The organism is Kitasatospora sp. NPDC054768, from assembly GCF_053612025.1.
The window spans coordinates 1-55,647 of record NZ_JBSHBN010000047.1; the positions used below are offsets into that span (position 1 = coordinate 1).

General features: G+C 74.4%; 53 protein-coding genes. 18 read left to right on the top strand and 35 right to left on the bottom strand.

Going from position 1 to position 55,647, the window contains the following annotated elements; all coding sequences use genetic code 11:
- Nucleotides 1-39: 39 nt before the first annotated feature.
- The 7 genes from ACWGKU_RS16805 to ACWGKU_RS16835 form a co-directional block, all read right to left on the bottom strand.
- Nucleotides 40-1,707 carry a DoxX family membrane protein gene (locus ACWGKU_RS16805; RefSeq protein WP_452180903.1) on the bottom strand — a complete coding sequence of 556 codons (1,668 nt, stop codon included), beginning with the start codon at nt 1,705-1,707 and terminating at the stop codon, nt 40-42.
- A gap of 245 nt (nt 1,708-1,952) precedes the next feature.
- A complete protein-coding gene (rlmB, locus tag ACWGKU_RS16810; RefSeq protein WP_380551249.1) occupies nt 1,953-2,945 on the bottom strand; it encodes a 23S rRNA (guanosine(2251)-2'-O)-methyltransferase RlmB in 993 nt (330 codons plus the stop codon).
- Nucleotides 2,946-3,081: 136 nt separating this feature from the next.
- Nucleotides 3,082-4,476 carry a cysteine--tRNA ligase gene (gene cysS, locus ACWGKU_RS16815; RefSeq protein ID WP_401053711.1) on the bottom strand — a complete coding sequence of 465 codons (1,395 nt, stop codon included), beginning with the start codon at nt 4,474-4,476 and terminating at the stop codon, nt 3,082-3,084.
- Between the two features lie 94 nt (nt 4,477-4,570).
- Complete coding sequence (locus ACWGKU_RS16820) at nt 4,571-4,966, bottom strand: PPOX class F420-dependent oxidoreductase (RefSeq protein WP_359913744.1); 396 nt, start codon at nt 4,964-4,966, stop codon at nt 4,571-4,573.
- Nucleotides 4,967-5,107: 141 nt separating this feature from the next.
- Complete coding sequence (gene ispF / locus ACWGKU_RS16825) at nt 5,108-5,611, bottom strand: 2-C-methyl-D-erythritol 2,4-cyclodiphosphate synthase (protein ID WP_380551255.1); 504 nt, start codon at nt 5,609-5,611, stop codon at nt 5,108-5,110.
- Nucleotides 5,601-6,356 (bottom strand): 2-C-methyl-D-erythritol 4-phosphate cytidylyltransferase, encoded by a 756-nt coding sequence (gene ispD, locus ACWGKU_RS16830; protein ID WP_360343805.1) that lies wholly within the window; start codon nt 6,354-6,356, stop codon nt 5,601-5,603. Before ispD ends, ispF begins: the two co-directional genes overlap by 11 nt.
- Before the next feature lie 297 nt (nt 6,357-6,653).
- On the bottom strand, nt 6,654-7,136 hold the full coding sequence (locus tag ACWGKU_RS16835; protein WP_014136563.1) for a CarD family transcriptional regulator: 483 nt from the start codon (nt 7,134-7,136) through the stop codon (nt 6,654-6,656).
- Nucleotides 7,137-7,564: 428 nt separating this feature from the next.
- Here ACWGKU_RS16835 and ACWGKU_RS16840 point away from each other — a divergent pair, with 428 nt between their 5' ends.
- Entirely contained in the window at nt 7,565-8,203 is a 639-nt protein-coding gene (locus ACWGKU_RS16840) for a DUF461 domain-containing protein (protein ID WP_452180902.1), read from the top strand.
- Between the two features lie 102 nt (nt 8,204-8,305).
- On the opposite strand, the gene ACWGKU_RS16845 is transcribed toward ACWGKU_RS16840, so the two are convergent.
- Nucleotides 8,306-9,001 (bottom strand): response regulator transcription factor, encoded by a 696-nt coding sequence (locus ACWGKU_RS16845; protein ID WP_031069385.1) that lies wholly within the window; start codon nt 8,999-9,001, stop codon nt 8,306-8,308.
- 2 nt (nt 9,002-9,003) lie between these two features.
- Complete coding sequence (locus ACWGKU_RS16850; protein ID WP_401047325.1) at nt 9,004-10,431, bottom strand: sensor histidine kinase; 1,428 nt, start codon at nt 10,429-10,431, stop codon at nt 9,004-9,006.
- Between the two features lie 306 nt (nt 10,432-10,737).
- Here ACWGKU_RS16850 and phoU point away from each other — a divergent pair, with 306 nt between their 5' ends.
- Together phoU and ACWGKU_RS16860 are read left to right on the top strand one after the other, a co-directional pair.
- Entirely contained in the window at nt 10,738-11,427 is a 690-nt protein-coding gene (gene phoU / locus ACWGKU_RS16855) for a phosphate signaling complex protein PhoU (RefSeq protein WP_359830323.1), read from the top strand.
- A 170-nt stretch (nt 11,428-11,597) separates the two neighbouring features.
- Nucleotides 11,598-11,777, top strand: a complete 180-nt coding sequence (locus ACWGKU_RS16860) for a hypothetical protein (protein WP_452180762.1) — start codon at nt 11,598-11,600, stop codon at nt 11,775-11,777.
- A gap of 161 nt (nt 11,778-11,938) precedes the next feature.
- Here the strand turns inward: ACWGKU_RS16860 and ACWGKU_RS16865 are convergent, their stop codons facing one another.
- Complete coding sequence (locus ACWGKU_RS16865) at nt 11,939-12,535, bottom strand: lytic polysaccharide monooxygenase auxiliary activity family 9 protein (protein ID WP_359913730.1); 597 nt, start codon at nt 12,533-12,535, stop codon at nt 11,939-11,941.
- Nucleotides 12,536-12,826: 291 nt separating this feature from the next.
- A complete protein-coding gene (locus ACWGKU_RS16870; protein WP_452180761.1) occupies nt 12,827-13,585 on the bottom strand; it encodes a phosphoglyceromutase in 759 nt (252 codons plus the stop codon).
- A gap of 149 nt (nt 13,586-13,734) precedes the next feature.
- Here ACWGKU_RS16870 and ACWGKU_RS16875 point away from each other — a divergent pair, with 149 nt between their 5' ends.
- Entirely contained in the window at nt 13,735-15,024 is a 1,290-nt protein-coding gene (locus ACWGKU_RS16875; RefSeq protein ID WP_401047319.1) for an MDR family MFS transporter, read from the top strand.
- 23 nt (nt 15,025-15,047) lie between these two features.
- Here the strand turns inward: ACWGKU_RS16875 and ACWGKU_RS16880 are convergent, their stop codons facing one another.
- A complete protein-coding gene (locus ACWGKU_RS16880) occupies nt 15,048-15,584 on the bottom strand; it encodes a type III secretion system chaperone family protein (protein WP_401047316.1) in 537 nt (178 codons plus the stop codon).
- A 131-nt stretch (nt 15,585-15,715) separates the two neighbouring features.
- Nucleotides 15,716-17,086, bottom strand: coding sequence for a D-inositol-3-phosphate glycosyltransferase (gene mshA / locus ACWGKU_RS16885; RefSeq protein ID WP_401047331.1), 1,371 nt, complete (start codon nt 17,084-17,086; stop codon nt 15,716-15,718).
- A gap of 217 nt (nt 17,087-17,303) precedes the next feature.
- Here mshA and ACWGKU_RS16890 point away from each other — a divergent pair, with 217 nt between their 5' ends.
- On the top strand, nt 17,304-18,137 hold the full coding sequence (locus tag ACWGKU_RS16890; RefSeq protein WP_380553414.1) for a methyltransferase domain-containing protein: 834 nt from the start codon (nt 17,304-17,306) through the stop codon (nt 18,135-18,137).
- 215 nt (nt 18,138-18,352) lie between these two features.
- On the opposite strand, the gene ACWGKU_RS16895 is transcribed toward ACWGKU_RS16890, so the two are convergent.
- Nucleotides 18,353-18,916 carry an O-acetyl-ADP-ribose deacetylase gene (locus ACWGKU_RS16895; RefSeq protein ID WP_452180760.1) on the bottom strand — a complete coding sequence of 188 codons (564 nt, stop codon included), beginning with the start codon at nt 18,914-18,916 and terminating at the stop codon, nt 18,353-18,355.
- A 234-nt stretch (nt 18,917-19,150) separates the two neighbouring features.
- Here ACWGKU_RS16895 and ACWGKU_RS16900 point away from each other — a divergent pair, with 234 nt between their 5' ends.
- Nucleotides 19,151-20,647 carry a PP2C family protein-serine/threonine phosphatase gene (locus ACWGKU_RS16900; RefSeq protein ID WP_401051675.1) on the top strand — a complete coding sequence of 499 codons (1,497 nt, stop codon included), beginning with the start codon at nt 19,151-19,153 and terminating at the stop codon, nt 20,645-20,647.
- Nucleotides 20,648-20,728: 81 nt separating this feature from the next.
- Here ACWGKU_RS16900 and ACWGKU_RS16905 read toward each other — a convergent pair whose 3' ends face one another.
- The 8 genes from ACWGKU_RS16905 to ACWGKU_RS16940 form a co-directional block, all read right to left on the bottom strand.
- A complete protein-coding gene (locus ACWGKU_RS16905) occupies nt 20,729-21,082 on the bottom strand; it encodes a DUF2516 family protein (RefSeq protein ID WP_380553786.1) in 354 nt (117 codons plus the stop codon).
- Between the two features lie 117 nt (nt 21,083-21,199).
- Nucleotides 21,200-21,742, bottom strand: coding sequence for a hypothetical protein (locus ACWGKU_RS16910; protein ID WP_452180865.1), 543 nt, complete (start codon nt 21,740-21,742; stop codon nt 21,200-21,202).
- Between the two features lie 2 nt (nt 21,743-21,744).
- Nucleotides 21,745-22,152: a helix-turn-helix domain-containing protein gene (locus ACWGKU_RS16915; RefSeq protein ID WP_380553792.1), complete on the bottom strand. Its 408-nt coding sequence runs from the start codon at nt 22,150-22,152 to the stop codon at nt 21,745-21,747.
- A gap of 104 nt (nt 22,153-22,256) precedes the next feature.
- Complete coding sequence (locus tag ACWGKU_RS16920; RefSeq protein WP_452180864.1) at nt 22,257-23,135, bottom strand: alpha/beta fold hydrolase; 879 nt, start codon at nt 23,133-23,135, stop codon at nt 22,257-22,259.
- 37 nt (nt 23,136-23,172) lie between these two features.
- Complete coding sequence (locus ACWGKU_RS16925) at nt 23,173-24,270, bottom strand: DNA polymerase III subunit beta family protein (RefSeq protein ID WP_359910429.1); 1,098 nt, start codon at nt 24,268-24,270, stop codon at nt 23,173-23,175.
- A 34-nt stretch (nt 24,271-24,304) separates the two neighbouring features.
- Nucleotides 24,305-25,324, bottom strand: coding sequence for an RNA polymerase sigma-70 factor (locus ACWGKU_RS16930; protein ID WP_452180863.1), 1,020 nt, complete (start codon nt 25,322-25,324; stop codon nt 24,305-24,307).
- Between the two features lie 33 nt (nt 25,325-25,357).
- Nucleotides 25,358-25,561: a hypothetical protein gene (locus tag ACWGKU_RS16935; RefSeq protein ID WP_452180862.1), complete on the bottom strand. Its 204-nt coding sequence runs from the start codon at nt 25,559-25,561 to the stop codon at nt 25,358-25,360.
- A complete protein-coding gene (locus tag ACWGKU_RS16940; RefSeq protein ID WP_452180861.1) occupies nt 25,558-28,782 on the bottom strand; it encodes an SNF2-related protein in 3,225 nt (1,074 codons plus the stop codon). The genes ACWGKU_RS16935 and ACWGKU_RS16940 overlap by 4 nt, the downstream gene beginning before the upstream one ends.
- Nucleotides 28,783-28,965: 183 nt before the next feature.
- Here ACWGKU_RS16940 and ACWGKU_RS16945 point away from each other — a divergent pair, with 183 nt between their 5' ends.
- Entirely contained in the window at nt 28,966-29,580 is a 615-nt protein-coding gene (locus tag ACWGKU_RS16945) for a YceI family protein (protein WP_401055009.1), read from the top strand.
- 133 nt (nt 29,581-29,713) lie between these two features.
- Here ACWGKU_RS16945 and ACWGKU_RS16950 read toward each other — a convergent pair whose 3' ends face one another.
- Nucleotides 29,714-30,694 (bottom strand): LysR family transcriptional regulator, encoded by a 981-nt coding sequence (locus tag ACWGKU_RS16950; protein WP_452191469.1) that lies wholly within the window; start codon nt 30,692-30,694, stop codon nt 29,714-29,716.
- A 116-nt stretch (nt 30,695-30,810) separates the two neighbouring features.
- Between ACWGKU_RS16950 and ACWGKU_RS16955 the strand changes: the two genes are divergently transcribed.
- Nucleotides 30,811-32,145 (top strand): MFS transporter, encoded by a 1,335-nt coding sequence (locus ACWGKU_RS16955; protein ID WP_452180094.1) that lies wholly within the window; start codon nt 30,811-30,813, stop codon nt 32,143-32,145.
- 9 nt (nt 32,146-32,154) lie between these two features.
- Nucleotides 32,155-32,634, top strand: a complete 480-nt coding sequence (locus tag ACWGKU_RS16960; protein ID WP_452180093.1) for a macro domain-containing protein — start codon at nt 32,155-32,157, stop codon at nt 32,632-32,634.
- A gap of 65 nt (nt 32,635-32,699) precedes the next feature.
- Here the strand turns inward: ACWGKU_RS16960 and ACWGKU_RS16965 are convergent, their stop codons facing one another.
- Complete coding sequence (locus ACWGKU_RS16965; RefSeq protein ID WP_401053251.1) at nt 32,700-33,281, bottom strand: GNAT family N-acetyltransferase; 582 nt, start codon at nt 33,279-33,281, stop codon at nt 32,700-32,702.
- A 180-nt stretch (nt 33,282-33,461) separates the two neighbouring features.
- Between ACWGKU_RS16965 and ACWGKU_RS16970 the strand changes: the two genes are divergently transcribed.
- Nucleotides 33,462-34,280 carry a TetR/AcrR family transcriptional regulator gene (locus ACWGKU_RS16970; RefSeq protein ID WP_401053249.1) on the top strand — a complete coding sequence of 273 codons (819 nt, stop codon included), beginning with the start codon at nt 33,462-33,464 and terminating at the stop codon, nt 34,278-34,280.
- 61 nt (nt 34,281-34,341) lie between these two features.
- On the opposite strand, the gene ACWGKU_RS16975 is transcribed toward ACWGKU_RS16970, so the two are convergent.
- Both ACWGKU_RS16975 and ACWGKU_RS16980 read right to left on the bottom strand, forming a co-directional pair.
- Nucleotides 34,342-35,622 (bottom strand): GNAT family N-acetyltransferase, encoded by a 1,281-nt coding sequence (locus ACWGKU_RS16975; RefSeq protein ID WP_401053247.1) that lies wholly within the window; start codon nt 35,620-35,622, stop codon nt 34,342-34,344.
- Nucleotides 35,623-35,662: 40 nt separating this feature from the next.
- Nucleotides 35,663-36,184 (bottom strand): GNAT family N-acetyltransferase, encoded by a 522-nt coding sequence (locus ACWGKU_RS16980; RefSeq protein WP_401053245.1) that lies wholly within the window; start codon nt 36,182-36,184, stop codon nt 35,663-35,665.
- Between the two features lie 124 nt (nt 36,185-36,308).
- On the opposite strand from ACWGKU_RS16980, the gene ACWGKU_RS16985 reads away from it, so the two are divergent.
- A complete protein-coding gene (locus tag ACWGKU_RS16985) occupies nt 36,309-36,632 on the top strand; it encodes a hypothetical protein (RefSeq protein ID WP_359910399.1) in 324 nt (107 codons plus the stop codon).
- Between the two features lie 190 nt (nt 36,633-36,822).
- On the opposite strand, the gene ACWGKU_RS16990 is transcribed toward ACWGKU_RS16985, so the two are convergent.
- From ACWGKU_RS16990 to ACWGKU_RS17015, 6 genes are all read right to left on the bottom strand, one after another.
- Nucleotides 36,823-38,094: a C40 family peptidase gene (locus ACWGKU_RS16990; protein WP_401054996.1), complete on the bottom strand. Its 1,272-nt coding sequence runs from the start codon at nt 38,092-38,094 to the stop codon at nt 36,823-36,825.
- Nucleotides 38,095-38,391: 297 nt separating this feature from the next.
- A complete protein-coding gene (locus tag ACWGKU_RS16995) occupies nt 38,392-39,465 on the bottom strand; it encodes a hypothetical protein (protein WP_401054997.1) in 1,074 nt (357 codons plus the stop codon).
- 121 nt (nt 39,466-39,586) lie between these two features.
- Nucleotides 39,587-41,329, bottom strand: coding sequence for a threonine/serine ThrE exporter family protein (locus ACWGKU_RS17000; RefSeq protein ID WP_452180092.1), 1,743 nt, complete (start codon nt 41,327-41,329; stop codon nt 39,587-39,589).
- 206 nt (nt 41,330-41,535) lie between these two features.
- Complete coding sequence (locus tag ACWGKU_RS17005) at nt 41,536-42,189, bottom strand: DedA family protein (RefSeq protein WP_359910387.1); 654 nt, start codon at nt 42,187-42,189, stop codon at nt 41,536-41,538.
- 189 nt (nt 42,190-42,378) lie between these two features.
- Nucleotides 42,379-44,748: a hypothetical protein gene (locus tag ACWGKU_RS17010; RefSeq protein ID WP_401051303.1), complete on the bottom strand. Its 2,370-nt coding sequence runs from the start codon at nt 44,746-44,748 to the stop codon at nt 42,379-42,381.
- A gap of 61 nt (nt 44,749-44,809) precedes the next feature.
- A complete protein-coding gene (locus tag ACWGKU_RS17015; RefSeq protein ID WP_452180091.1) occupies nt 44,810-46,714 on the bottom strand; it encodes an ATP-binding protein in 1,905 nt (634 codons plus the stop codon).
- Nucleotides 46,715-46,988: 274 nt separating this feature from the next.
- Between ACWGKU_RS17015 and ACWGKU_RS17020 the strand changes: the two genes are divergently transcribed.
- Nucleotides 46,989-47,333, top strand: a complete 345-nt coding sequence (locus ACWGKU_RS17020; RefSeq protein ID WP_452180090.1) for a hypothetical protein — start codon at nt 46,989-46,991, stop codon at nt 47,331-47,333.
- Here the strand turns inward: ACWGKU_RS17020 and ACWGKU_RS17025 are convergent.
- Complete coding sequence (locus ACWGKU_RS17025; RefSeq protein WP_452180089.1) at nt 47,330-48,526, bottom strand: TetR/AcrR family transcriptional regulator; 1,197 nt, start codon at nt 48,524-48,526, stop codon at nt 47,330-47,332. The two genes, ACWGKU_RS17020 and ACWGKU_RS17025, sit on opposite strands and share 4 nt — an antisense overlap.
- Nucleotides 48,527-48,803: 277 nt before the next feature.
- Here ACWGKU_RS17025 and ACWGKU_RS17030 point away from each other — a divergent pair, with 277 nt between their 5' ends.
- On the top strand, nt 48,804-49,961 hold the full coding sequence (locus ACWGKU_RS17030; RefSeq protein ID WP_401051384.1) for an acyl-CoA dehydrogenase family protein: 1,158 nt from the start codon (nt 48,804-48,806) through the stop codon (nt 49,959-49,961).
- Nucleotides 49,962-50,040: 79 nt separating this feature from the next.
- On the opposite strand, the gene ACWGKU_RS17035 is transcribed toward ACWGKU_RS17030, so the two are convergent.
- A complete protein-coding gene (locus ACWGKU_RS17035) occupies nt 50,041-50,307 on the bottom strand; it encodes a hypothetical protein (protein WP_401051382.1) in 267 nt (88 codons plus the stop codon).
- 131 nt (nt 50,308-50,438) lie between these two features.
- On the opposite strand from ACWGKU_RS17035, the gene ACWGKU_RS17040 reads away from it, so the two are divergent.
- A complete protein-coding gene (locus ACWGKU_RS17040; RefSeq protein ID WP_401051380.1) occupies nt 50,439-50,756 on the top strand; it encodes a cupin domain-containing protein in 318 nt (105 codons plus the stop codon).
- Between the two features lie 58 nt (nt 50,757-50,814).
- Here ACWGKU_RS17040 and ACWGKU_RS17045 read toward each other — a convergent pair whose 3' ends face one another.
- Complete coding sequence (locus tag ACWGKU_RS17045) at nt 50,815-51,405, bottom strand: TetR/AcrR family transcriptional regulator (RefSeq protein WP_401051378.1); 591 nt, start codon at nt 51,403-51,405, stop codon at nt 50,815-50,817.
- A gap of 143 nt (nt 51,406-51,548) precedes the next feature.
- Here ACWGKU_RS17045 and ACWGKU_RS17050 point away from each other — a divergent pair, with 143 nt between their 5' ends.
- The 4 genes from ACWGKU_RS17050 to ACWGKU_RS17065 all read left to right on the top strand — a co-directional run bounded on the left by ACWGKU_RS17050 (nt 51,549) and on the right by ACWGKU_RS17065 (nt 55,609).
- A complete protein-coding gene (locus ACWGKU_RS17050; RefSeq protein WP_401051375.1) occupies nt 51,549-53,111 on the top strand; it encodes an MFS transporter in 1,563 nt (520 codons plus the stop codon).
- Between the two features lie 252 nt (nt 53,112-53,363).
- Nucleotides 53,364-53,933, top strand: coding sequence for a methyltransferase family protein (locus tag ACWGKU_RS17055; protein ID WP_452180088.1), 570 nt, complete (start codon nt 53,364-53,366; stop codon nt 53,931-53,933).
- A gap of 211 nt (nt 53,934-54,144) precedes the next feature.
- Nucleotides 54,145-54,453, top strand: a complete 309-nt coding sequence (tatA, locus tag ACWGKU_RS17060) for a Sec-independent protein translocase subunit TatA (protein WP_359910355.1) — start codon at nt 54,145-54,147, stop codon at nt 54,451-54,453.
- Between the two features lie 634 nt (nt 54,454-55,087).
- Nucleotides 55,088-55,609: an ion channel gene (locus ACWGKU_RS17065; RefSeq protein ID WP_401047904.1), complete on the top strand. Its 522-nt coding sequence runs from the start codon at nt 55,088-55,090 to the stop codon at nt 55,607-55,609.
- Nucleotides 55,610-55,647 lie beyond the last annotated feature (38 nt).

Here is a 55,647-nt window from a genome sequence, read left to right on the forward strand (position 1 = left end):
CCCCCACGGAGCACCCGGCCGATCGCCGTTACCGGGGCCTCAGGTCGCGGTCGGCGCCCCCGGGTGGGAGGCCCGGCCGCCGGACAGGTCGGCCAGCGGCGCGCTGCCCAGCACTCCGCCGAGCAGCCCGCCGGAGCTCGGGCTGGACTTGGACCCCGGCCCCGCGCCGCCGGCACCCGGGGTGCTGCGCGACGCGGGTGCCGTGCCGCCCGGGCCGGTGGGCGGCGCGGGCGCGGCCGGGGAGGCGCCCGACCCGGCCTCCGCCCTGCCCGAGTGCCCCTTGCCGCTCGGCGTCGGGGTGGCGGGCTTGGCGGGCGGCGTGGTGGCCGGGGTGGTCGCGCTCGGGGTCGGGGTGGCCGGGCGCGGGGCGGCGGGCGGGGGTGTGGTGGACGTGCCCTTGCCGCCGCCGGCGGCGCCGGACGGACTGCCGGACGGCCAGACCGGGGTGCCGTAGTCGGTGGCCGGACGGTCCGGCGCCTGGTGCGCCCGGGCGCCGGTGCGGACGGCGGCGCCGAGCATCGAGCCGAGCAGCAGGGTCAGGCCGACCACGACCGTGGTGACCACGGCGCCGCGGCGCAGCACCCGGCGGCGCAGTGCCCCGGAGGTGTCCGCGCCGAACCGGCGCCAGGCCTCCAGGCCGAGCCGCCCGTCCAGCGAGGCGAACGGCGCCCCGGCGATCAGCAGCGGGCTCCACGCCGCGAGGAAGATCAGGTCCGGGGTGTCGTAGACCGGGACGGCCCGCCAGCTGACGGTGAACAGCAGCGCGGCGGAGAGCGCCATCGCGGCGCCGGCGGCGAGCCGCTGCCAGAGGCCGAGGACGGTCAGCACGCCGACCACGATCTGGGTGAACGACACCGCCAGGCCGGCGCCCACCGGGTGCGCCATGGCGAAGGCCAGCAGCGGCTCGGCGACCTTCCAGGGGTGCAGCGAGGAGAGCCAGCGCATCATCGAACCGCGCTCGCCGCCGTCGAAGTACACCGGGTCGCAGAGCTTGCTGAACCCGGCGTAGACCGAGAGCGAGCCGAGGACGGCGCGCAGCGGCAGCAGCACCAGGCCGAGGTCGACCCGGCGGCCGGGGTACCAGGGCTGCTTGCCCGCGGCGTCGGCGGCGGAGACCTCGGGCAGCTCGCCGCTCGGGGTCCAGCCGTGCGGCTCGCCGACCGGGCCGACGCCCGCGTCGGTGGCGGTGCCGGCGCCCTCGCGGGGCTGGCGCGGGACGGCCCGGGCGCCCGCGAGGGAGGGGAGCGCCCGGGTGTCCGGCTCGACCAGGCGGACGCCGCCGGCCGGGGTGCCGCCGAGGCGTACCGCTTCCAGCAGCTGGGTGGCCGCGAGGTCCCCGGGGGGTGCCTGGCCGGTCCAGGTGACGGCGGTGACCCGGCCCTTGCGGCGCGGCGCGCCGCCGGCCCCGGCCCCGGCCAGCGCCGGGACGGCGGAGGCGGGCACGACGACCTGCGGGGTGACCAGCGGACGGCGGATCAGGCCCTGGTTGGCGTACGGGTCGCCGAACGCGGCGCCGGTGGACAGCAGTCCGGCCGGGGCCTCGATCAGCGGCGCCGTCGGGGCGCCGAGCCGCAGCCGGAAGCTCGCCTGGGTGCTGCTGAGCCGCGAAGGGTCCGACTCCACCTTGACGGTGTTGAGGGCGGGGCCCGCGTCTATCCCGGAACTGCCGTTGCCGAACAGGGGGCGCCGAGGTGTTCTGGTGTCCACGCCCGTCTAACCGGGTGACGGCCGCTTAGGACACTCTGCCGGGTGGATGTCCGGCGCACACTTGAAGTGATCATGAAAAAAGCGATCGGGCCCGATCGGGCCCGATCGCCTTCCACTCGGATTGCGGGGAATTCGGAAGATCGCCTGCGCTCCGCGCCCCGGCCGTGCTCAGCACCAAGCGCTCGGCACCGAGCTCCAAGCACCAAGCGCTCAGCGCTCAGCGCTCAGCGCTCAGCACTCAGCTCTCAGCGCTTGGCGCGCAGCCGCGCGGCCTCGTACAGCACGATGCCCGCCGCGACACCGGCGTTCAGCGACTCGGTCAGGCCGGACATCGGGATCCGGACCCGCATGTCGCAGGTCTCCGAGACCAGCCGGGACAGGCCCTTGCCCTCGCTGCCCGCGACGATCACCACCGGACCGGTCAGCAGCTCCAGGTCGCCGATCTCGGCCTCGCCGTCGGCGGCCAGGCCGACCACCATCAGGCCGGCCTTCTGGTAGGCCTCCAGGGCGCGGGTCATGTTGGTGGCCCGGGCGACGGGCAGCCGGGCCGCGGCGCCGGAGGAGGTCTTCCAGGCACCGGCGGTCATGCCGGCCGCGCGGCGCTCGGGGATGACCACGCCGTGCGCGCCGAAGGCGGCGGCGGAGCGGACCACGGCGCCCAGGTTGCGCGAGTCGGTCACGCCGTCCAGCGCGATGATCAGCGCGTCCTGGCCGGCGTCGGCGGCGTCCGCCAGGAGGTCCTCGGGGTGCGCGTACTCGTACGGCGGCACCTGGAGCACCAGGCCCTGGTGGTTCATCCCGCCGGTCATCTGGTCCAGCTGGGGCCGCGGGGCCTCCATCAGCGGGATGCCGCGGTCGTTGGCGGCCTGGAAGGCGTCACGGACCCGGTCGTCGGTGTCGATGAACTGCTGGACGTACAGCGCGTTGGCCGGCACGTCGCCCTGCAGGGCCTCGACCACCGAGTTGCGGCCGAAGACCAGTTCGGCGCTGCCCGCGCCGCCGCGGCCGCCGCGACCGCCGCCGCCGGCCCGGCGCATGCCGGCCCGGGCCTTGGCGTCCCGCTCGCGCTTGATCGCGGCGTTGGCGGCGCGCTGCTTGGGGTGACCCTTGCGCTCCGCACCGGGCGGGGTCGGACCCTTGCCCTGGAGCGCCTTCCGGCTGTGCCCGCCGGTACCGACAGACGCGCCCTTCTTCGATCCGGGGTTGCGGCGGTTCCTGCGCTGGCTGTTGCCGGCCATGGCTGTACTTCCTGTCTGTCCGGCATGCCCCGACCGCCCCGGTCTGCCCGGTGGCCGCCGACGACATGCGTACGTCATGCGGGAGGGCCGCACCGGTCCGGTACGGCCCACCCATCACCCCGATCGTCGGATGGGGTTACTGGCTGTTGATCGTCCAGCGCGGGCCGGACGGGGTGTCCTCGATCGCCAGCCCGGCCAGGCCGAGCTGGTCGCGGATGGCATCCGCGGTGGCGAAGTCCTTGCGCTCGCGCGCCGCCTGCCGCTGGTCCAGGACCAGGCGGACCAGCGAGTCGACCACACCGTGAAGGTCCTCGCCGCGCTCCGTCCCGGCCCAGTGCGGGTCGAGCGGGTCGAGGCCCAGTACACCGAGCATCGCACGGACCTCGGCCAGTCGCGCCACCACGCTCTCCTTGTCGTCCGCGTTCAGGGCGCTGTTGCCCTGGCGGACGGCGGTGTGCACGACGGCCAGCGCCTGCGGGACGCCGAAGTCGTCGTCCATCGCCTCGGCGAAGGCCGGCGGCACCTCGGGCGCCGCGTCGACCGTGCCGCAGCGCTCGACGGCGCGCTGGATGAAGCCCTCGATCCGGCCGAAACCGGCCTCGGCCTCGCGCAGCGACTCCTCGCTGTACTCGATCATCGAGCGGTAGTGCGGGGCGGCCAGGTAGTAGCGGAGCACGATCGGCCGCCACGCCCGGACCATCTCGGAGACCAGCACCGAGTTGCCCAGCGACTTGCTCATCTTCTCGCCGGCCATGGTGACCCAGGCGTTGTGCACCCAGAAGTTGGCGAAGTCGTCGCCGTAGGCCTTGGACTGGGCGATCTCGTTCTCGTGGTGCGGGAAGATCAGGTCCAGCCCGCCGCCGTGGATGTCGAAGGCCGCGCCCAGGTACTTGTGGGCCATCGCCGAGCACTCCAGGTGCCAGCCCGGACGGCCGGGGCCCCACGGGGTCTCCCAGCTCGGCTCGCCCGGCTTGGCGGCCTTCCACATCGCGAAGTCGCGCTGGTCCCGCTTGCCGGTCTCGCCCTCGCCCTCGGGCTGGCGCAGGTCGTCCAGCTTCTGGTTGGAGAGCGCCAGGTAGCCGGGGTACGACCGCACGTCGAAGTAGACGTTCCCGTCGGCCGCGTAGGCGTGGCCCCTGGCGATGAGCCCCTGCATCATCGCGATCATCTCGGGGATGTGCCCGGTGGCCCGCGGCTCGACGGTCGGCCGCAGGCAGCCGAGCGCGTCGTAGCCGTCGTTGAAGGCGCGCTCGTTCTCGTAGCCGATCTGCCACCACGGCGTGCCGAGCTCGCGCTCCTTGGCGATGATCTTGTCGTCGATGTCGGTGACGTTCCGGGCGAAGGTCACCTGGTAGCCGCGGTAGGCGAACCACCGCTGCATGATGTCGAAGTTGAGGTACGACCGGATGTGCCCGATGTGTGGCGCCGACTGGACGGTAGCGCCGCACAGGTAGATCGAGACACAACCCGGTACAAGCGGGACGAAGTCGCGTACCTGGCGGGTGCTGGTGTCGTACAGACGAATGCTCACAGCGTCAAGCGTAGTGGGCAGCAGGGGGTGCCCCGCCACATTCCCCGGGACAACGGGGGCGTGATCCCGGGGAAACAGTGGCCCGCGGGCGGGGTCAGATGCTGCCGAGCACCTTGCGCGGGGTGAGCCGGACGACCACCCGGACGTCGTCCGGACCGTCCCAGGTGTACTTGTCCACGCCGCGGTACTTGGCGGCCAGCTCGTCGATCAGCTCCCGGCCGCCCTCGGTGGTCAGCGAGACCTCGCCGCGGGCCTCCAGGTACTCGTACGGGTCCTCCGACGGGTTGACGAGGATCGAGACCCGCGGGTCCCGCTCCAGGTTGAGGTGCTTGCGGCGGCCCTGGACGGTGGAGAACAGGATGTCGTCGCCGTCCCGCTTGACCCAGACCACCGAGGCCTGGGGGCTGCCGTCGGGCTGGATCGTGGAGACCACGGCGAAGCTCTTGTCGTCGAGCAGCGCCTTGGCACGGTCGGAGAGCTGGGCGGTCACGGATTACCTCTTCTCGTCGGCGGTTCGGCCCGAGCGGAAGCCCGTACGGGCCCGAGCCGAACAGTAGCGACTCGGGCCCCGAGGACACCGGGTGAACACCCGTCAGGGGCGGTTTCTTCCCGCCCGCTCACCGCGACCGGCTCAACGCCGTTCGTACACCAGGGCGGTGGCGATCGCGGCCAGCCCCTCGGCCCGGCCGGTCAGGCCCAGTCCGTCGGTGGTGGTGCCGGAGACGGACACCGGGGCGCCGACCGCCCCGGACAGCGCCGCCTGCGCCTCGTCCCGCCGCTTGCCGATCTTCGGCCGCACGCCGATCACCTGGACGGCGACGTTGCCGATCTCGAAGCCCGCCTCGCGGACCAGCCGGGCCGCCTCGCCGAGCAGCTTCACCCCGGAAGCGCCGGCCCACTCCGGGCGGTCGGTGCCGAAGTGGGCGCCCAGGTCGCCGATCCCGGCGGCCGAGAACAGCGCGTCGCAGGCGGCGTGGGCGGCGACGTCGGCGTCCGAGTGCCCGGAGAGCCCGGCCCCGGCGTCCGGCCAGTCCAGCCCGGCCACCCGGAGCGGGCGGCCGGCCTCGAAGGCGTGCACGTCGGTGCCGATCCCCACCCGGGGGATCACGGGGGTGGTCTGCGGGTCAGTAGGCATCGGCGGCCCTCCTGCGGGCGAGTACGGCCTCGGCGAGCACGAGGTCCAGCGGACGGGTGACCTTGAACGCCTCCTCGTGGCCGGGCACCACGACGACCCGGCCGCCGTAGCGCTCGACCAGGCCGGCGTCGTCGGTGACCGGCGGTGCGTCGGCGGTGCCGTCGCTCTCCTCGGCCAGCGCCTTGGCGTGCACCTCGACCAGGGTGGCGCGGTCGAAGCCCTGCGGGGTCTGCACCGCGCGCAGGGTGGCGCGCTCGGGCGTGTCGAGCACCGGCTCGGGACCGCCCGGGTTCGGCTCGACCCGCTTCACCGTGTCGGCCAGCGGCACCGCGGGCACCACGGCCCGCGCCCCGGCCCGGACGGCGGCCGCGACGGCGTCCACCACCTCGACCGGGACCAGCGGGCGGGCCGCGTCGTGCACCAGCACGATCCCGACCTCGTCCGGGATCGCGGCCAGGCCGAGCCGGACCGACTCCTGGCGGGTCGCCCCGCCGGCCACCACCCGGATGTCCTTGTCGTCCAGCCCGTGGCTGTCCAGCAGGGCGACCACCTCGGCCACCCCGTCGGCGGGCGCGGCGACCACGACCAGGCCGACCGCCCGGCTGCGGGCCAGGGCCCGGACGGCGTGCACCAGGAGCGGCACACCCCCCAGTTCCCGCAGGGCCTTCGGGGCCCCCGGCCCCAGCCGCTCACCGCGTCCGGCGGCGGGCACCACTGCTGCTGCGACTGCTCCTGACGCGTTCAGGTTTCACTCCTTCGGCGAAGTGGGTATGGCCATGGCGTGCCCGGCGGGCGCACCGGGCCCCTTCCGAAGAACCACGGTCCACCGCCCGCCGCACAGCTCCGCATGCTCCCCGCAACAGCGGGAGCCGAAACGGTCTTGCCGGCCTCGGCCGGCCAGGGCGGGTGGCGTGGTCCGGACATGCCTCAGCGCCCGAAGTGCCAATGCACCACTCCCGGACGGTTCGTCCGAGGAGCGGCGCGCCGGCACCGGGCGCTGTGAGCGTTGGGCGGCAGCCCGACCGCACTGCGGTGGCGCGCGCTACGAGGCGAGGACCTCGTCGAGCAGCGTCTCCGCCTTGTCCTCGTTGGTGTTCTCCGCCAGCGCGAGCTCGCTGACGAGGATCTGGCGCGCCTTCGCGAGCATTCGCTTCTCGCCGGCCGAGAGGCCGCGCTCGCGCTCGCGGCGCCAGAGGTCGCGAACGACCTCGGCGACCTTGATGACATCACCCGAGGCGAGCTTCTCCAGGTTCGCCTTGTAGCGACGGGACCAGTTGGTCGGCTCTTCCGTGTACGGTGCCCGCAGCACCTCGAAGACCCGGTCCAGACCCTCCTGGCCGACTACATCGCGCACACCGACGAACTCCGCGTTCTCGGCGGGCACGCGGAGCGTCAGGTCTCCCTGCTGCACCTTGAGCACCAGGTAGGTCTTGTCCACACCTTTGATCTGGCGAGTTTCGATGGCCTCGATCAGCGCGGCCCCGTGATGGGGGTAGACCACCGTGTCGCCAACCTTGAACGTCATGTGACAGGACCCCTTCCGTGGCTTTCCAGAATAACACGCTTCTCGGCACACTCGAAGGGCGTTTTCGCAGGTCAGGGCCGGTCTCGGGGCTTGACAACGACCCCCATGACGTGCTGCGACCGGTGTTCGAGAACGGCTTCCCGCAGGTCGGAGGCGGTTCCGGGGTTGGACGAAACCCTTGCGCAACACCCCCGCAACCATGATTGGATCTTGAGCTTTCACCCCTTTTCGGGTCGCGGCCGAATCGTTATTCGATCTTGGTCGAACCTTGTCCGTCGAGTGACCTGGACACGTCGAGCGTGCCGCCGGACGGCCCCCCGGCGGCCCCCGGGAGTGCGACACGGGGGCCACCCCGTGAGGAGCGCATAAGTGAGGTCGATAATCTGAGACCTGACCTACCGACACGTGACTTAGGAGAAGCCGCCGCCGTGAGCCGCAGCCTTCGACGCGGCAGCATCGCCGCCATCGCCGCCATCGCCATCGCCTCGCTGTCCTCCTGCGCCGCCGGCAACACGCCGGATACCTTGCAGATCAAGCCCGACAACGCTGCGGCGACCCTCGGGACCAACCTCCGGCTGAACAACATCGTGGTCGTCACCGGGGAGAACACCGCGGGCGACTACACCGGTGCCGCCAACGTGGTCGTGAACATCGCGAACACCGCGAACATCCCGGCCGAGCTCCAGTCCGTCACCGTCGGCGGTGCCGCTGCCACCTTCGCGGACGCCGCCGGCGCTCCGCTGTCCAGCATCGTCGTCCCGGCCGGTGGCGCGGTGGCGATCGGCGGTCAGGGCAACCCGTCCGCCACCGTCGCCTCCGCGACCGTCCACATCGGCGGCTTCGCCCCGACCGTCTTCACCTTCAAGGACGGCCAGAAGGTCGAGGCCCAGGCCGGCGTGAACCCGAACCTCGGCCTCTACAACGGCTACGGGCCGACCCCCTCGCCGACCGCCACCCCCGCCAAGACCACCACCCCGGCCACCGGCGCCACCACCCCGGGGGCGCCGACCACCGGTGCCGCCGTCCCGACCGGCACCACCGCTCCGGCCGTCCCGGCCGCGCACTGACGCCGTACCCCGCCCCCGGCGGGCCCTCCAGGGCCCGCCGGAGCGACGCGAAGGCCCCCTCCGGCTGCTGCCGGCGGGGGCCTTCCGCGTGGTCGGGACGGTTTACGGCTCGAACTTGTAGCCCAGGCCGCGGACGGTGACCAGGTAGCGCGGCGCGCCCGGGTCCGGCTCGATCTTGGCCCGCAGGCGCTTCACGTGGACGTCCAGGGTCTTGGTGTCGCCGACGTAGTCCGCGCCCCACACCCGGTCGATCAGCTGCATCCGGGTGAGCACCCGGCCCGCGTTGCGCAGCAGCATCTCCAGCAGGTCGAACTCCTTCAGCGGCAGGTCGACCTTGGCGCCGTCCACGGTCACCACGTGGCGGTCCACGTCCATCCGGACCGGGCCCGCCTCCAGGGCGCCCGGGCCGCCGCCGTTGTCGCCCGCGCCGCCGTCCTCGCCGCGGCGGCGCAGCACCGCGCGGATCCGCGCGACCAGCTCGCGGGTGGAGTACGGCTTGGTGACGTAGTCGTCAGCGCCTATCTCCAGGCCGACGACCTTGTCGATCTCGCTGTCCTTGGCGGTCACCATGATCACCGGGACGTTGGAGCGCACCCGGAGCTGGCGGCAGACCTCGGTGCCCGGCAGGCCCGGCAGCATCAGGTCGAGCAGGACGAGGTCGGCACCGTTGCGTTCGAACTGCTCCAGGGCGTCGGGGCCGGTGGCGGCGACGGCCACCTCGAAGCCCTCCTTGCGGAGCATGTACGAGAGGGCGTCGCTGAACGACTCCTCGTCCTCGACCACCAGTACTCGGGTCACGATCAGGCCTCCGGGGCAAGCTGAGGGGTTGTGTCTGACAGGTGTTGTTTCCGTTCCCCGGCGGGGAGCGGACGGTCCGTACGGGCCGTGGTGAGGGTTCGGGGTGCGGCGGCGGGCCCGGCGGGGTCGCCGCCCGGCGCGCGGTCCGGCGCGTCGTCGGGACCGTCGAACGCGTCGGACTCGTCGTCGAACACGTCGTCGGGCTCGTCCTCCGTCGGTGCCTGCCCGGCGGGCAGGCGGACGGTGAAGGTCGAACCCTGGCCCTCGACGCTCCACACCGAGACGGTGCCGCCGTGCGAGGCCGCGACGTGCTTGACGATGGACAGGCCCAGGCCGGTGCCGCCGGTCGCCCGGGAGCGGGCGGGGTCGACGCGGTAGAACCGCTCGAAGACCCGCTCGCGGTCCTTCTCGGAGATGCCGATGCCCTGGTCGGTGACCGAGATCTCGATGAGCTCGCCGTCCGCCTCCCCGAGCGCCGCGGCGCTGGAGATCCGGCGGGTGGCGATGGCCACCCGGGTGCGGGGCGGGCTGTAGTTGACGGCGTTCTCGACCAGGTTGCCGAGCGCGGCGGCGAGCTGGCCGCGGTTGCCGTGCAGGTAGAGGCCGGCGATGCCGCCCGCCGCGATCAGGATCTGCTTGGCGGCGGCCTGCTGGCGGCAGCGGTCGATCGCCTCGGCGATCAGCTCGTCCACCGCGACCGGCTCCGGGTCGACCATCAGCCGGTCGTCCTGGACCCGGGAGAGGTCGATGATCTCCTGCACCAGGCTGGCCAGCCGGGCCGCCTCGACCTGCATCCGGCCGGCGAAGCGCTGCACCGCCTCCGGGTCGTCGGACGCGTCGACGACCGCCTCGGAGAGCAGCGACAGGGCGCCGACCGGGGTCTTGAGCTCATGGCTGACGTTGGCCACGAAGTCCCGGCGGACGGCTTCCACGCGGCGCCGCTCGGTCTGGTCCTCGACCAGCACCAGCACCAGTCGGGAGCCCAGCGGGGCCACCCGGACGGAGACCGCGAGCGGCTCCGCCGCGCGGGCCGCGCCCGGCCGGGGCACCTCCAGCTCGACCTGGCGGATCTCGCCGTCCCTGCGGGTGGCGCGCGCCAGCCCGAGCATCTGGTCCACGGCGACGGCGCCACCGCGCACCAGGCCCATCGCGTACGCCGCCGAGCTGGCCTTGACCACCTCGTCGCCCTCCCCCAGCACGATCGCGCAGGAGCGGAGCACGGAGAGCACGGTGTCGACCCCGGGCGGCAGCGGCGGCTCGGGGTTGCCGGTGCCCAGTGACTGGTACCGGCCGGGGTTCCTGCCGCCGGTTGCGCTGTACCTGCCCCTGGCCTGCTCGCGCTCGCTCCAGCGGAAAGCGATGGAGGCGGTGAGGCCGACGCCGAGCCCGGCTATGGCACAGGCAGCGGCGGCGGCCACGTTCACGTCCATGTGGCCAGCGTAAGCGCACGACCAGGGCCGTCCCCATGCACTGGGTCAAGGCATCCACCGCGCGTTGCCGAGAATTCACCTTCAGGTAGCTGTCGATTCACCGTAGCGGCCGTGCACCGTCGCCCTGGCGGCGGAAAGTTGGCCGGGCAGCCCGTGTGGGAGAGATCGGTGTGCCGAACAGCGGCCATCGGCTCGGGTGTGCGCGTACGATGCGCGCCACCAGCAGCGGTCACCCGGACACCGGAACGACGGTCGTACGGGCTGACCGGTCGGCACCGCCACCGACACAGCTACTGAGGAGAGAACATGCGCGACGCGTACCACGAGGAACTCGATGCGATCGGCGACAGCCTGGTCGAGATGGCCCGGCTGGTCGGATCGGCGATGGGCCGGGCCACCACCGCCCTCCTCGACGCGGACCTGGCGCTGGCGGAGAGCGTGATCGCCGCCGACGAGAAGGTCAACGAGCTCCACCACGAGCTGGAGAACCGGGCCATCGACCTCCTCGCCCGCCAGCAGCCGGTCGCCACCGACCTGCGCATCGTCGTCACCTCGCTGCGGATGAGCGCCGACCTGGAGCGCTGCGGCGACCTCGCCCGGCACGTCGCCAAGGTCGCGCGGATGCGCTACCCCGACACCGCCGTGCCGAGCGACCTGCACTCCACCGTCCTGGAGATGGGCCAGCTCGCCCAGCGCCTGGTGGCCAAGGCCGGCCTGGTCATCGCCACCAAGGACGTCGACAAGGCCCTGGAGATGGAGCAGGACGACGACGCGATCGACACCCTGCACCGCGAGCTGCTGTCGCACCTGATCGACGAGCGCTGGCACCACGGCATAGAGACCGCCGTCGACATCACCCTGGTCGGCCGCTACTACGAGCGCTTCGCGGACCACGCGGTGTCGGTCGCCAAGCGCGTGGTGTACCTGGTGACGGGCGAGCACGTGGCCGAGTTCGTGGCCGCCACCGAGGCCGCCGAGGCCGCGCCGGTCGACTGACCGCCGGTCCGGGCTCACCCCGAGGGGTGAGTAAACCTGTGGCAAGGGTGGTGCGGGCGCACGGACTTCCGTGCGCCCCACCACTGCGCGCCCGTTGACGCTCATCCGTTCGACGGCTTCACTCGACATTGGGGGCACAGGACTGTGCCCGTCACAAGGAGGGAAGCTCGATGAAGGCCAACCCGTCCCGACCGGCAACCGCCCACAACTCCGTCGAGCCACCCGCCCCGAAGCTGCTTCCCGTCCTCGCGGCCGGCTGCGGCTGCGGCCCGGGCTGCGGCTGCGGCTGCCAGTCCGGCGCGCCCTGCCAGTGCGGAGGCGCCGACGGCGGCTGCTGCGGCGGCCACTGAACGCGGCACCGCCCGAGGAGCTCCCGAGGTGCACGGCCCACCGGCGACCGTGCACCTCGCGCGTTCCGGCCCGCCCGACCGGCGCCTTCCGGCCCGCCCGACCGCTCGCCCGCTCACCCTCCCGCGGGCCTTCCGCGGGCCTTCCGCGGGCCTTCCGCAGGTCAGAACCGGACGTCGGAGCAGGAGTAGAAGGCGTTCCCGGTGTCGGAGATCGTCCAGACCGCGACGACCACCTGGTGCCCGGTGCGCCCGCCCGGGACGGTCGCGGTGTGGCTGAGGGTGCTCGGCACCTGCTTCCCGCCGTACGGGACGGTCAGGAAGGGCGTCAGGTCCAGGTTGGCGCGGGTGACCGGCTGGCTCGCGTCGTAGCCCGGCTTGGTCATGTAGTACCGGAAGTCGGCGGTCGCGTGCCGGGCGGTGAACGTCCAGGTGAAGGTGAGCTGCTGGCCCGCCGTCACCGGCGTGGTCGGCCAGGCGCCGCCGTGGGGGTCGTCCAGCTCGGCGAAGCGCGCGTTGCCGCCGGCGCAGATGGTGCCGTCCGAGGGGCCGAGGGCCGGGAAGCCCTTGGGGCCCTCGACGCTCTGCGGCTCCCACTGGATGTCACCGCAGTCCCACGGGACGCCGTCCACGTGGGTGTCGCAGAGCGCGGCCCGGCTGGGCGGGGTCGAGATCCAGCCGTGGGACGAGGCCGGGAAGGCGAGGGTCAGCGGGATCGCCAGCGCGGCGACGGCGGCCCCGACGATGTGACGTGTGCGCATGGTGCTCCTCCGTGGGGGTGGATGGAGTGTGCGCCGGGGGCGCGGACGCGCGCGCGTGGGGGTGCGGCGGCCCGGACGGGGAGATCCTGGCATGCCTGCGCCAGTCCGGTGCCCTCACGGTAGGAGTCGCCGACCGAGCCCGTCAATGGTCTGAACCAGTTTCCCATTCACCGCCCAACTCCCCTACCGGACAGCCCGGTTGAACCCGAACCGACCCAAAACGAACCGCCCGAGAACGAACGAAGCCCCGCCCCCGGTCGGACCGGGGGCGGGGCCGTAGCGGCAAGCGGCTTACTTCTTGCCCTGGTTCTTGACGGCCTCGATGGCGGCCGCGGCGGCGTCCGGGTCGAGGTAGCGGCCGCCCGGGGTGACGGGCTTGAAGTCGGCGTCCAGCTCGTACACCAGCGGGATGCCGGTCGGGATGTTCAGGCCGGCGATGGCCTCGTCGGAGACGCCGTCGAGGTGCTTGACCAGCGCGCGCAGGCTGTTGCCGTGAGCGGTGACCAGCACGGTCCGGCCGGCGGCGAGGTCCGGGACGATGGCGTCGTACCAGTACGGGAGCATCCGCTCCACGACGTCCTTCAGGCACTCGGTGCGCGGACGCAGCTCGCTCGGGATCTCGGTGTAACGGGCGTCGCCGGCCTGCGAGTACTCGGAATCGTCGGCCAGCACCGGCGGCGGGGTGTCGTACGAGCGGCGCCACAGCTGGAACTGCTCCTCGCCGAACTCGGCCAGGGTCTGGGCCTTGTCCTTGCCCTGGAGCGCACCGTAGTGGCGCTCGTTCAGCCGCCAGCTGCGGCTGACCGGGATCCAGTGGCGGTCGGCCTTGTCCAGGGCGATCTGCGAGGTGCGGATGGCGCGGCGCAGCAGCGAGGTGTGCAGCACGTCGGGGAGCAGACCCTCGGCGGCCAGGAGCTCGCCACCGCGGGCGGCCTCCTTCTCGCCCTTCTCGTTGAGGTCGACATCGACCCAACCGGTGAACAGGTTCTTCTGGTTCCACTGGCTCTCGCCGTGGCGGAGCAGGATGAGTCGGTACGTCGTGTCAGCCATGGCCCCCAGCTTAGTGGGGGCCCGGAAAACCCCTGGTGGGGACCTTCGACCAATGTGTAATGTGTGCCTCGCGCATCTGACACTTACATGCGTCGGCTGACCGGGCCTGCCGCACCGATCGGCGGACGCCTGCCCCCGGGAGCCCCCACATGCTCGTCACCGCCGGTTTCCGAAGAATGATCCAGGAGACGGCGGGCGGGCTGCCGCGTCAGTTCTGGTGGCTCTGGGTCTCGACCCTGGTCAACCGGCTCGGCGCCTTCGTGGTCACCTTCCTCGCGCTCTACCTCACCAGCAGCCGCGGGTACTCGGCCACCTACGCGGGCCTGGTCGCCGCCCTGTTCGGCCTCGGCTCGGCGGCCTCCGCGATCATCGCCGGCGTGCTGACCGACCGGATCGGACGCCGTCCGACCCTGCTCGCCGCCCAGCTCGGCACCGCACTGTTCACCGCCGTGCTCGGCTTCACGGACGGTCAGGTGGCGATCGCGGTGGTGGCCTTCCTGGTGGGCTTCTGCAACAACGCCACCCGGCCGGCCATCTCGGCGATCATCGCGGACATCGTCCCGGTCGCCGACCGGGTCCGCGCCTACTCACTGAACTTCTGGGCGATCAACCTGGGCTTCGGCCTCTCCTCGGCCGTCGCCGGCCTGATCGCCAGCCACGGCTACCTCACGCTCTTCCTGCTGGACGCGCTCTCCACGGCGCTCTGCGCGGTGGTGATCTTCGTCAGGATCCCGGAGACGAAGCCCGATGTCCGGACGGCGAAGGCCGACGAACCGGCGGTCGGCCTCGGCACCGTGTTCCGCGACCGCCGCTTCATGGCCGTGGTCGGCCTCACCCTGCTGCTCGCCCTGGTGCTGCAGCAGGGCGCCACCACCCTCGCGGTGGACATGGGCCGCCGGGGGATCACGTCCACCGAGTACGGCCTGGTCATCGGCCTGAACGGGCTGCTGATCGTCCTGCTGCAGATCCCGCTCACCCGGTGGGTCGAGAGCCGCAGCCGGTCGGCCATGCTGGCGGCGGCCTCGCTGTTCATCGGCTGGGGATTCGGGCTGACGGCCCTGGCCGGGTCGTCCGCGTGGTTCTACGCCGGCACGGTGGCGGTCTGGACGGTCGGGGAGATCCTCTACACGCCGACCCTCATGGGCCTGATCGCCGAACTGTCGCCGACCCATGCCCGCGGGCGCTACCAGGGCGTCTACTCGCTCGCCTGGTCGCTCGCCTCGTTCCTCGGCCCGGCCGTCGGCGGGGTGCTGCTGGAGCGGGCCGGCGGCGGGGCGCTGTGGGGTGCGTGCGGAGTCTGCGGCACGGTCGCCGCGGCCGGCTACCTGCTGCTGGGCAAGCGGACCGGCGCCGCGCAGGGCATCCGGCCCGGCGGGACCGTCGTCATGGTCCCGGCGCCCGCGGCGGAACCCGCCGGGAAGACCCCGGCGGGCGCCTGACCGAACGGGTCGGTCCGCACGGGTCAGTCCGCGTCCGGGGCGTCCGCCGGCGGCTCCTCCGGGGCGGCCAGGTGGGCGAAGGCGGCCAGGTTGCGGGTGGACTCCCCGCGCTTGGTCCGCCACTCCCACTCCCGGCGGATCGCCGTGGCGAAGCCCAGCTCCAGGAGGGTGTTGAACGGCTCGTCCGCGTTCTCCAGCACCGTCCCGAGCAGCCGGTCCACGACCTGCGGGGTGAGCGCCTCCAGCGGCAGCCGGCCGGCCAGGTAGACGTCGCCGAGCGCGTCGACCGCGTAACCGACGCCGTACAGCCGGGTGTTGCGCTCCAGCAGCCAGCGGTAGACGGCCTCGTGGTTCTCGTCCGGACGGCGGATCACGAAGGCGTTCACCGACAGGGTGTGGTCGCCGACCCGCAGGGCGCAGGTGGTGCTCAGCTTCCGGGTGCCCGGGAGGGCCGCCACCAGCGTGTACGGGTCGGTGGCGGCCGGTTCCCAGGCCACCCCGGCGTCGTCCAGGGCGGTGCGCAGGAGGGTCAGGGCCTCGTCCTTGGTGCGGATTGCCATGGGGGTGACGTTACTCGCCGGTACCGGGCGGGCGCAGCCCCGGCCGGTCGGCGCGCGGGCCGCGCGACGTTCCGCCGGGCCGCCCCGGGCCGGTCGGCGACGGGCCGGCCGAGGGCCGGGCAGTCCCGCACTCAGGCCAGTCGGCGACGGGCCGCGGCCAGCCGGCCGGCCGGCCGGGCCATGCTGCCCGCGTACACCTCGGCGGTGGTCGCCGCCGCGGTGTCCCAGCCGAAGCCGGCCGCGTGCCGGGCCGCCGCCGCGCCGCGCCGCGCCACCAGACCCCGGTCGGTGATGTACGGCTCCAGCGCGTACGACCAGTCCAGCGGGTCGTGGCCCTGCACCAGGGTGCCGGTCTCGCCGTCCCGCACCGCGACCGGCAGCCCGCCGACCGCGGCCGCCACCACCGGGGTCCCGCAGGCCTGCGCCTCCAGCGCGACCAGCCCGAAGGACTCGCTGTACGAGGGCATCACCAGGGCCGTCGCCGCCCGGTACCAGTCGGCGAGCAGCTCCTGGCCGACCGGCGGGTGGAACCGCACCACGTCGGAGATGCCCAGCTGGGCGGCGAGCTTGTGCAGGCTCTCCGGCCGGGCCAGCCCGGTGCCGGACGGCCCGCCGACCACCGGCACCACCAGGCGCTCGCGCAGCTCCGGGCGCCGGGCCAGCAGCGCGGCGACCGCCCGCAGCAGCACGTCCGGGGCCTTCAGCGGCTGGATCCGGCCCGCGAACAGCAGCACCGCGGCGTCCTGCGGCAGGCCCAGCCGGGCCCGTGCGGCGGCGGGCGTCCGCGGCCCGCCGGGACGGAAGACGTCCAGGTTGACCCCGGGGTGGACGACGGCCAGCTGGTCCGGCCGGGCGGCGTAGTGCAGCGCCAGCTCGGCGGCCTCCTCGGTGGTGTTGGCGATCAGCCGGTCGGCCGCCTCCACCACCTGGGTCTCCCCGATCACCCGGGCCGCGGGCTCGGGCGTGTCGCCCGCGGCCAGCGCGGCGTTCTTGACCTTCGCCATGGTGTGCATGGTGTGCACCAGCGGCACCCCCCAGCGCTGCGCGGCCAGCCAGCCGACCTGCCCGGAGAGCCAGTAGTGCGAGTGCACCAGGTCGTAGTGGCCGGGGCGGTGGCCCGCCTCCGTCCGCAGCACCCCGTGGGTGAAGGCGCACAGCTGGGCCGGCAGGTCCTCCTTGATCAGGCCCTCGTACGGCCCGGCGGTGACGTGGCGGACCAGCACGCCCGGGGCCAGCTCGACCGTCGGCGCGTCGTCCGAGCAGATCGACCGGGTGAACACCTCGACCTCGATGTTGAGGTCGGCCAGGCGCTTGGCCAGCTCGACGATGTAGACGTTCATCCCGCCGGCGTCCCCGGTGCCGGGCTGGTGCAGCGGCGAGGTGTGGACGCTCAGCATGGCGATCCGGCGCGGACGGCGGCGGCCGGGGACGAGCGACTGGAGCCGGGCGCGCGCGGGGGCGGCCGACTGGGCACGGCGGACCGAACGGACGGGGTGCTGGATCACCTGGCTGAAGCCTCCTCTGTGCTGCCCGTCGAGGCGGTCCGTACCGGGCCGCCCGTTGTCCGGTGTGCGCTGCCCCGTCCCGGGCACACATCACCACCAGTCTGCCAACCACACGGACCGCGCTCGGCATTCCCGCCCCGGCCCACCGGCCGGGGCGGTCGCCATCGCCCCAGGTCAGCGCGGTGCCGCCGACGGCCCGACTACCCTTCTGGGCATGGCTGCCTCCTTCGAACCCGTTCCCGCCGCGCCCGCCCGCGGACGGACCGGGCGACCGGTGGGGACGGTCACCCGGGGCACCACCAACACCAACCGGCTGCGCCGGATGGACCGCTGGATCGCCCACACCCTCGGCCGCGCGCTGCGCGCCGCCGAGCGCCCGCCGGTCGCGGTGGACCTCGGCTACGGCGCGGCGCCGTGGACCGCCGTCGAGCTGGCCGGGCGGCTGCGCACGGTGCGGCCGGACGTCCGGGTGGTCGGGATCGAGATCGAGCCGGAGCGGGTCGCCGCCGCGCTGCCGTACGCCGAGCCGCCGCTGCTCACCTTCCGGCGCGGGGGCTTCGAGGTGCCGCTGGACGGCGGCGCGCCGGCCCAGCTGATCCGGGCCGCCAACGTGCTGCGGCAGTACGACGAGTCGGCGGTCGCCGGGGTGTGGGAGCGGCTGTGCGCGCGGCTCGCCCCGGACGGGCTGCTGGTCGAGGGCACCTGCGACGAGATCGGGCGGCGGCACGTCTGGGTCGCGCTCGGTCCGGAGGGGCCCCGGACGGTGACCTTCGCGGCCCGGCTGGGCGGCCTCGGCCAGCCCTCCGACCTGGCCGAGCGGCTGCCGAAGGCGCTGATCCACCACAACGTGCCCGGACGGCCGGTGCACGCCTTCCTGACCGACTTCGACCGGGCCTGGGCGGCGGCCGCGCCGTACGGGGCGTTCGGGGCGCGGCAGCGCTGGGTGGCGGCCTGCACGGCGCTGGCGGGCGGCTGGCCGCTGGTGGACGCGCGCGGACGGTGGCGGCAGGGCGAGGTCACGCTGCCCTGGTCGGCGCTCGCGCCGTAGCGGCGGGGTCGGCGCCGCGGCGGCGGGCGGCGCCGTAGCGGCGGGCCGCCGCGGTGCTGCCGGGTTCGGGGGCGCGCACATGCCAGCGAGCGCCGGAGCTGGTGACCGACCCGATGCATTCACTCGAACGAGTTATCGAATATCTCTGGCGTGTTGACGCCTCGACACGCCACCATGGACCCGGCCGAGCGGCGACACCACGCCCCACCCGGCCGTCAGGCGCCCCGCTCGGGCAGCTCCCGCCGAGCCCGTTCGAACACCCCGTACATCTCCGACCCGAACAGCACGAACCGCACCTCCGCCAGCTCCGCACCCGCCTCCACGTCACCGCCGCCCAGCACCTCCGCGACGGTGCCGAGCGCGATCCGGGCCGCGTCCGCCGGCGGCCAGCCGTAGATCCCGGCCGACACGGCCGGGAAGGCCACCGTGCGCGCGCCGAGCGCCACCGCGGTGCGCAGCGACTCGCGATAGCAGGAGGCCAGCAGCTCCGCCCGCTCCTCGTACTCCTCCGCCCGGTAGACCGGCCCGACGGTGTGCACCACCCACCGGGCCGGCAGCCGTCCGGCCGCCGTCGCCACCGCCCGTCCGGTGGGCAGCCCCCTGCCCCAGTGCGAGGCGCGCAGCCGGCGGCACTCCTCCAGGATCTGCGGCCCGCCCTTGCGGTGGATCGCGCCGTCCACCCCGCCACCGCCCAGCAAGGACGAGTTGGCGGCGTTCACCACCGCGTCCACCGGCTGTTCCGTGATGTCACCCTCCACCAGGGTGATCCGCTCCACCATCGCCCGCTCCCTCTTCCGGACCGCCCGGCATCCGCCGGGACGGAACCGATTCGACGTCCGAGTCCAGTCACCGCACCGCCACCGGCGTGGCAATAACCACAACGGCGCCGGTCGGCCGGAGAAATCCCCGGAGATCACGTTATGGTCGCGAGAAGTTCCCCGACGCGCGGTGCCAGGCGGGCACTGCGGACGGACGCCGGCCGTTACGCAGTCGGGGAAAGGGAGGAACCACCGATGCCCGCAACGGGAGACGGGCGGGCACCTGGTGCCGCGGACCTGCCGGGCGCCCACGACGGCGCCCGCGTCGGCCATGCCCGCGGCCGTGCCACGACCGGACCGGCCACGGCGACTTCCCCGATACCTCACCCCCGCTCACGGGCCGCGCACGCCTCCCACCCGTCCCACATCCCCGACCCGGCCGGCCCCGCCGCGGCGGACGGGCCCGCCGACGGCACACCGCTGCGACTGCTGGTCATCGAGGACGACGCCTCGGACGCCCAGCTGATCAAGGCCGCGGTGGCCGACAGCGGCACCTCGATCGAGATCCACTGGGCCCGCGGCCTGGACCAGGCCACCGAACTGCTCGCCCCGCCCGCACCCTGGGCCCGGCGCGGGCGCTCCCGCACCCCCGAGTTCGGCTGCGTGCTGCTCGACCTCGCCTCGCCCGCCGACCTGCCGCACCCGTCCGACCCCTCGGACGGGCTGGAGGGCCTGCACGAACTGCTCCGCCGGGCCCCGCACACCCCGGTCGTGGTGCTCACCGACGCCGCGGGGGCCGAACTCGGCGCGGCCGCCGTCGCGGCCGGCGCCCAGGACTTCCTGCTCAAGCACGAGACCGACGGCCCGCTGCTCGCCCGTGCCCTGCGCTACGCCGTCGAGCGCAAGCGCGCCGACGAGTCCCAGCGCCGCCTGGTCGAGGCCGAGTTGCGCGGCCAGGAGAACGCCCGCCTCCAGCGCCACCTGCTGCCCACCCCGCTGCTCGACGGCGCCGGGCTCTCCTTCACCCGGCGCTACCGCCCCGGCCGCCGCCGCGCGCTGCTCGGCGGCGACTTCTACGACGCCGTGCGCACCGACGACGGCACCGTCCACGTCGTGATCGGCGACGTCTGCGGCCACGGCCCGGACGAGGCCGCGCTCGGCGTCGCGCTCCGGATAGCGTGGCGCACCCTGGTCTTCGCCGGCCTCACCGGCGAGACCCTGCTCACCACCCTCCAGCACGTGCTGGAGCACGAGCGGCGCAGCGACGAGATCTTCGCGACGCTCTGCATGCTGGTCATCGAGCCCGGCGGCAGCGGCAGCGACCTCGGCTCGCTCGGCGCCGGCGAGCGGGCCCGGCTCTACCTCGCCGGGCACCCGGCGCCGCTGCTGCTCGGCCGGGACCACGAGCCGATCTCGCTGCCCTCCGACCTCGCCGGGCCCGCGCTCGGCCTGCTGCCGTGCCACGACGGGCAGGCCGCCTGGCCCGCCCACGAGGTCGAACTGCGGGCCGGCTGGCGGCTGTTGCTCTACACCGACGGGCTGATCGAGGGCCGGGTCGGGGCCGGGTCCCGCCGCCTGGGCCAGGACGGGCTCGCCGACCTGGTCGGCGACCACCAGGCCGCCGGGCTGACCCGGGGGCGGCTGGTCGACAGCGCCATCGCCGAGGTCGAGGAGCTGAACGGCGGGGCGCTGACCGACGACGTCGCGGTACTGCTGCTGGAGCGCAACCCGGTGCAGCTGATCCTCGGCTGACGGGCCGGGTACGTGGTGGGCGCACGGCGGCCCGGGCGGGGGTACACCCCCCCCGGGCCGCCGCGTCGTCCGCCGCCGGGGCTACCAGGGGCCGTACGGACCGGTGTTGCTCCGGCCGCCCCGGCCGCCGCTGCCTCCGGTCAGTGCCCGGATCGCCGGGCGGACGTCCACCACGTAGACGATCGAGGCGACCAGACCGGCCAGGGTGCCGATACCGGTGAAGAAGTTCACCCCGAACAGGAAGTCCCAGCCGAAGGAGATCGCCAGGATCGCCACCCAGAAGCCCTTGGTCTTCTTGTCGGCCGCCCGGTAGGCGTCCTCCCGGCGGGTGACCGCGTCGGCCAGGGCGAACAGCTTGTAGCCGAGGATGGCGATGGTCGCCCACCAGATCGGGTTCAGATAGGAAAAGGCCAGAATCTGCAACACTCCGACCATTTCGATCTCCTCTGCTCTCGACTCCGGCACTGCGACCGCCGCCCATCCTGGCACGACGACCGTCCACGACGGGGTCAACGTCCTACGGTCACCTACTGTGCCCCTCGGGGCACCACGTCACTCCGCGGCGTCGGCGGCGCCCTTGCGGGCCCGGGCGGGCTTCTTCGGAGCGGGCTCGGCACCGCCCTCCGCGGCCGGCGCGGGCTCGGCCGGCTCCACGACCTCGACCGGCTCCACGGTCAGCTCGGGCCGCTCGGACGGCTCGCCCTCCTCCGAGGCTCCCGGGCGGGCCTTGTCCACCACGACCTTGCCGCGCTCGGCCAGCTCGTCGTAGGTCTCCTTGGCCTTCACCGCCAGCTCGACCGCGCGGGCCACCTGCTGCAGCGCGAAGCCCTGGGCCCGCTCCTGCAGGGCCTTGAGGTCCGTCGGCATGCCGGTGACGGTCTCGGTGACCTTGGCCTGCGCCCCGGTCAGCAGCGACTGCGCCTCCTGGAGCGTGGCGGTGGCCTTCTCCTGAGCGCCCTTGCGGTCGGCCGCCAGCGCCTCGACCCGGCCCGGCACCTCGCGCAGCTTCTCGTACGCGAGGTCCCCGGCGCCGGCCAGGGCGTACAGCGGGGTCGGGTCGCTGAGGGTCTTCTTGATCTCGTCGGTGATGGGCATGGTTACCGGTCCTCCCGGTGGGTGTTCTGGGTGGCTGGGCCGTCGGTCGTCGGGGTGGGTGCCGACGCGGCGTTCTCCTTGAGGAAGGCGTCGTAGACCGCGAGCAGCGCCTGCTTCTGCTGCTCGTTGATCAGCGGATCGGCCAGGATCGAGGCCCGCAGTTCCAGGCCCTCGCCCCGCCGCTCCTCCAGGATCCCGGCCTGGACGTACAGCGTCTCCGCCGAGATCCGCAGCGCCTTGGCGATCTGCTGGAGGATCTCCGCGCTCGGCTTGCGCAGCCCGCGCTCGATCTGGCTGAGGTACGGGTTGGACACGCCGGCGACCTCCGCCAGCTGCCGCAGCGAGTACTGGGCGTTGCGGCGCTGCTCGCGGATGTACTCGCCCAGCGAGCCGACGTTCAGTGAGGCCATGCGGACAGCCTGCAACACCCCGCTTGCACATGCAAGCAGGGTGCTAGCGGCAGCAAACGCGCGCGCCCCCGTCAGGCGTGGCCGGGGCCGGGCGGTCCGGGCGGTCAGGCCAGATGGGCGAGGAGGAGCTCGATGAGCCGTTCGGGGGTGCGCAGCGGGAGGTAGTGGTCGGCGTCCGGGACGAGGTGGCCGCGGGCGCCGGGGATGTCGTCGGCGAGCCTCCGGGCGATGGCCGCGATCTCCGGGTGGTCACGGTCGCCGTGGACGACCAGGGTGGGCGCGACGACCGTGCCCAGGAGCGGCTCGGCCGCCCGGGCCGGGGCGCCCGCGAGGTGGTGCTCGCTGACGATCCGGCGGGCCGCGTTCTCCTCGACCATCGCCGCGATCAGCTCGCCGCCCGGTGCGCCGCGGCCCAGGGCGGCCCAGACGGAGAGCTCCAGCTCGGCCAGCTCCGCCGCGTCGCCACGGCGCCGGGCGTCGGCGTAGGCGGTGGTCTCCGGGGACGGCGGCCAGTCGTGGCCGCTGACCGAGGCGCCGACCAGGCCGAGCGCGGTGACCCGGTCGGGGTGGGCGAGGGCGAAGTCCAGGGCGGTCTCCCCGCCCATGCTCAGACCGACCAGCGCGACACCGGGCAGACGGAAGTGGTCCAGGACGGCGCCCAGGTCCGCGACGTCGTCGAAGGCCTGCTCCGGCGTGCTGGAGCGGCCGAGGCCGCGGGCGTCGTAGCGGATCACGTCGTGGTGGCGGGCGAGCGCCGGGGCGACGGCGTCCCACAGCCGGGAGTCCATGCCGGAGCCGTGCAGCAGCACCACCGGGCTGCCGGCTCCTCGGCGCTCCGCCCACAGCCGGCCGCCGCCGGGGGCCGGGACGTGGACCGCGCGGACCTGTTCCGCGGGGACGTGCTCCGCGGGGACGTGGACCCCGGAGCCGGTGGCTTCGGAGCCGGGGGCGTCAGGGGCAGGGGCGTCGGGGTGCGGGCTCATGCGGTGATCCTTCCAGAGCCCCGGCGAGGCCCGCCGGTCAGCCGGACTCGGGCAGCCGGACCGGCATCAGCACGGAGAAGGTGCCCGAACGGCCGGGCGTGCGGACGGCCAGCGGGGCGATCGGGCCGCCGAGTTCGAGGAGCAGCTGCCCGGGGCGGCCGGCGTCGAGGGCTTCCAGCAGGAAGTCCCGGTTGACGGCCAGTCGGTAGCCCTCGGGGGCCGGATCGTCGGCGACCGTCAGGCGGCCGTCCCCGGTCAGGGTCAGGACGGTGACCTCGCAGTCGGCGCCGTCCGGGCCGGAGGGCAGGGTACGGGTGGCCCCGGCCGCCACGGCCGCCCGCAGTTCGGCGGCGGAGAGGGTGATCCGGTGCTCCGGCGCGAGCCGGGTGACGGCCCGGTGGTCGGGGTAGTCGAAGTCCAGCGCGGCGCCCTCGATCCGGTGCTCCCCGACCTCGGCCCGGACCGGACCGCCGCCGAGGGTGAGCGCGACCTCCGCCGCCCCCGAGCCGAGCAGCGCGCGCAGCGCGTCCACCAGCGCGGTCGGGACGACCGTGCCCGCCACCGGCCGCTCGGGCGTGTCACCGGCGGCTGACACCTCGGCGAGGGCCATCCGGTAGCGGTCGGTGGCGACCAGGCGCAGCACCGGCCCGTCGGGCTCGAAGAGCACGCCGGCGAGCGAGGGCAGCTCCGGGTCCCCGCAGACCGCGAAGCGGACCGCGTCCAGGGCGGCCGCGAGCTCTTCGGCCGGGACGGTGAACCGGAGTCCGGCGGGGGTGGTGGTCATCGGCTGCTCCCTCTGGTCGATCATCGCGTGGATCAGGGAGAGCTCGCGGCGGGCGTCGGCGAGGCCGTCCTCCAGACGGCGCAGATGCGCGTCGAGCACCTGCCGGGCCTCCTCGCCGCCGGGTGCGGCGCCGAGCACGGCGCGGACGTCCGTCAGCGGCAGGCCCACCCGGCGCAGCCTGGCCAGCAGCCGGGCGTCGGCGAGCTGGCCGGGCCGGTACCAGCGGTAGCCGGTCTGCGGATCGACCCAGGCGGGGGTGAGCACCTCGGCGCCGTCGTAGTAGCGCAGGGTGCCGACGCCCAGTCCGCTGGCGCGGGCCAGTTCGCCGATGCTGTGCAGCTCGCTCTCCATGCCGGTGACTCTGCGGGCTCGACCTGGTCGAGGGTCAAGCCGGGTCGGGCCGGTCGGCGCCGTCGCCGGGGGCGGGAGCGTCGGCGGCGGAAGGGACGGGGGTGGAGGGAGACACGGGGGCGGGAGGGACAGGGGCCGAGGGAGGCACGGGCGCGGCGCCGGCGAGGTGGGCCAGCTTGTGCGGGTTGCGGACGCTGCGGATCCCGACGATCCGCACGGTGCCGTCGGGCTGCTCGGCGAATTCGAACACCGACACGGAGTCGACGGCTCCGTCCACGGTGACCAGCGCACCGGGCTCGCCGTTGACCAGGACCGGACGGGCGCCGGCACCCTCGCCGAGCTGCCCGAGCACCCCGAGGACGAAGCGGGCGACGTTCTCGGCACCGATGACCGGCCGCAGCGCGGCACGGATCACCCCACCGCCGTCCGTCCAGGCGGTGACGTCGGGGGCGAGCAGTTCGAGCATCCGGTTCAGGTCGCCGCCGGCGCAGGCCACCAGGAACTCGTCAGTGGCGCGGCGGCGCAGTTCGGGCGGGGCGTCGTAGCGCGGCCGGCCGGCGCGCACGTGCGCCCGGGCCCGGCTGCCGACCTGACGGCAGGCGGCTTCGGTGCGGTCCAGGGCCTCGGCGATCTCCTGGTAGGAGAATCCGAAGGCCTCCTTGAGCACGAACACCGCCCGCTCCAGCGGGGACAGGCTCTCCAGCACCACCAGCAGGGCCACCGAGACCGTCTCGGCCCGCTCGACACCCTCGGTCGCGTCCGGCTCGGCGACCAGCGGCTCGGGCAGCCAGGGGCCGACGTAGGACTCGCGGCGGACGGCGGCCGAGTCCAGCTTGTTGAGCGCGAGGTTGGTGACCGTACGGGCCAGGAAGCCGCCGGGACTGGCGACCGGGCCGGTGGCGCCGCTCCAGCGCAGCCAGGTGTCCTGGACCAGGTCCTCGGCATCGGCGACGCTGCCGAGCATCCGGTAGGCGATGCCGAAGACCGTCCGCCGGTGCTGCTCGAAGTCGGCCGACCGGGAGTCGGCCGACGGCGCGTCGTGGGTGTCGGTCACCCGCGCGACGCTACCGCACGGTAGCCGCCGCGCTCAGCCCCGGAAGGCCTCGTAGGCGGGGGCGAGCACGACGGCGAGGTCGCGGCCGTGCACGGTGATGCCGGAGCGGCCGAGGCGGCGCAGCGAGGACTCGTCCGGACCGTCCTCCTCCGCCGCCGCCGGCGCGCGGCGCAGGGTGAAGTCGCCGCACCAGTAGGCGGCAACGTTGACCACGGGCGGTTTCGGTTCGTCGCTCACGCGTCCTCCTCGGCCACGGCGTCCTCCCGGGTGAGGGCGACCAGTTCGCGCAGCGCCTCGACCGGCAGGTCGGTGAGCCAGCGCTCCCCCTCCCCCACCACCGCCTCGGCCAACGAGCGTTTGGCGGAGAGGAGTTCGTCGATCCGCTCCTCGACGGTGCCGACGCAGACCAGCCGGCGGACCTGGACGTCCCGGCGCTGGCCGATCCGGAAGGCCCGGTCGGTGGCCTGCTCCTCGACCGCCGGGTTCCACCAACGGTCCAGGTGGATCACCTGGTTGGCGGCGGTCAGGTTGAGGCCGGTGCCGCCGGCCCGCAGCGAGAGCAGGAACACCCCCGGCCCGTCCGGGGATTGGAAGCGTTCGACCAGCTCCTCACGGCGCCCCCGGGGCAGACCGCCGTGCAGGTAGAGCACCTCCTCGCCGAGCCGGCGCTCCAGGTACGGGCGGAGCATCGCACCGAACTCGGCGTACTGGGTGAAGACCAGCGTCCGGTCGCCCTCGGCCAGCGCCTCCTCCAGCAGTTCCGCCAGCCGGGCGACCTTGCCCGAGCGCCCGCCCACCGCCGAACCGTCGTGCAGCAGTTGGGCCGGGTGGTTGCAGACCTGCTTGAGCTTGCCGATCGCGGCCAGCACCGTGCCGCGCCGCTCCACGCCCCGGATGCCCTCGACCCGCCGCAGCAGGTCGGCGACCACGGCCTGGTAGAGGCCCGCCTGTTCGGCGGTGAGGTTGCACCAGACGGTCATCTCCTGCTTGGCGGGCAGCTCGGCCGCCACCGCCGGGTCGGACTTGACCCGGCGGAGCACGAACGGTGCGGTGCGGCGGAGGAGTTCGGCGGTGCGTTCGGGACTGCGGTGCAGCTCGACCGGGATCGCGTAGCGCTCCTTGAAGCGCTCGGCCGGGCCGAGCAGGCCCGGGTTGGCGAAGTCCAGGACGGCGTGCAGTTCGGCGAGCCGGTTCTCCACCGGAGTGCCGGTGAGCGCGATCCGGTGCCGGGTGACGGGAAGCGCGCGGATCGCCCGGGACTGCGCGGTGCCGCTGTTCTTGATGTGCTGGGCCTCGTCGGCGACCACCCGGCGCCAGCGGATCGCGCGCAGGGCGGCGAGGTCGCGCTGGACCAGCCCGTAGGTGGTGATGACCAGGTCCACGCCCCTGACGGCCGCGGCGAGTTGCTCCGCGCCGAGGCGGCCGGCGCCGTGGTGGACGTACCGTCGCAGACCGGGGGCGAAGCGCTCGGCCTCGCGCTGCCAGTTGCCGACCAGGGACATCGGGCAGACCAGCAGGGTGGGACCGGCGGTGTCCTCCGCCCCCTTCGCCGCCTCCGGCCCGTCCGCCACCTTTGCCGCCTCCGCCGCCTCCGCCGCCTCCGCCGCCTCCGCCCGCTCGGAGGCGAGCAGGGCGAGGGTCTGGACGGTCTTGCCGAGGCCCATGTCGTCCGCCAGCACGGCGCCGAGGCCGAGTCCGGACATGGTCCGCAGCCACGCCAGCCCGCGTTCCTGGTACGGGCGCAGCTCGGCCCGGAAGTCCGCCGGCAGCTCCGCGGCCGGGGCGGCGACGGCCTGCCCGGCGAGCAGCTCGCCGAGCGGGCCGTCGGCGCGCACCGAGGTGACCGGCAGCCCGGCGACCGTCGCCTCCGGGTCGAGGGCGATCCGCAGCAGCTCTCCGGCGGCGAGCACTCCGTCGCGCCGGTCGGCGAGGAAGGCGAGCGCGGCGGCGATCTGGGCCGGGTCGGCCTCCAGCCAGGTGCCGCGCACCCGGACCAGCTCCTGCTTGGCCGCGGCGAGTTCGGCCAGTTCCCGCTCGGTGAGCGGCTCCCCCTCCGGGCCGAGCGCGACCTGCCAGCGGAAGGCGACCACGGCGTCCCGGTCCACCTGGCCGGTGGCCGCGAGCGAGCCGGGTGCGGGCGGGGTGGTGGCGCGCAGGACGAGCCCGAGCCGGGGGCGGCGGCGCCACCAGGCGGGCAGCAGCACCCCGAAGCCGCCCTCGGCGAGGGCGGGCGCGGCGGTGCGCAGGAAGTCGAGCGCGCCGGCCCGGCCGAGCGGCAGGGCGGACGGGTGGGAGCGGTGGCGCAGCCCGTCCAGGGCGGGCCAGCGGTGGGCGGCGCGGGCGAGTTCGGCGACCAGCACGTCGACCGGGTCGGCGCCCTTGCGGGCGAGCGCGGCGTGGGCGGCTCCGCCCTCGTGCAGGTCGGCGGCGCGGACCAGCAGGGAGGGCTCGTCCACGGCCTGGAGCAGGAATTCCAGCTGCCACGCGTCGTCGGAGGGCCGGCCCTCCGGGTCGTCCTGATCGGGGCCGAGCGGCTCGACCAGGCGGAAGCAGAGCCGCAGCGCCGGATCGACGGGCTCGGCGGCGGCGTACCAGGCGCCGAGCCCGCGGCGCAGTTCGGCGAGTTCCTCGGGCGGGGAGCCGTCGAACCCGCCGTCGGGGGTGGTGAGGGCGTGCAGCCAGCGCTCGGCGACGGCCGCCCCCGGCCCGGCGCCGCCGTCGACCGGGAAGGGGGACGGGGCGTCCGCCAGTGCGGCGCGGGCCTCGGCGTCCACCAGTGCGCCCAGGGCCGCGCCCAGCAGCGCGTCCCCGTCGTCGGCGCCGTGCGGCCACTCCCCCAGCAGGACGGGCGGGCAGCCAGCGGCCAGGGCGGCGGCCTCGCGGCGCCCGGCCGGGGTGAGGTCGGGCCGCCACCGGGCCTGCGGGCGGCCGTCGGCGGCGGTCACGGGCAGCGGCTGGACCCGGCCGCGGCCGACCGTCCGCCAGGCGAGGTCGTGCACTCCGGTGAGCCAGCGCAGCGAGGGGCCGTGGACCACCTCGACCCGTCCGGCGCCGGGCAGATCGCTGCTGGTGACGGCCCAGACCGGGTCGAAGACCTCACCGAGCAGCTGGGCGGCGGCCCCGGCCCCGAAGAGCAGGGCCGGCACCCGCCAGGGCGTGAGCACGGCGCCGCCGCGCGGCGGCGCGACCGGAAGGTCGGGCGAGGGCGCGGGGACGGTGCCGACGGTGGGCAGCAGCAAGGTGGCCCAGCGCTCGGGGGCCTGTCCGGCGAGCCAGCCGAGGCCCGGTCCGATGCCGCCGAGCACGGCGGCCAGCTCGCCGGCCGGGCAGGCGTAGGGGTGGGCGCGCGGGGCGGGCCGGTCGGGCTGCGGTTCGGCGGCGCCGGGGTGGGCGCGGGCGTCCTCGGCCCAGAGAGCCAGGTGCCCGTCCGCCCGCCAGAGCGCGTGCAGGACGAACATCGGGGGCCTTCCGGGCGGGGTGGGACCGTCCTTCGCAGCCTATCCGGGAGGTCCGACAGGGCGGGTCCGCTGAGCCGTTCGGAGGAACCCGGAACGCCATGGTTGAAAGTTGAACGAAGTTGTCCTACGCTGGAGCCAACAAGTTGAAGCCTAAACAACTGGCTTCGAACCAAGGAGGAAGCCATGGGCCTGTTCAACCGCACCAAGACCGTCACCGCCCCCGCCGCGACCGCCGCCCCGACCCCGGCCGGCCCGGACCTCGCCCACCTGACCGGCGACTGGACCGTGGACAACACGCACAGCGAGATCGGCTTCTCGGTCCGCCACGCGATGGTCACCAACGTCAAGGGCCGCTTCACCGAGTACGACGGCAAGCTGCACCTGGACGGGACCCACCCGGGCAACTCCTCGGCCGAACTGGTGATCAAGGTCGCGAGCGTCGACACCAACCAGGCCCAGCGCGACGAGCACCTGCGCACCGGCGACTTCTTCGCCGTCGACACCCACCCGGAGATCCGCTTCCGCAGCACCTCCGCCCAACTGCTCGGCGGCGACTCGTACCGGATGACCGGCGACCTCACCATCAAGGGCACCACCCGCCCGGTCGTGCTGGACCTGGAGTACACCGGCAGCGCCACCGACGCGTACGGCGCCGACCGGGTCGGTTTCGAGGGCAAGGCCGTCGTCGACCGCACCGAGTTCGGCCTGACCTACAACGCCGCGCTGGAGACCGGCGGCGTGCTGATCGGCGAGAAGGTCAAGCTCAGCTTCGACATCTCCGCCGTCAAGGCGGCCTGAGCCGGCCGTCCCCCCGAGCACCGCCCCTGCCCTTCCCCCCGGGGGCAGGGGCGGTCTTCGTGTGACGGCCGCCCGCCCGTACGGCGGTCGGCCGCCCGCGCCCGCCCCTGCCGCAGCCACGCCGCGTCCGCCCCTACGGCAGCAGCGCCGCGTCCGCCTCGGGAAGCCAGCTGCCCGGCGGACGGCGCAGCCAGCCCTCGGCCGCGCCGAGCGCGCCGGCCGCGGCGGCCAGCGCCCGCAGCCCCGGGTGACGCTCCCCGGGCCGGTGCACCAGGCTGACCAGGCTCAGCGGCACCGGTTCCACCAGCGGCACGTTCACCGTCCCCGGGATCCGCGGGCCGCCGACCGTGGTCAGCATCGGATCGCCGTGCCGGGCGAGGTAGCGGGCGGTCTCGTCGACGCCCACCGGCGGCACGTACGGCGCGGCCGCCGTCAGACCGTGCTCCCGCAGCAGCCGGGTGCCGAGGTCGGCCCACTCGGTGGTCGCCGGGTTGCCCGCGCAGACGTCGACGGGGTGGCCCGCCAGCTCGGCCGGGCGCAGCACGGAGCGGTCGGCCAGCGGATGGGTGTCCGCCATCATCACCGAGATCCGTTCCAACCGCACCGGCAGCTGGACGAGTCGACCGCGCACCGGGGCGGGCAGCCCGGCGAAGCGGCCGAAGGAGGCGTCCAGCCGGTGGGCCAGCAGTTCGGCGGCCGCCGCGGCCAGTCCGCCGTGGAAGCGGGCCAGCAGTTCGCCCGCCGGCCAGGCGGCCCGGGCCCGTTCGAGCACCCGGCCGGCGGTGAGGTCCGGGCCGGTGACGTCACTGTTGAGGTCGAGCAGCAGCGGCCGGGCGGCGGCCCCGGATCCGGCCGCGGCCTCGGCGAGGATCTCGTCGTGCAGGGCGAGGAACCCGCGCGCCCGGGGCAGCAACCGCCGCCCGGCCGGGGTGAGTTCGACGCTGCGGGTGGTGCGGGTGAACAGTGCTTCGCCGAGCTGCCCCTCCAGGGTCCGGACGTCCCGGCTGAGTGCCTGCTGGGCGGTGTGCAGCCGCTCTGCGGCCCGGCCGAAGTGCAGGGTCTCGGCGGTCGCGACGAAGCCGCGGAGCAGGCGGGGGTGCAGGTCACGGGGCATGGGCGGCAGATTAACAACAGCGTGTTGTGAGTGCGGCGAAACAGGTGTTGGACGGCCGCCCGCCACCGGCACCAGGCTGTGAGCACCCCCTTTCCCCTTGTGCTCACAGGAGCCCGATGCCCCCGCGCGCCGTCCTCACCTCCTACCGGCGGCTGTTCGCGGCCCCCGGCGCCGTCGCCTTCACCCTGACCGGGCTGCTCGGCCGGCTGGCGCTGTCGATGAACGGCGTCGCCCTGGTGGTGCTGCTCTCCGAGCGGCGCGGCTCGTACGGGCTGGCCGGGGCCGTCTCGGCGGCCGGACTGGTCGCCGGCGCGGTCGGGATGCCGCTGATCGGACGGCTGGTGGACCGGTACGGGCAGGCGCGGGTGACGGTACCGGCCGCGCTGTACAACGCCGTTCCGCCGGCCGGGCTGCTGCTCTGCGTCCGGTTCGGCGCACCCGACTGGACCCTCCTCCTCTGCTCCGCGGCCGGCTCGGCGGCACCCAACCTCGGCGGCATGGCCCGCTCCCGCTGGGCGCACCTGTACCGGGACGACCCGGCCGCCCGGCACCTGGCCAACTCCTTCGAACAGGCCCTGGACGAACTCTGCTTCATGGCCGGCCCGGTGCTCGCCATGCTGCTCTGCACCACGCTCGCCCCGGAGGCCGGACTGATCACCGCCGGCACCCTCGGCGCCACCGGCGCCCTGCTGTTCGCCGCCCAGCGGCGCACCGAACCCCCGCTGCCCCCCGCCCCGGCGCAGGGGCGGGAACCGGCCGGACCGCGGCACGGCTCCCCGCTGCGGGTGCCCGGGCTGCGGGTGCTGGTGCTGACCTTCCTGGCGACCGGCACGGTCTTCGGCGCGACCGAGATCACCACCGTGGCGTACGCCGACGCGCTCGGCCACAAGGCCTCCGCCGGACTGCTGCTGGCCCTGTTCGCGGCCGGTTCCTGCGTCGCGGGGCTGCTGTTCGGGCTGCTGACCCCGCGCCGGGCACCGGGCACGCGGTTCCTGCTCGGCGCCACCGCGATGGCCTCGGTCCTGCTGCTGCCGCTCGCCGCCGGGCTGGGCGGGGCCGGGCTCGGGCTGCTCGGGACGGCCCTGTTCGCGGCCGGCACCGCCACCGCGCCGACCATGGTGACCGGGATGACGCTGGTCCAGGAGCTGCTGCCGCAGCGGCAGTTCAACGAGGGCATGGCGATGGCGGTGTCCGGCATCGTGGTCGGCATCTCGGCCGGGGCGGCGCTCGCCGGGACGGTCGCGGAGCGGGCCGCTCCGGGCACCGGCTACCTCCTGCCCGCCGCGGCCGCCGGGCTCGCGCTGCTGATCGCGCTGGCGGGGCGCCGGCACCTGACGGCGCGCGGGGCGGCGGCGGCCGCACGGCCCGAGGGGGCGCCGGGTGGGGCGCCGAGCGGGGCGCCGGGCGGGGCGCCGGAAAATGCCGAGCAGATTGTCAGTCCCACCCTCTAACGTCGAGGCATGGGGGAAATCACGTACGTCCGAGGCGATGCCACCACGCCCCAGGGCAAGGGCGTGAAGGTGGTCGCGCACGTCTGCAACGACCTCGGCGGGTGGGGCAGGGGCTTCGTGCTCGCGCTCTCCAGACGCTGGCCCGAGCCCGAGGCCGCGTACCGGCGCTGGCATCGAGAGCGGGCGAAGAACGACTTCGGCCTGGGCGCCGTCCAGCTGGTGGCGGTCGATCCGCACGTCTGGGTGGCCAACCTGGTCGGCCAGCGCGGCATCCGCACGGGGCGCTCGACCGGGGTGCCGGTGCGGTACGAGGCGATCGACACCGGACTGGCCACGCTCGGTGAGCACGCGCTCCGGCTCGGTGCCTCCGTCCACATGCCGCGGATCGGCTGCGGCCTGGCGGGCGGGCGGTGGGACCGGGTCGAACCGCTGGTCACCGCCCGGCTGACGGCCCGGGGCGTACCGGTGACCGTCTACGACATCGACTGACGGCCTGCTCCAGCAGGTCCTCCCCTTCCACCGATCCGCCTCTCCACCGTTCCGTCGACCGGTTCCTACCGGTCCGCCGGCTCCGCCCGGTCGGACCCGACCGCCACGCGCGCGGCCGGCCAGGCGTACACGTACTCGGGCAGCAGGAACCCTCCGGGGAACTCGCCCTCCTGTGCCCGGACCCGCTCGGCGCCCTCGCGCTCGTAGAAGGCGATCGCGCGGGTGTTGTCCCGCAGCACCTCCAGGGAGAGTCCGGCCCCGGGGTGCCGCTCGGCGACATGGGTGCGGGCCGCGGTCAGCAGCTCGCGCCCGATGCCGCCGCCGTTCAGGCCGGGGCGGACGTGCAGGTTGTCGATCAGCACCCCGCCGTCCGGCTGCGGGACGAGGTAGATGAATCCGACCGTCGCGCCCGCCCGTTCGGCGACCAGCAGTTCGGGCGTGTTCTCCGGCCCGCCGTAGTCGGCGCAGTCGGTGGCCAGGCGCAGTGCCCACAGTTCGCGCCGCTGGGCGACCATCCCGTCCCCCAGTCCCGCCTCGGGGACGATCCCCCGGTAGGTGGTGCGCCAGCTGTGGGCGTGCAGCTCGGCGACGGACTCGGCGTCCTGCACTCCGCCGCGCCGGATGACGGTCAGTCCTGAACTGATCATGTGACCAGCCTCCCACAGAGATGGAGTTGAACATGTTCAACCGATACGTCTACAGTACCGCTCAGCTTTTGAACGCGTTCGAAACAAGGGGGGTCGCCGTGGCACCGGATGCGGAGGGGGCATCCGGTGCCACGAACACCGACACCGGATGGAACGTCGTCTCCGGCTAGGCTCGTGCTCGTGGACGACCTGGCAGCGACGAACCGAACGGACGGCGAGAACGGCACGGCCGGGGCTCCGGCCGCGCCCGACCCGGGGAGCGGGACCGGGCCGGAGGGCGGAGCACTGCCCGGCGGCCGGGCCCAGCCCAAGACCGACAAGAGTGAGGCGACCCGTGCCCTGATCCTGGAGACCGCCATGCGGCTGTTCCAGGAACGGGGCTACGAGAAGACCACCATGCGCGCCATCGCCACCGAGGCCGGCGTCTCGGTGGGCAACGCGTACTACTACTTCTCGGCGAAGGAATTCCTGATCCAGGGGTTCTACGACCGGATGACCTACGAGCACGCGGCCGACGCCAAGCGCCGGATGTCCCACACCCGGGACTTCTCCGAGCGGCTGGAGATCGCACTGACCTCCTGGCTCGACACGGCCGCGCCGTACCACGAGTTCGCCGCGCAGTTCTTCCGGACGGCGGCCGACCCGACCAGCTCGCTGAGCCCGTTCTCCAACGATTCCCACCCGGCCCGGGCGACGGCGGTCGAACTGTTCCGCGACGTCCTCCAAGGCTCGGAGCTGGCGCCCAAACTGGACGCCGAACTGGTCGAGCTCCTGCCCGACGTGCTCTGGCTGTACCTGATGATCGTGGTCCTCTACTGGGTCTTCGACCGGACCGAGGACACCGAGCGCACGCGGGAGTTCGTCCGCCGGTCCACCCCCATGGCGGCCCGGGTGATCAACCTCTCGCGCTACCGGGTGTTCCGGCCGATCGTCCGTGACGCCAAGGGCCTGATCCAGGACTTCATCCTGCCCACCATCGGCAAGACGGCGGTCACGTAGCGCCCGCGGCAACACCGGAGGCCGGCCCGCGAACGGGCCGGCCTCCGGTGCGGGAACGGGCTCAGAACTCGGTCGGCGTCCAGGCCCGCACCGGGGTGCGCAGCAGCAGGTCCACGGCGGCCGCCGCCCCCGGGCGCAGCTCGCCGACCAGGCCGGCCGCGGCCAGCCTCGACGCCGTCTCCGCGCCCAGGTAGAGCGAGCCCAACTCCGAGGCGCCGAGCGCGAGGTCGGCGTCGTCCGTGGTCCGGGTGCAGCGGCCGGTGCCGTCCTCGGCCGTCTCCAGCGCCCAACGGCCGGAGGCGTAGCCCAGCTTGTCGTCGACCTCCAGCACCACCCGACCGGGGGCGCCGTAGCTGCGGGCGCGGAACGCGGCCTCGACGTCCAGCACCCGCAGCCACACGACGTCCGCGTTGTCCTCGTGCGGGGTGGCCGCGCGCGGGTCCTGGAGCAGCAGCGGCAGCGGGTCGTCCGGGCCGAGCCTGCACACCTCGACCCTGGCCACCCAGTCGACGGACAGCACCAGGCGCCAGAGTTCGACGGCGGTGGGCAGGTCGAGGGCGATGAAGTCGTCCACGGTGAGCTTGCAGTCGGGGTAGGCGCCGTCCCACTTGGTCCCGATCCGGTAGACCACCAGGCCGGTGACCACGTCGGCGGCGTCCCGGTGGACGGCGGCGAACGGCTCCTTGAACTCGTCGCCCGGTGACCGGACTTCGCCGACCGTGCGCTCCCACCAGAGCGCGTCGCGGTCGATCGCGCCCGACTGGGTGCGCCGCCAGCGCTCGTACAGCTCCGCGCCCAGCTCGCGCAGCTCCGCCATGGTCACGAAGTCGATCCGGCCGCCGGGGACACCGGGCAGGCCCTCGCGCAGACCCCGGGTGCGGCGCAGCTCGATGTTCCAACCGCCGCCCCGGGTGGCCGGGCCGAAGCCGAACCGGCCGTAGATGTTGTACTCGGCGGCGGCCAGGATCGCGACCGCGCTGCCGCGCTCGGCGGCGCCCGCGAGGTCCCTGCGCATCATCGCGTTGAGCAGGCCGCGGCGGCGGTGGGTGGCGCTGACCGTGACGTTGGTGATGGCGTCGGCCGGGACGACGGCGCCGCCCGGGACGGTCAGTTCGGCGTCGAAACTGCGGAAGGTGGCGATCTGGCGCTCGCCGTCGAAACCGGCCAGCATCCGGCCCGGCTCCCACTGCCGACGGCGCAGGTCCGGCGCGACGGCCACGTCGGGGCGCAGGAAGCCGAAGTTGAGCGCCCGGTTCCACTCCGCCACCTCGTCCACCGAGACGGCCCGGACCTGGAGCCCGCTCACGCTGTCGATGTCCGTGTGATCGATGCTGTTGCCCATGGGGCCACCGTACGGCGGCCCTCCGGGGGTGGCATCCGAATTATTCCGTGCCCGACCCGTGGTGCTCGCCGGGCACCACCACCCAGTGGTTGGTGCGCAGGACGCGGTCCGCGAAGTCCAGGTCCCGCTCGCCGACCAGCCGGAATCCGAGCGCCCGGCAGATCCCGTTGGACGGTCCGTTGGTGGTCCCCGGGTTGGCGTGCACCTCGCCCCAGCGGCCGTCCTCGGCGGCGGCGTCCAGCACCCTGCGGACGGCCGCCTTGGCGAGGCCGCGCCCCTGGTACTCGGGCAGCACCATCCAGCCGATCTCGGAGAAGCTCTCGCCGTCCTCCTGGTCCGACCAGAGCGTGACGGTGCCCGCCGCCTCTCCGTCCTGCGCGCCGTCCGGCACGATCATCCTGATCCAGGAGCTGTCCCCGGCCACCAGGGCCAGGTCCCTGCGCAGCCGCTCCTCCACCCGCGCCCGGGGCAGCGGGCCGCCGAGTTCGGCCATCATCACCGGGTCGCAGCGCATCCGGACGTACGCCTCGACGTCCCCCGCCCGAACATCCCGCAGTCGCACGACGCCTCCTCAGTATCGGTTCGCGCGGTCACGCTAGCGCGCCCCACCGACAGTGGCGCCCGGGCGGGCCCGCCTGGCATCCTCGTGCCGGTTCAGGTGCAGACGATCCGCTTCGGGGGGAACCATGGAGGACGAGTACGTCCGCAGGCTGAAGGAGTACGAGGGCCGGGCGCTGACGGCGAAGCTGGTCGGCGGGCTGACCGTGGCCGGCTGGCTCTGGGCGCTCTGGCTGGTCCTCGCGCCGGGCAACGGGCTGTGCGGCTCACCGGCCTTCTACCAGCCGACCGGCTTCCACCTGGCCGAGGTCTGCGACTCCGAGATGATCGGCCGGGTCGGCGGCGCGTTCGCCGTCTTCCTCGTGTCGCTCCCGGTCGCCGCGCTCTGGGGCTGGACAGTGGTGCGGCTGCGCGACAGCCGCCGGGCGGTGGCCGCCGTGGCCGGCCGGTAGCCCGGTGGGGCGGCGGCCGGCTCGGCCTCCCGGACGCCCTCGGTGCCGAGTACCTCGCGCCGAACCGGTTCCGGGGACGCCCTGATCGCGCTCGACCCGGTCCTCGCGGCCGCCGCCGAGGGGGTGGGGCCGAGGGGGTGGGGCCGGTCGCACCCGTCGAGGTGCTGACCGGCACCCGCCGGCCCGGGCGTCAGGGGCGGGCGTAGAAGTCCGGGGTCCCCATGATCCAGAGGCTGGCCTGCTTGACCGGCATGCCGACCCGCGGGGCCTCGATCATCTGGTCGTCGCCGATGTAGAGCCCGACGTGGTGGATGTCGGCGGCACGCCCGGTGTCGGTCCAGAAGACCAGGTCGCCGGGGCGCAGCTGGCGGTAGCCGATCGGGGTGCTCTGGGCGTACTGGTCGGCGGCGAAGTGGTTGAGCTGCCGGCCGCCCTCGCGCCAGGCCATCATCGTCAGCCCGGAGCAGTCGTAGCCGCCCGGGCCCTCGCCGCCCCAGACGTAGGGCAGGCCGATCTTGGACTTGGCGAAGGCGATGGCGGCGGCCGCGCCCTCGGCGGACCACGGGCGGGCGAGGGGCGGTGCGGGGTGGGCCCTGGTGGCAGCGGCGGCCGCCGCCGCGGCCTCGGCCTCCCGGGCGGCCTGCTCGGCGGCGGCGCGGGCGGCGGCCTCGGCCTCGCGGGCGGCGATCTCCTCCAGGGCCTCGCGGCGCCGGAGCTCCAGCTCGACGGTGGTGTTCCGGGCGGCGGCCAGCTCGGCCAGCATGTGCTCGCGGCGCCGCCCGGCGGCGGCCACCTCGTCCTGCTGGGCGGCCAGCCGCTGCTCCGCCCTGACCTTGGCCGCGCCGACCTCGGCGGCGGCCTTCCCGGCGGCCTCGGTGGCGGCCCGGGCGGCGGCGGAGGCGCCGCGGGCGGCGGCCGCGGTGGAGGTGGCGGCGTCCAGGATCTGCCGGGTGCGCTCGCTGACCTGGCCGACCGCGGCGGCGCGGTCGCCCGCGTCGCGCGCGCCGTGGGCGCCGAGCAGGGCGTTGAGGGCGGACAGTTCGGCACCCGCGCCCTGCCGGTACGTCTCGGCCGCGAGCCGGGCCGCGTCCTCGGCGGCGGCCGCCCGCTCGGCCTCGGCGGCGGCGGCGCGCTGCGCGGCGGCGACCTCCTCGGCGCGGGCCCGGGTGAAGGCGAGCCGGGCGCCGTTGTAGGCCTCGACGACCTGTTCGGCGGTACGCCCGGCCCGGTCCAGCTCGGTGCGGGCGGCGGTGAGCGCGGCCTCCAGGGCGGCGGCCGAGGAGGCCTTGCCCTCGGCCTCGGCCCGGGCCCGGTCGATCTCCTCGGTGGTCGGGTACGGGTCCTCGCCCACGGCCCGGCCGGCCGTCGGTTCGGGGTCGGCCGGGGCGGCCTGGGCGGCGGGGAGCAGCCCGAGCAGGGTGGTGAGGGACAACAGGAGGGTCGGCAGGATCCTGCGCGCCACGCGACATCCCTTCTGACGGGTCCGGAGGGGACGGCGTCGGACGGCGCGCGGCGTACGGGCGGTCGGTGGCCCGGGGGTCGGCGGGGATCCGATGAATCATCCCATCACGTGACAGAACGGTCATATGACGCCCATGTTCTCAATTCCGGCGGCCTTCACACCCGAAAAGTGCTCCGCCGGTCGGGTGACCATCGGATGATCTGACCAAGCCTCGGCTCCGGCCGGACAGCGGCGCGGGCAGGAAAGCGGACGGGGAAACGGACGGGGAACGGACCGGGACCCACGCGCAGGGCCGCGCTACCGGCCGATCCGACGGGTGTGGGTGCGCAGCCGGTGGTGCCGCTCCGGTCGGCTCTCCAGCCCGGTCGGCCCCACCGCGAAGACCCGGCTGCGCCCGGCCCGGACGGTACGACGGCGCTGCTGCGCCAGGCGGGAGCGGTCCGGACCGGCCTCGGCCGACCCGAGCGCCGGGTCCGCCGCGCCCCGGGCCGTCCCGGCGGCGGCCGCCGAACGGCGGTCGGCCAGCCGGGCCTGACGGCGGGCCAGCGCCCGGGCGGCGTGCGCGTCGAGGTGGGCGCTGGCCCGGGCGGCCATCCGCTCGGCCACCCGGTGCGCCGCCGGGTGGTTGGCGGGCACCTTGTCGGGGGCGCCGGCGATCAGGTCGAAAAGCCAGGTGCGGGCCCGGTCCGCGCGCCGGTGCAGCAGGAGCTCACGCCGCAGCGCACGCGCCCGGCGGCGGGGGCGCGCGGCGTACCGCCAGCGGGCCCACGGGCTGCTCGGGCGGGCCAGCCGGATCGCCCCGATCCAGGACAGGCCGGGGACCATGATCCCGAGCAGGCCGGTCCACACCTTGCCCTTGAGCAGGGTGATCACCGAGGCCAGCGAGTTCACCGAGATGATCGTGATCAGGCCCCACCTGGTCTCCTCGCCGGGCACCACGCCGAGCGGCACGTACCCGACCAGCAGCAGGGAGGTGAACAGGATGCCGAAGATCACCGCGTCCACCGATTTGCGGCCCTGTTCGCTCCAGTACACGTCGTCCAGGTGCAGGATCAGCGCGAACTCGTCCAGCACCAGACCGCAGCCGATGCCGAAGGCCAGGCCGAACACGTCGATCCACGGGTGCCCGCCGTAGGTGGCGAACACCCCGATGCCGCCGAGCAGCAGGAAGCCCAGGCCGAACACCATGTGGTGGATGTGCAGGCCGCCCGGGGTCACGTTGCCCGGCCACCAGCGCACCTGGGCGCGGATCATCCGGACGCTGAACCGGATGAAGACGAAAGAGGTGATGAATCCGACCAGCAGCAGGAACAGCGGTTGCTTGTGCGCGGCGACGATGTGCTCGCGGTAGCCGTCCAGCAGTGTCGTCATGGGTCTTACCTTCGTTCCTGGTCCTGCGTCCTGCCTGCCGTGACGTGGCCCGGGGGCCGGGGACCGGGGCCCGGGGACCGCATCGCCCCGGTACCGGCTCGACGTCCGGCCCGACGTCCGGTCAGAACCCTCGAGTGCGCTTGGCCGCCCGGCGCGGCACGACCGGGTAGAGCGACGGGCGCTCGGCGCCGACCGGCAGTTTCAGGAACAGCCGGGCGATCTCCCCGCCCAGGTTCACCCCGACCGCCAGCGCCATCGCGATCGCCGCCGCCCGGAAGACCGACACCAGGCCGGCGCTGGAGTGCCCCTGGGCGAAGGCGAGCATCCCGAGGTAGAGCGCCGAACCGGGCATCAGCGGACCGATCGCGGCGGTCACGTACGGCAGCGCCGACCCGTTGCGGTAGCGCGCCATCAGCTGGCCGAAGAGGCCGACCAGCCCGGCCGCCACGCCGGTCGCCGCGATCGGGTTGACGCCCGCGTTGTACACCAGCGCACCGTAGCTGGCCCAGCCGATGCCGCTGTTGACGGTGACCAGGGCCAGCGTGCGGCGGTCGGTCTGGAGCAGCGTCGCGAAGGCCAGGGTCAGCACCATCGCGGCGACCATCTGGACCGGCGGGTAGTTGACGCCCACCAGGCTCTCGTCCGGGCGCAGGTTCGCCTCGAAGCCGACGCCCAGGTAGAGGATCACCATCACCCCGATCACGATGCCCGCGACCAGGTAGATCACTTCCAGCAGGCGGGCCGCGGCGGTGATGTAGAAGCCGGTCAGGCCGTCCTGCACGGCGGCGACCAGGGCGCGCCCGGGCAGCAGGGCGAACAGGCCACCGGTGATCACGACCGAGCCGCGCAGGCCCCAGTCGTTGAGCGAGAGGATGATGCCGGAGGCGGCGGCCGGCATCGCGGCCGCCACGAACTGGTAGAACTCCGGCAGCCGGCGCCGGGCCAGCGCGGAGGCCAGCCGGTCGCCCAGGACGGCCGCGACGAAGGCGCTCGCGAACACCAGCCAGGCCTTGTCGTCCACCCGCCCGCCGACCAGGAAGGTCGCCGCGCCGGCCAGCAGGCCGGTGGTCAGGGCGAGGAACCAGGCGGGGTACGGGTGCCGGTTGCGGCGGATCAGCGCGAGCCGGCGGTAGGCGTCGTTGACCGTCACGTTCTCCGCGGTGATGTCCGCGACCAGCGCGTACACCGCGTCGAGCCGGGTGTAGTCGGAGGTCCGGCGGCGCACCACGCGGTCGGCGGTGACCGGCGGCTCGACCAGCGAGGGCTGGTACGAGATGCCGATCAGGGTGAAGGTGACCTGCGGCTCGCAACGGTCCAACCGGTAGGCGTGCGCGATGCCGAGCATCGCCGCCTCGACGTCCTCGGCTGCCTCGCCGCTGGCCAGCAGCAACTCGCCGATGCGCAGCGTCAGGTCGAGGATGCGCGGGACGTTGCGGGTGACGGACGCGGAGGGGTGCATTTCGCGGGCGGTGCGCTCGAAGGCGGGCCGCTCGGACATCGGGGTGCGCAGCAGGGTGCGCATCCGGTCCGGCCAGGGCGCCTCGCCGGGGGCGCCGGCGGTGAGGTCCGGGACCGGGATGCCGGTGGGCGGGGTGTAGCCGGCCGCCCGCCACTCCTCGGGGGTGAGGGTGTCCTCGGCGACCGAACGGCGACGGGCCGGGCGCTCGGCCTCGGCCCGTCCGGTCGCGGCGCGGACCGCCGGCCCGGGTACCGACTCGGGTACCGGCTCGGGCTCGGGCTCGGGGGCCAGCAGGCCCTTGGTCTCCGGGACGGGCGGGGCGAGCGGGACGACGATGGTGGGCTCGACCGGCGGGGCGGGGTAGCCGAGCAGGCCCTCGGTGGGCGGGGCGTCGGCCGGGTGCACCGGCTTCGGGGGTGCCTGCCGCGCCTGTCGGACCGCCCTGCCCCCCCTCGCCCGCTTGCCCGTACCCGGTCGGCCCCGCTTAGGCACTTCCGCTCCTTGCCACCCCTGGCGGCCTCCGGCCACCGCTCGATCTCGGGTTACACCTTGCCTGATCGAACAGCCGGACGCACATGTACGCGGCGTCCCGTGGCCGGAGCGGCGGACGCCTACCCGGCGCGGTGGCGGGTGGCGGACGCCGCGCCGGAGCGGCGCGCCCGCAGCAGCTCGATCGCCACCGGGATCACCGAGACCAGCACGATGCCGACCAGGATGGCCTCGATGTTGTCCCGGACGAACGGGATCTGCCCCAGGAAGTAGCCGAGCACGGTGACGCCGCCGCCCCACAGCACGCCACCGACCAGGTTGAACACCACGAAGCCGCGGTAGTTCATCCTGCTCACCCCGGCGACGATCGGGGTGAAGGTGCGCACGATCGGCACGAAGCGGGCCAGCACGATCGCCTTGGGGCCGTGCCGGTCGAAGAAGGCGGCGGCCTTCTCGACGTTCTCCTGCTTGAAGACCCGGGAGTCGGGACGGCGGAAGAGGCTCGGGCCGACCTTGCGGCCGAAGAGGTAGCCGACCTGGTCCCCGGCCACCGCGGCGACCACGATCAGCGCGCAGACCAGCCAGAGCGGCTGGTGCAGGTAGGTGCCGCCGGCCACCAGCAGGCCGGTGGTGAACAGCAGCGAGTCACCCGGCAGGAAGAAGCCGATCAGCAGACCGGACTCGGCGAAGACGATGGCCAGGATGCCGATCAGGCCGAAGGTGGAGATCAGGGTGGTCGGATCGAGCCAGGACGGGCCGAGGGCGAGGCTGGTCACGGTGCGGGCACTCCGGGAGGTCGAGTCTTGGCAATGAAACAGTAAAGCATTGACAAAGACTCGGCTGGAGGCGGAATGGTTCCCGGGCCGGCCCGCACACGGCGGAGCGCGCGGCACGGCCGGGAACGCGCGCGGCCCCGGCGGGGGCCCGGAGGGGCCGGCCCGCCGGGGCCGCGCGGTCGAGGACGGTCAGAGCCCGTAGCGCTCGACGATCTCCTCGTGCCGGGCGGGGGCCGTGCCGGCCGCCTTGGCCAGCTCCGCCCAGGCGAGCGGGTGGGCCCAGCCGTCGGTCAGCCGCAGCAGCAGGGCGTCGGCCTCGGCGGCCGAGGCGGTCGGCGGGACGCCGAGGGCCGCGTAGACACCGGGCAGGGTGTCGCCGCCGTCCGCCGGGTCGGTGATCCGGTACTGGTCCCCGCTGTACACCCAGACCGCGTACCCCGCCCCGTGCAGCTCCTCCCGCAGGGCCGACCACGGCTCGTCGCCGGGCCAGCCGCCGTCGATCCAGTAGGTGGTGTACCCGGCCGGGTCGAGCAGGGTGAGCAGCTCGAACACCGGACGCCAGCGCTGCCGCTCCTCCTCGGGCGCGTCCTCGGCCGGCGGGCGCTCCAGCAGGGCCGGGGCGAAGACCACCACGTCGCCGTGGTTGAGCGTCAGGTCGTCCCCGAGCACGGGCAGGATGCGGGCGGTGGCCGGGCCGGTCCGCAGGGCGGGCAGGTCGGACGTCGCGCCGTTGGTGCGGGTGGCCCGGACGGTGACCAGCTGCCACTCCTCGTCCACCGGGCCCTCGGGCTCGTCGAACTCGATGTCGAGCAGCGCGCCGGTGGAACGGACCACCGCCCAGTCCCGGTTGGCGGTGGCCGCGGTGATCAGGTGCCACAGGTCCGGCTCCCGGACCGCCCGGTGGCCGTCCTCCTCGGCGGAGTCCTCGGCGGTGTCCGCGGCCGGCGCCGCGCGCTCCAGCAGTTCCAGGTACATCCGCTGCGCGGTGGCGTGGTCGCCCAGCTCGGTGGCGGCGTGGGCGGCGAGGCGACGGGTGTTGATCACCTCGTCGTCCAGCACCAGGATCGCCCGGCACTGCTCCAGCGCCTCGGCCCAGCGGCCCTCGGCGGCGGCCCAGCGGGCGCGTATCCAGTGCCCGTCGGCCGGGGCGGAGACGGCCACCCGGTCGGCGAGGCGGCGGATGCCCTCGGCGTCCCGGGCCTCGATCAGCATCTCGCCGAGCGCGCCGGTCAGCTCGCGGTCGGCCGGGTCGTCCTCCAGGTACCGCCACAGCAGGTCGGCCGCGGCGCGGGCGTGGCCGAGGCCGCCCAGCACGGTGGCCAGGAGCACCGCCAGTCCGGTGGCGCCGGCCTGCTCACCCCGGTACCGGTCCAGGGCGACGGAGAGCAGGTCGGCGCCGGTCTCGTAGGGCACCCGGACCTCGGCCAGGTGCGCCGTCAGCTCGCCCGGCGGGACGGGCAACTCGGGCTCCGGCAGTGCCTCGGCGGCCGCGCGCAGCGCCGCGACCTGCTCCGACACGCCGTCGGTGCGCCGCAGCCGGGTGAGCTTGCGCTCCCCGGTCGCGGCGAGGGTGAGCGCCACCGTACGGGCACCGCGGGCGAGCGCGAGCCGCCCCGCCGCCAGCAGCAGGTCCACGCACGGGCGGTGCGCGCCGACGCCGTCCAGGTAGCCGACCCAGCCGGCCAGGACGGCGCCCAGTTCGGCGTCGTTCTCCCGGGCCCCGGCCGCGACCAGCAGCTCGACCGTCTGCGTCCAGGCGGTGCGCAGGTCGGCGTGCCGTTCGGCCTCGGCCCGCTCGGGCAGCAGGGCGAGCGCCTCCTCGGTGCGGCCGAGCGAGGCGAGCGCGCGGGCCCGCAGCAGGGCGCCCCAGCGCTGGTCGCGCTCGTCCAGCCGGCGCCCCTGCGTCTGCTCGGCCCGCTCGGCCGTCGCCAGCAGCTCCAGCACCTCCTCGTGCCGGCCCAGCAGGTGCAGGGTGCCGGCCCGGGCCTGGTGGAAGCGGAGCGAGACCGGCTGGCCGGCCGCCCGCATCCGGTTGGCCGCGGAGTCCAGGTGGTCCAGCGCCTCGGCCGCCCGGCCGTCGTCCTCCAGGGCGTCGGAGTACTCGCGGGACAGGCAGTCGTAGCAGGCCCGGTCGGGCTCGATCCGGTCCAGCGTCTCGCCGACCACGGCGAGCCGCTCGGCCACGTACCCCGGCCCGTCGACCCGGGCGTGGCAGATCGCGAAGTCCTGCACCACGCAGACGGACTGCGGGCAGTTCGCCGTCTCCTCCCGGTGCGCGAAGTCCAGCAGGTCGACCGCCTCGGGCAGCACCGCCTCGCCCTGCTGGCGCTTGTTCAGCAGGTTCTGCATCCGCCAGTGCCGCAGGTAGACCTCGACCCAGGGCAGGCCGAGCGCCCGGGCGGCGGCCACGGCCTCCGGGTAGAGCGCGTCGAGCTGCTCGTTGCGCCCCTCGGTGGCGTGCTCGGGCAGCTCGACGATGGCGTCGGCCAGCCGGTGGTGGCCGGCCTCGGCCAGCTGCCGGTGGGTGTCGCGCACCCAGGCCCAGATGTCGGTGGTCATGCCTGCTCCCCCTGCGTCGTGCTGATGAGGTGTCTACCGCACCCCACTGACAATCCGTCCGTCACCGCTCCTCCGAGAGCGCCCCGGGGCTGTCCGGGACCTCCGGCAGACCGGCCGGGACGGCGGCGGTCAGGGCGGAGACCGCGGTGCCGATGCCAGCCAGCGCGGCGGTGAGGTCGCCCTCGGACGGTCCGGACGAGGCCGCGGCCATGATCACCTTGATCGAGCGGAGCAGCCCGGCGGCGGTCGCGCTGCCGGTGTGCCCGCCGCGGTAGGCGGCCAGCAGGTCCCGGACCGCCGGGCTGGCGAGGTTGAGGTAGAGCCGGGCCCGGACCTCGCCGTCGGTGCGGGCGGTGAAGGCGCGGGCCAGCCGCAGGGCGGCCGAGGGTATCCGGGCGTCCGCCCGGTCGTCCTCGATCCGGGCCTTCAGCTCGGCCTCGCGGTCCGGCACCAGCACCAGCGGCAGGCCGGGCGGGTCGAAGCGGGCCGGGACGAGCTGCTCGCCCGGGTCGGCGAGGGCGCCGGCCAGCCAGGCCGACTCGTGCTCCGGCAGCGGGCGCTCCGGGTCGCGGAACAGCTCGCGGTCGCCCTGCTCGCTGCCCAGCTCGACCACCCGGCAGCCGCGCAGCTGGGCGTAGCGGCGCAGGAACGGCAGGACGGCGTAGCGGTCGCCGCGGGCGATCGGCACCCGCATCGCCCGGTACAGCATCTCCTCGAAGCCGCCGCCGCTGCCGAGCGCGACGTGCACCGCGCCGCCTCCCGCCGCGCGCAGCGCGCCGGCCGTGAGGTCGCCCTGCGAGGTGGGCACCGGGACGTCGTCGGCGAGCAGGGTGAACAGCCGGTCGTCGCAGAGCGCGGCACCGAGCAGGTCGTTGCCGTGCCGGGCGAGGATGCGGCGCCACGCGGCGGGCCGCAGCCGGGCGGTCTCGTAGAGGCCGTCCACGATGGCGTCGGTGAGGGCCTTGCGCAGCGCGTGGTAGTGCTCGTCGCGCTGGAGGTCCTCGCGGCTGGCGGTGGGGGTGAGCCGGTTGGACTCGACCACGCCGCCGATGAACCCGGCCCAGCGGGGCAGCAGGTCGCGGGCGTCCTCGGCGAGCAGCATGCCGCGCAGGTAGACGGCGAGGTCGCGGTTGTCGCTGCTGCCGTAGGTGCCGCCGTCCTGGACCCAGAGCAGGCCGACCGCGTCGGTGACGTCCTCGACCGGGTGGACCGGGAAGGCGGTGAGCGGCTCGAAGCGGCGGCCGAAGGCGGCGGCGAAGCGCATCCGGGCGGCGTACTGGTCGCCGCCGGAGGGGTGGCGCCAGGGCACCTCGACGGAGTTGACCGGCTGCTCGTCGTCCCCGAGGTGGACCGGGACCGGCAGCAGCACGCAGTAGCGGGTGAGCACGTCGCGCAGCACGTCCTCGTCGGCGAGGTGGGCGTGCTCGGCCTTGAGGGTCAGCTCGACCACCGTGCCCGGGCGGGGCCGGGCGGGCACCGGCTCGACCCGGTACTGCTCGCCGCCGCGGCTGCGGTAGCGGTGGCCGAGGTGCGGTTCGCGGTGGGAGGTGGTGGTGACGGTGACCTCGTCGGCGACCGAGAAGGCGGAGAGGAAGCCCAGGCCGAAGGCGCCGATCAGCTCCTGGTTGCCGGTCAGTTCGCGCAGCATCCGGGTGTAGCCGGTGCCGACGGTGGCCAGGTAGGAGTGGATCTCGGGTTCGGTGAGGCCGGCGCCGGTGTCCTCGATGGCGACGGTCCGCCGGGCGGCGTCGGCGCGCACCCGGATCAGCGGGCGGTGGTCGCCGTCCGGGTCCTCCAGGAGCCGGCGGGTGTGCGAGTCGTGCGCGTTCTGGACGAGTTCGCGCAGGGCGACCAGCGGGGTGGAGTAGAGGTGGGTGGCGAGGACGTTCACCAGGCCGCCGAGATCGACCTCGGTCGTGCGCAGCTCCTCGGCGGGGGTGGGCTCGGGCGGGGCACCATCAGACATGGGTCCCCAGTGTGCCAGTGCGACTATCTGGCGACCATTTCTTTCTTCTTCGGCACCCTCCTGACGGAATGACGGAATATCGTCAACTCCGAATTGACCGGTCCTCCCCCATCGGGGGAATTTCCACCCGTTCGGTGGAGTTCGTCCACCGCACCGGTGAATGCTGAACCGGCGACGTACGTACGGCGAGCCGCCCGGCCCCGCGGGCCACGGCGCCCCGGAGCGGCCACCCCGGACGGCGCCACGATCCGCACTTCTCGCCAGGGAGACCAGCGTGTCCCGTATTCGCGCAGCCGCCGCCACCGCCGCCCTCGGGGCGTTCCTCCTCGTCGGCGTCGGCGCCGCCACCGCGCACGCCGACAACGGAGCCGGCTCGACCGACCACTCCACCGGCAGCGTGGTGAGCGACGCGGGCTCCGGCAACATCATCGGCGACGTCCACGGAAACGTGGTCAACACCCAGCAGACGGCCACCGGTTCGGGTGCGGGCAACCAGAACAACAACCTCGCGGTGACGGGCAACGGCGGAAGCGTCAGCGGCACCCAGAACAACAGCGGGAACACCGGCGCCCCCCAGGGCAACGGCGGGAACTCCCGGGGCACCGGGGGCAACCGCTAGAGCGCCCCTCCCCCGGACGTCCCCAGCGCCGCCCGGCCGAGCCGCAGCAGGCAGTCCCCGAGATCCGGCCTGGTGCTGTGCGGGCGGTTCCGCACCCCGTCGTTGACCAGCGCGAACAGCGCGTGCACCCGGATCCGGGCGGCCGCCGGGTCGAGCCCGGGGTGCACCTGCCGCAGCAGGCCGACCCAGGTGCGCAGGAAGTCCCGCCGGAAGTCCACCGCGGCCCGGCGGTCGGGCGGGGCCAGCCGCTCCGTCTCGCTCAGCATGGCGCCCAGGTAGTCCCCGTTGCGCAGCGCGAAGCCGACGTACGCGCCCAGCCCGGCCTCCAGCGCCGCCCCGGGCCCGGCGGCGGCCGAGATCGCGCCGTCCACCTCGTGCCAGAGCCGCTCGCGGCTGCGCACCAGCGAGGCGGCGAGCAGCTCGGCCTTGCTGTCGAAGTGCCGGTACACACTGGGACCGGATATGCCGACGGCGGCGCCGAGTTGGTCGGTGCTGACGTTGTCGAAGCCGCGCTGGTGGAACAGCCGGACGGCCGCCGCGAGCAGCTCCTCCCGGCGCGCCCGCGACCTGGGCTCCGGCGCCGCCCCGGAGGCGGGCTCCGGCGCCACCGGCACCGGCCCGGCGCAGGGCCCCGTGGCCGTACCGCCCAGGGGGACCGCCAGGACGGCCGCGACCATCCCGCGCAGCAGCGCCTCGGCCCGTCGGGGCTGCGGCGCCGCCGACTGGTAGGACAGCCCGGCGCAGGCCGAGAGCGCCGACCAGCACAGCAACTCGGCGTCCCCGGCGGCGAGTTCCGGCCGTTCCACGCGCAGCACCGCGACCATCAGGGCGACGTCGGCGCGCAGTTCACGGCGCAGCGCCGCCCGCCGGGCCGGCGGCAGCAGCCGGGCGTCGCGCTGCACCAGGGTGCCGAGCGGGCGGTGGCCGACCGCGACGGCGGCCAGCGCGGCGCCGAGGTCGGCGGTGGTGCGGGCCGGGCGCAGGCCTTCGGCGAGTGCGTCCAGGCCCAACCGGACGACCCGGTCCAGCAGTTCGGGCTTGCCGCGGAAGTGCCGGTAGAGCGCGGGCGCGGTGATGCCGACGCCGGCGGCGACCTCGGTCATCGAGACCTGGTGGTAGCCGCTGCGGTGGAAGCGGTCGGCGGCCACGGCCAGGATCTGGGCGCGCCGCCCGGGCGGCCGTCGGACCACCATGGCGAGCCTCCCTCCCCTTCGGCCGGGCACTGGTCCGGCACTGGCCCGGCACCGGTCCGGCACGGCGCCGACCTCTGGAACGGGACCGTGACCGGCGTCGACGGAAGGCTAGCAAGGATTCACTTCGCACCCCCGCCGACCGCGCTCCCCACCGGCTTTCCGCGCCCGGCCGACTCTGGACAGCCGAAGCTACCCCGGATTAACTTGTGGAGCCACCACCAGGCAGGTTCCGCCCCGGCCGGCAGCCCCGGCCGGCGCCGTCGAAGGGAGCGCCGCCGTGCGCCGCACCGTGTTCAACGAGGACCACGAGGCCTTCCGGGAGACCATCCGGGACTTCATCGCCAACGAGGTCGTCCCGGTCTACGAGAGCTGGGAGACCGACGGTCACCCGCCGCGCGACTTCTACCGGCAGCTCGGCGAGCTCGGCGTCTACGGCATCGAGGTGCCGGAGGAGTACGGCGGCGCGGGCGAGAGCGGATTCAAGTACCAGGCGGTGATCGCCGAGGAGACCGCCCGGGCGGGCGTGAGCTTCGGCTCCTCCGGCGTGCACACCGGCCTGGTGCTGCCGTACCTGCTGGAGTACGCGAACGAGGAGCAGAAGCGGCGCTGGCTCCCCGGTTTCGTCTCCGGCGACATCATGACCGCGATCGCGATGACCGAGCCGGGCGCCGGCTCCGACCTCGCGGGCATCTCCACCACCGCGCGGCTCTCCGAGGACGGCACCCACTACGTCCTGAACGGCGCCAAGACCTTCATCACCGGCGGCGTGCTGGCCGATCTCGTCCTGGTAATCTGCCGCACCGCCCCGTACGACCCGGAGAACCGCCGGGCCGGGCTGTCCATCCTCTGCGTGGACACCGCCTCCGCGGGCTACACCGTCGGCCGCAAGCTCCAGAAGATCGGCCTGCGCACCTCGGACACCGCCGAGCTGGCGTTCAGCGACGTCCGGGTGCCGGTGGAGAACCTGCTCGGCGAGGAGGGCAGGGCCTTCTCCTACCTGACCCACAACCTGGTGCAGGAGCGGCTGGCGATCGCCGTCGGCGCGTACGCGGCGGCCGCTGCGGCGGTGCGGTTCGCGGTCCAGTACGTCAAGGACCGCAAGGTGTTCGGCAAGGCGGTGGCCGAGTTCCAGAACACCAAGTTCACCCTGGCCGACTGCGAGGCCCAGGTGGTGGCGCAGCAGTCGATGGTGGACCGGGCACTGGAGCTGTACCAGCACGGCGGGCTGACCGTCGCGGACGCGGCCGCGGCGAAGCTGTTCTGCACCGAGTCGGCCTCCACGGTGATCGACAAGTGCCTCCAGCTGCACGGCGGTTACGGCTACATCCTGGAGTACCCGATCGCCCGGCTCTACACCGACAACCGGGTGTTCCGGATCTACGGCGGCACCAGCGAGGTCATGCGCAGCATCATCGCCAAGTCGCTGGGCCTGTAGGGCCGTTCGGGTCCGACGGCACGGCGGGCCGTCGTTCCGCGGCGGCCCGCCCCGCTGTTCGCCGGCCCGGCGGCCGGTCTCAGTTGGGTGAGCTGTGCTCGGTGCGCCAGGCCTCCCAGCCCGCGTTGGACGCCACCTTCGCCCCCCGCAGGGCCCGCTGGGCGAGCTCGGTCGGCGGAGTGTCCAGACCGCGCACCCAGCTGCGGCCGGCCGCGATCAGCGCGGCGCACACCACCACCGTCCCGGTCGCGCTGAGCAGGGTGCCGATCGCGGTGAGCGCCACGCCGCCGGTGAGCAGCGGGCGGTTGACCTGGAACCCGGAAATGACTCTGTCGTTGGTCGCCATGCCTCCACGATGCGGGCAGTCGGCGGAGCCTGCACCTCGGACCGCCCGGCCGCGGCACCTCCGGGTGCGGGGTACCCGGGCGTCCGCGACCCTGGGCTCACGGAGTGCGCCCGGAGCCAGGAGGAGGCGCGGTGCCCGATCTCGAACAGCTCGCCGTGGAGCACGCCGCCCGGGCGGCGGAGAGCCCGCACGGGCGCAGCGCCCACCTGGTCCTGCACGACGGGATCCTGCGGCAGACCGTGATCGCGCTGACCGCGGGCACCACGCTGGACGAGCACAACCCGCCCGCCGCGGGCAGCGTCCAGGTGCTGCGCGGCCGGGTCTCGCTGACCATCGCCGGCCGGCGGCTGGAACTGTCGGCCGGCCACCTGGAGCCCGTCCCGCAGGAGCGGCACGGGCTGCTGGCGCACGTCGACTCGGTGGTGCTGCTGACCGCCGTCACCGCGTAGCGGGAGAGGGCTCCGCAGCGGGCGCGGACTCCTCAGCGGGCGAGAGCTCAGTAGCGGGTCAGTGCTCCACGGGGGCGAACACGCTGTCACTGACCAGCCGCAGTCCCCGCAGGAAGTCCTGCCCGCTGGGCGCGAGCTCGGGCGCGGCCAGCCACTGGGCACAGTAGCCGGCCAGCAGCGTCTGGTAGAAGGATCCGCGGGCGACCTCCTCCGCGGTGTCCGGCACCTCGGGCAGCCCCTGGAACACCGCGGCCAGTCCGAGCCGGCCCTCCTTCTGCGCCGCCGCGAAGGCGTCCGCCAGGTCGGGGGCGTGCCCCGCCTGGGCGAGCGCCTCGAACTGGGCCGCCCAGAGCCCGCGGTGCTCGACGAAGACGTCCCGCAGGCCGTCCCAGACGGCCGCGAAGCGCACCTCCGGGTCGTCCGACACCTGGTTGGCGGCGATCACCACCGCGCCCAGGGCCTCCCCCATCTCCCCGATCGCCTCGATCATCGCCGCGTTGAGCAGCGCCTCCTTCGAGCCGAAGTGATAGCCGATCGCGGCCAGGCTGACGCCGGAGGCGGTCGCGATGTCGCGGGCGGTGGTGCGGCCGTAGCCCTTCTCGTACAGGCAGCGCTTGGCGCCGCCCATCAGGTCTTCGCGGTTTCCCATGCCCCGATCCTACGGAAGCCATGGACGAATGTCTCGCACATTCGTCTCACTCGATCGTACGTCTCACTCGATCGTCCGTCTTGCACGAGCGACTTGCACATACGTACTAGACAAGCGTCTGAGTCATCCGTACGGTCTTCCCCATGACCGCAACCACCGGCCGCGCAGGCCGTCGCGAATGGATCGGCCTGGCCGTCCTCCTACTCCCGACCCTCGTCCTCACCATGGACATGGGCGTGCTCTTCTTCGCCGTCCCGTACATCTCCACCACGCTGGCGCCGAGCGGCACCCAGCAGCTGTGGATCATGGACATGTACTCGTTCCTGCTGGCCGGACTGCTCATCACGATGGGCGCGCTGGGCGACCGGATCGGCCGCCGCCGACTGCTGATGATCGGCGCCGCCGGCTTCGCGGGCGCCTCGCTGCTGGCCGCCTGGTCGCACGACGCCAACCAGCTGATCGCGGCGCGTGCGCTGCTCGGCGCCGCCGGGGCCACCGTGATGCCCTCGACCCTCGCGCTGATCCGCAACATGTTCCACGACCCCAAGCAGCGGCAGATCGCGCTCGGCGCCTGGGGCGGCATCCTGACCGCCGGGGCCACCCTCGGCCCGGTCGCCGGCGGGCTCCTGCTGGAGCACTTCTGGTGGGGCTCGGCCTTCCTGCTCGCCGTCCCGGTGATGGCCCTGGTGCTGCTGGCCGCGCCCGTCCTGCTCCCCGAGTACCGCTCCACCGGCCGCACCGGCCGCTTCGACCTGCTCGGCGCCGTGCTCTCGCTGACCGCGATCCTGCCGCTGGTCTACGGCGTCAAGACGATCGCCGTCGAGGGCTGGAGCCCGCTGCCCGGGCTGGCCGTCCCCGCCGGACTGCTGCTGGCCGGTGCCTTCGTGCGGCGCCAGCGCACCGCCGCGAACCCGCTGCTCGACCTGAGCCTGTTCCGGATCCGCACCTTCAGCGGCGCGATCAGCGTCAACAGCATCGCGATGTTCGCGATGATGGGCTTCTCCCTCTTCACTTCGCAGTACCTCCAGCTGGTCAAGGGCATGAGCCCGCTGACCGCCTCGCTCTGGTCGCTGGTGCCGAGCGTGGGCGTCGGCGCCGCGGTCGGGACAAGCTCGGCGCTGGCCGGGAAGGTCCGCCCGGCGGTGCTGATGGGCGGCGGCTTCCTGGTCGGCTCGGCGGGCTTCGCGATGATGACCCTGGTCGGCCCGCACTCCCCGCTGGCGCTCATCCTCACCGCGGCCGGCGTGCTGGCCGCCGGGACGGTCGGCACCATGACGATGACCGCCGAGATGGTCGTCTCCGCCGCCCCGGTCGAGCAGGCCGGCGCCGCCTCCGCCACCTCCGAGACCGCCGTCGAGCTCGGCAGCTCGCTCGGCATCGCCCTGCTCGGCGCGGCCGGCGCCGCGGTCTACCGGCATCGGCTGGACGGCGCCCTCCCGGCCGGGGTCGACGGCGAGGCCGCCCGGACCGCCCAGGACACCCTCGGCGGAGCGGTCACCGTCGCCGCCCACCTGCCCGGCCGACTCGGCGCCGACCTGCTGGAGACCACCCGCACCGCCTTCACCGACGGCCTGCACGTCGCGGCCGTGGTCGGCCTGGTCTTCGCCCTGGGCGCCGCCGTCCTGGCCTACCGCCTGATGCGGCACCTCCCGGCCGCCGCCCCCGCCACCGCCCCGGAGCCCGCTCCGGAGCCCGCCGCCGTCTGACCCGTCCGACCCGTCCGGCCCGATCCACGCGAGTCATCGAGAGCCCCCGCCCATCCCGGGCGGGGGCTCTCCGCCGTCCCGGGAGCCGCCGTCCCGCCCCCGCACAGCGGTCGCGCCGAGCGCCCGCGAGCCCCCACGCCGCGCCTCCACCCGGGGGTGGACCGCGCCGGGTCCACCCCCGGGTGCGTGTGCCGGCCGCCCGCCGGGAGGACCGTGGAAGCACACCTCGGATCCGACCGCCGGGAGCCCCTCATGTCCCTGCCCGCCCTCCTCTCCCTCCTCGGCGTCCTCTGCTGGGTCGCCTACGAGCTGCCGCTGCGCCGGCGCGAGGACGCCGCCGCCGGCACCTGGCACGCCGACCGCCGCGACCGCGGGTCCACCCGGCTGCTGCTCGGCTGCTACGTCCTGTCGGTCCTGGTCGTGGTGCTGTTCGACCGCGCCGGGATCGGCGAACTGCCCTCCTGGGCCGCCTGGTTCGGGGTGGCCCTGGTGGTCGCCGGGCTGGCGCTGCGGGCCTGGGGCATGCGCACCCTGGGCCGCTACTACACCCGCACCCTGCGCACCGTGGACACCCAGCGCCTGGTCCGCACCGGCCCGTACCGGCTGATCCGGCACCCCGGCTACACCGGCAGCCTGCTGGTCTGGGTCGGCTACGCGGTCGGCACCGGCAGCTGGGCGGCCGCCCTGGTGGTCGCGGCCCTGCTGTTCGCCGCGTACGGCTGGCGGATCTCCGCCGAGGAGCGGCTGCTGCTGGACGCCTTCGGGAGCGAGTACGCGCAGTACCGCCGGGTGACGAAGCGCATGGTGCCGTTCGTCCACTGAACGCCCCGACGCGGTCGGCCGGGTGTGAGCTTCGGCACCCGCGTCCGGCCGGGCCGGTGCCGCCGCGCTCGCGATCCGCTCGAACGGCACCTGGTTTTTGGCCAGCGTTTCCCGGCTGGTGTATCCGTTCGCCGTCAGGTACAGGCATACTGGCCAGCACGGGCGCTAGCGCCCGCCATGACTCCTGACAAGAAGGGACCGGTGGCCAGGGATGCTGCGGAACGGTCTTGAGCCCTGGCACATTCTCGTGGTGCTGGCGGTCGTAATCCTGCTGTTCGGATCGAAGAAGCTGCCCGAGATGGCCCGTGGCCTGGGCAAGTCCATGCGCATCCTGAAGGCCGAGACGAAGGCCATGCGCGAGGACGACACCCCGGCGGACGCCGCGGCCGGCACCGCGCAGAGCACCGCCGCTCCCCAGCAGGGCGCCACCGCTCCCCAGCAGAGCGCCGACCGCCCGGCCGTCACGCCGACCAACGTGACCAAGGCCACCGAGACCAAGCGGCCCGAGACGACCGCCTGAGTCCACCCCTTCCTCCGGAAAGCCCCTGGTGAACCACCAGGGGCTTTCCGCGTTCCGGGGCCGGCCTGAGCCGTTCCGGGCCCGCTCCGGCCACCGCCCCTCCCGACTGGCCGTCCGATCTGATCCGTTGTCTCCTGGTGTGCACCCATCGGAGGAACGGAGCCCGGCATGCCGACCGGCGAACCCGGCGCCGGGCCCGAGGGCGGGCCCGGCGACGAACTGGCCGAGCTGCGGGCCCGGCTGAGCGCCGTCGAGGCCCAGGAGGCACGGCTCGCCGAACAGGTGGCCGCCGGGCCGACCTTGCGCCCGGCGGAACGCCCACCGCCCCGGCACCGGGTCCGCTCCTTCCTCGCCGCCCTCCTGATCGTGCCGGCCTGCGCGCTCACCCCGCTCGCCGCCCTCGCGCTCTGGGCACGGTCCGGGATCAGCGACACCGACCGCTACCTCGCGACGATGGCCCCGCTGGCCGAGGACCCCAGGATCAAGGCGGCCGTCACCGACCGGGTGACCGCCGAGATACCGCCGAAACGGAGGGGCCGCAGCTGCGGCGGCCCGTACGGCGACGGCGCGGGGGCTCGCCCGATCGGACCAGGCGGGCGAGCGGACGGGCCCGGGCCCGGGGAGGCTGGGCGGGATGTCCGAGAACTCTCCGCCCCCTGCCGACCTGCGGGCCTGGCTCTGGCTGCTGATCGCGTCGACGCTGCTGATGGTCGGGTACTTCACGCTGCCCCTGGAGTGGCTCGGCGAGCGCCGGCCGCTGCTGAGCTGGCTGGTGTTCGCGGGCGCGCTGGTCGGGCTGACCTGGCTGATGCTGGCCAAGATCGTCGGGGTGATGCGGGGGACGGCCAAGCGGCCGGTGGTCTGGCTGGCCTTCCTCATCTTCCTGGCGATGACCATCTTCGCGGGGACGTACTACGTGCTGGGCGCAAACAAGCCGGAGTTCGCCGGGCTGGAGACCCGGCTGGACGCGCTGTACTTCACCGTGGTGACGATGGCGACGGTCGGGTACGGGGACATCACCCCGGCCGGGCAGACGGCGCGCCTCGTGGTGGTGCTGCAGATCGGGTACAACTTCGTGTTCCTCGCGGCGGCGGCCGGAACGGCGTCCCGGGCGGCCCGGGGGAACGTGGAGCGACGGATCCGACGGCAGGACTGAGGCCGGCGCGGACGGCAACGGACGTCCGCCCGGCATCC

Excerpts from the sequence above, each read along its gene's own strand:
- rlmB (WP_380551249.1), bottom strand. The coding sequence starts at position 2,945 with ATGGCCGGCAACAGCCAGCGCAGGAACCGCCGCAACCCCGGATCGAAG.
- ispF (WP_380551255.1), bottom strand. The coding sequence starts at position 5,611 with ATGCCTACTGACCCGCAGACCACCCCCGTGATCCCCCGGGTGGGGATC.
- ACWGKU_RS16835 (WP_014136563.1), bottom strand. The coding sequence starts at position 7,136 with ATGACGTTCAAGGTTGGCGACACGGTGGTCTACCCCCATCACGGGGCC.
- ACWGKU_RS16850 (WP_401047325.1), bottom strand. The coding sequence starts at position 10,431 with ATGGACGTGAACGTGGCCGCCGCCGCTGCCTGTGCCATAGCCGGGCTC.
- phoU (WP_359830323.1), top strand. The coding sequence starts at position 10,738 with ATGCGCGACGCGTACCACGAGGAACTCGATGCGATCGGCGACAGCCTG.
- ACWGKU_RS16860 (WP_452180762.1), top strand. The coding sequence starts at position 11,598 with ATGAAGGCCAACCCGTCCCGACCGGCAACCGCCCACAACTCCGTCGAG.
- ACWGKU_RS16865 (WP_359913730.1), bottom strand. The coding sequence starts at position 12,535 with ATGCGCACACGTCACATCGTCGGGGCCGCCGTCGCCGCGCTGGCGATC.
- ACWGKU_RS16870 (WP_452180761.1), bottom strand. The coding sequence starts at position 13,585 with ATGGCTGACACGACGTACCGACTCATCCTGCTCCGCCACGGCGAGAGC.
- ACWGKU_RS16875 (WP_401047319.1), top strand. The coding sequence starts at position 13,735 with ATGCTCGTCACCGCCGGTTTCCGAAGAATGATCCAGGAGACGGCGGGC.
- ACWGKU_RS16880 (WP_401047316.1), bottom strand. The coding sequence starts at position 15,584 with ATGGCAATCCGCACCAAGGACGAGGCCCTGACCCTCCTGCGCACCGCC.
- ACWGKU_RS16890 (WP_380553414.1), top strand. The coding sequence starts at position 17,304 with ATGGCTGCCTCCTTCGAACCCGTTCCCGCCGCGCCCGCCCGCGGACGG.
- ACWGKU_RS16895 (WP_452180760.1), bottom strand. The coding sequence starts at position 18,916 with ATGGTGGAGCGGATCACCCTGGTGGAGGGTGACATCACGGAACAGCCG.
- ACWGKU_RS16900 (WP_401051675.1), top strand. The coding sequence starts at position 19,151 with ATGCCCGCAACGGGAGACGGGCGGGCACCTGGTGCCGCGGACCTGCCG.
- ACWGKU_RS16905 (WP_380553786.1), bottom strand. The coding sequence starts at position 21,082 with ATGGTCGGAGTGTTGCAGATTCTGGCCTTTTCCTATCTGAACCCGATC.
- ACWGKU_RS16910 (WP_452180865.1), bottom strand. The coding sequence starts at position 21,742 with ATGCCCATCACCGACGAGATCAAGAAGACCCTCAGCGACCCGACCCCG.
- ACWGKU_RS16915 (WP_380553792.1), bottom strand. The coding sequence starts at position 22,152 with ATGGCCTCACTGAACGTCGGCTCGCTGGGCGAGTACATCCGCGAGCAG.
- ACWGKU_RS16920 (WP_452180864.1), bottom strand. The coding sequence starts at position 23,135 with ATGAGCCCGCACCCCGACGCCCCTGCCCCTGACGCCCCCGGCTCCGAA.
- ACWGKU_RS16925 (WP_359910429.1), bottom strand. The coding sequence starts at position 24,270 with ATGGAGAGCGAGCTGCACAGCATCGGCGAACTGGCCCGCGCCAGCGGA.
- ACWGKU_RS16940 (WP_452180861.1), bottom strand. The coding sequence starts at position 28,782 with ATGTTCGTCCTGCACGCGCTCTGGCGGGCGGACGGGCACCTGGCTCTC.
- ACWGKU_RS16945 (WP_401055009.1), top strand. The coding sequence starts at position 28,966 with ATGGGCCTGTTCAACCGCACCAAGACCGTCACCGCCCCCGCCGCGACC.
- ACWGKU_RS16950 (WP_452191469.1), bottom strand. The coding sequence starts at position 30,694 with ATGCCCCGTGACCTGCACCCCCGCCTGCTCCGCGGCTTCGTCGCGACC.
- ACWGKU_RS16955 (WP_452180094.1), top strand. The coding sequence starts at position 30,811 with ATGCCCCCGCGCGCCGTCCTCACCTCCTACCGGCGGCTGTTCGCGGCC.
- ACWGKU_RS16960 (WP_452180093.1), top strand. The coding sequence starts at position 32,155 with ATGGGGGAAATCACGTACGTCCGAGGCGATGCCACCACGCCCCAGGGC.
- ACWGKU_RS16965 (WP_401053251.1), bottom strand. The coding sequence starts at position 33,281 with ATGATCAGTTCAGGACTGACCGTCATCCGGCGCGGCGGAGTGCAGGAC.
- ACWGKU_RS16975 (WP_401053247.1), bottom strand. The coding sequence starts at position 35,622 with ATGGGCAACAGCATCGATCACACGGACATCGACAGCGTGAGCGGGCTC.
- ACWGKU_RS16985 (WP_359910399.1), top strand. The coding sequence starts at position 36,309 with ATGGAGGACGAGTACGTCCGCAGGCTGAAGGAGTACGAGGGCCGGGCG.
- ACWGKU_RS16995 (WP_401054997.1), bottom strand. The coding sequence starts at position 39,465 with ATGACGACACTGCTGGACGGCTACCGCGAGCACATCGTCGCCGCGCAC.
- ACWGKU_RS17010 (WP_401051303.1), bottom strand. The coding sequence starts at position 44,748 with ATGACCACCGACATCTGGGCCTGGGTGCGCGACACCCACCGGCAGCTG.
- ACWGKU_RS17015 (WP_452180091.1), bottom strand. The coding sequence starts at position 46,714 with ATGTCTGATGGTGCCCCGCCCGAGCCCACCCCCGCCGAGGAGCTGCGC.
- ACWGKU_RS17025 (WP_452180089.1), bottom strand. The coding sequence starts at position 48,526 with ATGGTGGTCCGACGGCCGCCCGGGCGGCGCGCCCAGATCCTGGCCGTG.
- ACWGKU_RS17035 (WP_401051382.1), bottom strand. The coding sequence starts at position 50,307 with ATGGCGACCAACGACAGAGTCATTTCCGGGTTCCAGGTCAACCGCCCG.
- ACWGKU_RS17045 (WP_401051378.1), bottom strand. The coding sequence starts at position 51,405 with ATGGGAAACCGCGAAGACCTGATGGGCGGCGCCAAGCGCTGCCTGTAC.
- ACWGKU_RS17050 (WP_401051375.1), top strand. The coding sequence starts at position 51,549 with ATGACCGCAACCACCGGCCGCGCAGGCCGTCGCGAATGGATCGGCCTG.
- ACWGKU_RS17055 (WP_452180088.1), top strand. The coding sequence starts at position 53,364 with ATGTCCCTGCCCGCCCTCCTCTCCCTCCTCGGCGTCCTCTGCTGGGTC.
- tatA (WP_359910355.1), top strand. The coding sequence starts at position 54,145 with ATGCTGCGGAACGGTCTTGAGCCCTGGCACATTCTCGTGGTGCTGGCG.
- ACWGKU_RS17065 (WP_401047904.1), top strand. The coding sequence starts at position 55,088 with ATGTCCGAGAACTCTCCGCCCCCTGCCGACCTGCGGGCCTGGCTCTGG.